The 57,671-nt window shown below is 56.4% G+C and carries 50 protein-coding genes, 7 tRNA genes and 1 pseudogene (1 of these 58 only partly in view); 5 read left to right on the forward strand and 53 right to left on the reverse strand.

Annotated elements, in window-relative coordinates; translation table 11 throughout:
• Both ACFFT4_RS04595 and ACFFT4_RS04600 read right to left on the reverse strand, forming a co-directional pair.
• Positions 1-1,557: the 5' portion of a glycosyl hydrolase gene (locus tag ACFFT4_RS04595; protein WP_378045438.1), read on the reverse strand. The gene continues 1,113 nt to the left of window position 1, outside the view; only the first 1,557 of its 2,670 coding nucleotides appear in the window; its start codon is at positions 1,555-1,557; its stop codon lies beyond the left edge, outside the window.
• A gap of 94 nt (positions 1,558-1,651) precedes the next feature.
• Positions 1,652-2,596, reverse strand: a complete 945-nt coding sequence (locus ACFFT4_RS04600) for an AraC family transcriptional regulator (protein WP_378045439.1) — start codon at positions 2,594-2,596, stop codon at positions 1,652-1,654.
• A gap of 254 nt (positions 2,597-2,850) precedes the next feature.
• On the opposite strand from ACFFT4_RS04600, the gene ACFFT4_RS04605 reads away from it, so the two are divergent.
• From ACFFT4_RS04605 to ACFFT4_RS04615, 3 genes are all read left to right on the forward strand, one after another.
• A tRNA-Arg gene (locus ACFFT4_RS04605) sits at positions 2,851-2,925 on the forward strand.
• A 201-nt stretch (positions 2,926-3,126) separates the two neighbouring features.
• Complete coding sequence (gene clpP, locus ACFFT4_RS04610) at positions 3,127-3,711, forward strand: ATP-dependent Clp endopeptidase proteolytic subunit ClpP (RefSeq protein WP_378045441.1); 585 nt, start codon at positions 3,127-3,129, stop codon at positions 3,709-3,711.
• Between the two features lie 229 nt (positions 3,712-3,940).
• The gene (locus ACFFT4_RS04615) at positions 3,941-4,201 is read left to right on the forward strand and encodes a sporulation histidine kinase inhibitor Sda (protein ID WP_378045443.1); all 261 of its coding nucleotides are present in this window, start codon (positions 3,941-3,943) and stop codon (positions 4,199-4,201) included.
• Positions 4,202-4,293: 92 nt separating this feature from the next.
• On the opposite strand, the gene ACFFT4_RS04620 is transcribed toward ACFFT4_RS04615, so the two are convergent.
• The 15 genes from ACFFT4_RS04620 to ACFFT4_RS04690 form a co-directional block, all read right to left on the reverse strand.
• Complete coding sequence (locus ACFFT4_RS04620) at positions 4,294-5,496, reverse strand: MFS transporter (RefSeq protein WP_378045445.1); 1,203 nt, start codon at positions 5,494-5,496, stop codon at positions 4,294-4,296.
• An 82-nt stretch (positions 5,497-5,578) separates the two neighbouring features.
• The gene (locus tag ACFFT4_RS04625; RefSeq protein ID WP_378045446.1) at positions 5,579-6,346 is read right to left on the reverse strand and encodes a sugar phosphate isomerase/epimerase family protein; all 768 of its coding nucleotides are present in this window, start codon (positions 6,344-6,346) and stop codon (positions 5,579-5,581) included.
• 3 nt (positions 6,347-6,349) lie between these two features.
• Positions 6,350-7,345: a Gfo/Idh/MocA family protein gene (locus ACFFT4_RS04630; RefSeq protein WP_378045447.1), complete on the reverse strand. Its 996-nt coding sequence runs from the start codon at positions 7,343-7,345 to the stop codon at positions 6,350-6,352.
• A 66-nt stretch (positions 7,346-7,411) separates the two neighbouring features.
• Positions 7,412-8,956 carry an extracellular solute-binding protein gene (locus tag ACFFT4_RS04635; RefSeq protein ID WP_378045448.1) on the reverse strand — a complete coding sequence of 515 codons (1,545 nt, stop codon included), beginning with the start codon at positions 8,954-8,956 and terminating at the stop codon, positions 7,412-7,414.
• 24 nt (positions 8,957-8,980) lie between these two features.
• A complete protein-coding gene (locus tag ACFFT4_RS04640) occupies positions 8,981-9,853 on the reverse strand; it encodes a carbohydrate ABC transporter permease (RefSeq protein ID WP_378045450.1) in 873 nt (290 codons plus the stop codon).
• A 30-nt stretch (positions 9,854-9,883) separates the two neighbouring features.
• Positions 9,884-10,840: an ABC transporter permease gene (locus ACFFT4_RS04645; protein ID WP_378045452.1), complete on the reverse strand. Its 957-nt coding sequence runs from the start codon at positions 10,838-10,840 to the stop codon at positions 9,884-9,886.
• A 184-nt stretch (positions 10,841-11,024) separates the two neighbouring features.
• Positions 11,025-13,310, reverse strand: a complete 2,286-nt coding sequence (locus ACFFT4_RS04650; protein WP_378045453.1) for a helix-turn-helix domain-containing protein — start codon at positions 13,308-13,310, stop codon at positions 11,025-11,027.
• Between the two features lie 270 nt (positions 13,311-13,580).
• The gene (locus ACFFT4_RS04655; protein WP_378045454.1) at positions 13,581-14,342 is read right to left on the reverse strand and encodes an SIMPL domain-containing protein; all 762 of its coding nucleotides are present in this window, start codon (positions 14,340-14,342) and stop codon (positions 13,581-13,583) included.
• A 124-nt stretch (positions 14,343-14,466) separates the two neighbouring features.
• Positions 14,467-14,736, reverse strand: a complete 270-nt coding sequence (locus ACFFT4_RS04660; protein WP_094042918.1) for an HPr family phosphocarrier protein — start codon at positions 14,734-14,736, stop codon at positions 14,467-14,469.
• A gap of 102 nt (positions 14,737-14,838) precedes the next feature.
• On the reverse strand, positions 14,839-15,774 hold the full coding sequence (gene whiA, locus ACFFT4_RS04665) for a DNA-binding protein WhiA (RefSeq protein WP_378045456.1): 936 nt from the start codon (positions 15,772-15,774) through the stop codon (positions 14,839-14,841).
• Between the two features lie 7 nt (positions 15,775-15,781).
• Positions 15,782-16,768 (reverse strand): gluconeogenesis morphogenetic factor MgfK, encoded by a 987-nt coding sequence (gene mgfK, locus ACFFT4_RS04670; RefSeq protein ID WP_378045457.1) that lies wholly within the window; start codon positions 16,766-16,768, stop codon positions 15,782-15,784.
• A gap of 9 nt (positions 16,769-16,777) precedes the next feature.
• Positions 16,778-17,665 carry an RNase adapter RapZ gene (gene rapZ / locus ACFFT4_RS04675; RefSeq protein ID WP_378045459.1) on the reverse strand — a complete coding sequence of 296 codons (888 nt, stop codon included), beginning with the start codon at positions 17,663-17,665 and terminating at the stop codon, positions 16,778-16,780.
• Between the two features lie 114 nt (positions 17,666-17,779).
• On the reverse strand, positions 17,780-18,733 hold the full coding sequence (locus ACFFT4_RS04680; RefSeq protein WP_378045462.1) for an ROK family glucokinase: 954 nt from the start codon (positions 18,731-18,733) through the stop codon (positions 17,780-17,782).
• A gap of 81 nt (positions 18,734-18,814) precedes the next feature.
• Entirely contained in the window at positions 18,815-19,762 is a 948-nt protein-coding gene (trxB, locus tag ACFFT4_RS04685) for a thioredoxin-disulfide reductase (RefSeq protein ID WP_378045464.1), read from the reverse strand.
• Positions 19,763-19,825: 63 nt separating this feature from the next.
• The gene (locus ACFFT4_RS04690) at positions 19,826-21,556 is read right to left on the reverse strand and encodes a tetratricopeptide repeat protein (RefSeq protein ID WP_378045465.1); all 1,731 of its coding nucleotides are present in this window, start codon (positions 21,554-21,556) and stop codon (positions 19,826-19,828) included.
• A gap of 178 nt (positions 21,557-21,734) precedes the next feature.
• On the opposite strand from ACFFT4_RS04690, the gene ACFFT4_RS04695 reads away from it, so the two are divergent.
• Entirely contained in the window at positions 21,735-23,042 is a 1,308-nt protein-coding gene (locus tag ACFFT4_RS04695) for a sensor histidine kinase (protein ID WP_378045467.1), read from the forward strand.
• Positions 23,039-23,944 (forward strand): PilN family protein, encoded by a 906-nt coding sequence (locus tag ACFFT4_RS04700; RefSeq protein ID WP_378045469.1) that lies wholly within the window; start codon positions 23,039-23,041, stop codon positions 23,942-23,944. Before ACFFT4_RS04695 ends, ACFFT4_RS04700 begins: the two co-directional genes overlap by 4 nt.
• 50 nt (positions 23,945-23,994) lie before the next feature.
• Here ACFFT4_RS04700 and ACFFT4_RS04705 read toward each other — a convergent pair whose 3' ends face one another.
• The 36 genes and pseudogenes from ACFFT4_RS04705 to ACFFT4_RS04880 form a co-directional block, all read right to left on the reverse strand.
• A complete protein-coding gene (locus ACFFT4_RS04705) occupies positions 23,995-25,173 on the reverse strand; it encodes a WG repeat-containing protein (RefSeq protein WP_378045471.1) in 1,179 nt (392 codons plus the stop codon).
• A gap of 3 nt (positions 25,174-25,176) precedes the next feature.
• Entirely contained in the window at positions 25,177-25,923 is a 747-nt protein-coding gene (locus tag ACFFT4_RS04710; RefSeq protein WP_378045473.1) for a LytR/AlgR family response regulator transcription factor, read from the reverse strand.
• A 209-nt stretch (positions 25,924-26,132) separates the two neighbouring features.
• On the reverse strand, positions 26,133-27,074 hold the full coding sequence (locus ACFFT4_RS04715) for an S-layer homology domain-containing protein (RefSeq protein ID WP_378045475.1): 942 nt from the start codon (positions 27,072-27,074) through the stop codon (positions 26,133-26,135).
• Positions 27,075-27,160: 86 nt separating this feature from the next.
• Entirely contained in the window at positions 27,161-28,477 is a 1,317-nt protein-coding gene (locus tag ACFFT4_RS04720; protein WP_378045476.1) for a hypothetical protein, read from the reverse strand.
• Between the two features lie 8 nt (positions 28,478-28,485).
• Positions 28,486-28,695, reverse strand: coding sequence for a hypothetical protein (locus ACFFT4_RS04725; protein WP_378045477.1), 210 nt, complete (start codon positions 28,693-28,695; stop codon positions 28,486-28,488).
• Positions 28,696-29,017: 322 nt separating this feature from the next.
• Positions 29,018-29,932 (reverse strand): Rpn family recombination-promoting nuclease/putative transposase, encoded by a 915-nt coding sequence (locus tag ACFFT4_RS04730; protein ID WP_378045479.1) that lies wholly within the window; start codon positions 29,930-29,932, stop codon positions 29,018-29,020.
• 172 nt (positions 29,933-30,104) lie between these two features.
• Positions 30,105-31,058 carry a ribose-phosphate diphosphokinase gene (locus tag ACFFT4_RS04735; protein ID WP_378045481.1) on the reverse strand — a complete coding sequence of 318 codons (954 nt, stop codon included), beginning with the start codon at positions 31,056-31,058 and terminating at the stop codon, positions 30,105-30,107.
• A gap of 87 nt (positions 31,059-31,145) precedes the next feature.
• Positions 31,146-31,949 (reverse strand): histidinol-phosphatase HisJ, encoded by an 804-nt coding sequence (gene hisJ / locus ACFFT4_RS04740; protein WP_378045539.1) that lies wholly within the window; start codon positions 31,947-31,949, stop codon positions 31,146-31,148.
• A gap of 35 nt (positions 31,950-31,984) precedes the next feature.
• Positions 31,985-32,656, reverse strand: a complete 672-nt coding sequence (gene hisIE / locus ACFFT4_RS04745) for a bifunctional phosphoribosyl-AMP cyclohydrolase/phosphoribosyl-ATP diphosphatase HisIE (RefSeq protein ID WP_378045483.1) — start codon at positions 32,654-32,656, stop codon at positions 31,985-31,987.
• A complete protein-coding gene (hisF, locus tag ACFFT4_RS04750) occupies positions 32,653-33,411 on the reverse strand; it encodes an imidazole glycerol phosphate synthase subunit HisF (protein WP_378045486.1) in 759 nt (252 codons plus the stop codon). The genes hisIE and hisF overlap by 4 nt, the downstream gene beginning before the upstream one ends.
• Positions 33,412-33,441: 30 nt before the next feature.
• The gene (gene hisA, locus ACFFT4_RS04755) at positions 33,442-34,209 is read right to left on the reverse strand and encodes a phosphoribosylformimino-5-aminoimidazole carboxamide ribotide isomerase (RefSeq protein WP_378045488.1); all 768 of its coding nucleotides are present in this window, start codon (positions 34,207-34,209) and stop codon (positions 33,442-33,444) included.
• Positions 34,210-34,476: 267 nt separating this feature from the next.
• Positions 34,477-35,070, reverse strand: a pseudogene (gene hisH, locus ACFFT4_RS04760) (imidazole glycerol phosphate synthase subunit HisH); the annotation flags it as partial.
• The gene (gene hisB / locus ACFFT4_RS04765; RefSeq protein WP_378045490.1) at positions 35,071-35,679 is read right to left on the reverse strand and encodes an imidazoleglycerol-phosphate dehydratase HisB; all 609 of its coding nucleotides are present in this window, start codon (positions 35,677-35,679) and stop codon (positions 35,071-35,073) included.
• The gene (gene hisD, locus ACFFT4_RS04770) at positions 35,676-36,965 is read right to left on the reverse strand and encodes a histidinol dehydrogenase (RefSeq protein WP_378045491.1); all 1,290 of its coding nucleotides are present in this window, start codon (positions 36,963-36,965) and stop codon (positions 35,676-35,678) included. Before hisD ends, hisB begins: the two co-directional genes overlap by 4 nt.
• Positions 36,966-37,063: 98 nt before the next feature.
• Positions 37,064-37,702 (reverse strand): ATP phosphoribosyltransferase, encoded by a 639-nt coding sequence (hisG, locus tag ACFFT4_RS04775; protein ID WP_378045492.1) that lies wholly within the window; start codon positions 37,700-37,702, stop codon positions 37,064-37,066.
• The gene (locus ACFFT4_RS04780; RefSeq protein ID WP_378045494.1) at positions 37,699-38,937 is read right to left on the reverse strand and encodes an ATP phosphoribosyltransferase regulatory subunit; all 1,239 of its coding nucleotides are present in this window, start codon (positions 38,935-38,937) and stop codon (positions 37,699-37,701) included. The genes hisG and ACFFT4_RS04780 overlap by 4 nt, the downstream gene beginning before the upstream one ends.
• A 255-nt stretch (positions 38,938-39,192) precedes the next feature.
• On the reverse strand, positions 39,193-39,666 hold the full coding sequence (locus tag ACFFT4_RS04785; protein WP_378045496.1) for an acyltransferase: 474 nt from the start codon (positions 39,664-39,666) through the stop codon (positions 39,193-39,195).
• A 2-nt stretch (positions 39,667-39,668) separates the two neighbouring features.
• The gene (ppaX, locus tag ACFFT4_RS04790) at positions 39,669-40,376 is read right to left on the reverse strand and encodes a pyrophosphatase PpaX (RefSeq protein WP_378045498.1); all 708 of its coding nucleotides are present in this window, start codon (positions 40,374-40,376) and stop codon (positions 39,669-39,671) included.
• A complete protein-coding gene (lgt, locus tag ACFFT4_RS04795) occupies positions 40,300-41,337 on the reverse strand; it encodes a prolipoprotein diacylglyceryl transferase (RefSeq protein WP_378045499.1) in 1,038 nt (345 codons plus the stop codon). Before lgt ends, ppaX begins: the two co-directional genes overlap by 77 nt.
• Positions 41,338-41,354: 17 nt before the next feature.
• A complete protein-coding gene (gene hprK, locus ACFFT4_RS04800; RefSeq protein ID WP_378045501.1) occupies positions 41,355-42,287 on the reverse strand; it encodes an HPr(Ser) kinase/phosphatase in 933 nt (310 codons plus the stop codon).
• 150 nt (positions 42,288-42,437) lie between these two features.
• Complete coding sequence (locus tag ACFFT4_RS04805) at positions 42,438-43,559, reverse strand: ABC transporter ATP-binding protein (RefSeq protein WP_378045502.1); 1,122 nt, start codon at positions 43,557-43,559, stop codon at positions 42,438-42,440.
• Between the two features lie 90 nt (positions 43,560-43,649).
• Positions 43,650-44,741, reverse strand: a complete 1,092-nt coding sequence (locus tag ACFFT4_RS04810) for a PucR family transcriptional regulator (RefSeq protein ID WP_378045504.1) — start codon at positions 44,739-44,741, stop codon at positions 43,650-43,652.
• 81 nt (positions 44,742-44,822) lie between these two features.
• On the reverse strand, positions 44,823-45,770 hold the full coding sequence (locus tag ACFFT4_RS04815; protein WP_378045506.1) for an MraY family glycosyltransferase: 948 nt from the start codon (positions 45,768-45,770) through the stop codon (positions 44,823-44,825).
• 83 nt (positions 45,771-45,853) lie between these two features.
• Positions 45,854-47,488 carry an extracellular solute-binding protein gene (locus ACFFT4_RS04820; RefSeq protein ID WP_378045507.1) on the reverse strand — a complete coding sequence of 545 codons (1,635 nt, stop codon included), beginning with the start codon at positions 47,486-47,488 and terminating at the stop codon, positions 45,854-45,856.
• 36 nt (positions 47,489-47,524) lie between these two features.
• A complete protein-coding gene (locus ACFFT4_RS04825; protein WP_378045508.1) occupies positions 47,525-49,867 on the reverse strand; it encodes a helix-turn-helix domain-containing protein in 2,343 nt (780 codons plus the stop codon).
• Positions 49,868-50,207: 340 nt separating this feature from the next.
• Positions 50,208-51,089, reverse strand: coding sequence for a carbohydrate ABC transporter permease (locus tag ACFFT4_RS04830; RefSeq protein ID WP_378045510.1), 882 nt, complete (start codon positions 51,087-51,089; stop codon positions 50,208-50,210).
• A 9-nt stretch (positions 51,090-51,098) separates the two neighbouring features.
• The gene (locus ACFFT4_RS04835; RefSeq protein WP_378045541.1) at positions 51,099-52,031 is read right to left on the reverse strand and encodes an ABC transporter permease; all 933 of its coding nucleotides are present in this window, start codon (positions 52,029-52,031) and stop codon (positions 51,099-51,101) included.
• A 98-nt stretch (positions 52,032-52,129) separates the two neighbouring features.
• A complete protein-coding gene (locus ACFFT4_RS04840) occupies positions 52,130-53,797 on the reverse strand; it encodes a type 2 periplasmic-binding domain-containing protein (RefSeq protein WP_378045512.1) in 1,668 nt (555 codons plus the stop codon).
• Positions 53,798-54,077: 280 nt separating this feature from the next.
• Positions 54,078-54,596 (reverse strand): YbjN domain-containing protein, encoded by a 519-nt coding sequence (locus ACFFT4_RS04845; protein ID WP_378045514.1) that lies wholly within the window; start codon positions 54,594-54,596, stop codon positions 54,078-54,080.
• A gap of 68 nt (positions 54,597-54,664) precedes the next feature.
• Positions 54,665-56,761, reverse strand: coding sequence for a hypothetical protein (locus ACFFT4_RS04850; protein WP_378045516.1), 2,097 nt, complete (start codon positions 56,759-56,761; stop codon positions 54,665-54,667).
• 234 nt (positions 56,762-56,995) lie between these two features.
• Positions 56,996-57,071, reverse strand: a tRNA-Lys gene (locus ACFFT4_RS04855).
• A 6-nt stretch (positions 57,072-57,077) separates the two neighbouring features.
• Positions 57,078-57,161, reverse strand: a tRNA-Tyr gene (locus ACFFT4_RS04860).
• A gap of 60 nt (positions 57,162-57,221) precedes the next feature.
• Positions 57,222-57,297 (reverse strand) — tRNA-Phe (locus ACFFT4_RS04865).
• Between the two features lie 48 nt (positions 57,298-57,345).
• Positions 57,346-57,422, reverse strand: a tRNA-Asp gene (locus ACFFT4_RS04870).
• Between the two features lie 73 nt (positions 57,423-57,495).
• Positions 57,496-57,571: transfer RNA gene (locus tag ACFFT4_RS04875), tRNA-Val, on the reverse strand.
• A 15-nt stretch (positions 57,572-57,586) separates the two neighbouring features.
• Positions 57,587-57,663: transfer RNA gene (locus ACFFT4_RS04880), tRNA-Met, on the reverse strand.
• Positions 57,664-57,671: the final 8 nt, after the last annotated feature.

The following is a 57,671-nucleotide window of genomic DNA, read 5'->3' on the forward strand; positions in this document are numbered from 1 at the left end:
CAACGCTTTGCACACCCCGTCCAGCTCGTTCGTATCTCCCGCCCAGTGCGCTTCGGCCGGATAGAGAACGGCAATCGGGGCGATATGCCGCGCCTCTCTGAGCATCAGACAGGAACGGTTCGCATAATTCCCCCACTGTCTGAAATAAGGCCACTGCGGATTGCGGCCGCCCGCATAGAAGTGAGGAGGGCAATCCGGGTCCGGAAAAATCGGGGAAAACGCGTGCGGCACATACCAGTTCGTCCCCCGGACGGTCATCCAGTCGGTCAACCATTTCATCTCTCGCAGTCCGAGATCCCAGCCGTACGCGCCGAAATTCTCGCACATGACCAGGTCTGTGCCAACCTCCAGATGCGCCGCCGATTGGGCCAGCTTGGCCAGAGTGTAGTGGAAGAAGTCGGGGTAAGGAAGATCCCGGTATGTTCTGAACTGCGGAAAATGCTCCTCGTAGGAGGCGATTTTCTGCTCCGAATCGACCTGGCGCAGCACAAAGTCGTAGCCGCCCATATCGAAGTGCTTCGTCACGCGAAAAAAATGCCCGACGCCGAAGCCATGATTCATATGCGCCCGATTATCCTCGACGACGTGTCCGATGAACTGCACGCCGTTCGCATGGCACCAGCGCTGGATGCGGGCGAAGAAATTTTCCGAGAACAGCTTTGTCAGATGGTCCATGAAGTCGGTCCGGACCTTCGCCGTCTCCTCCGCATCGCCGTCCAGCCACAGCGTCTCGACGCAGCTATACAGATCGTACCCGCACCGTTCCTCGAAGGTGCGCCGCACCGAAGTCGGCCACGGAAAGCAGGGCGTCTCCTCCCCGAACGACACGTCGTAGGACCCGAAGTTTTCGAAGCTCGTCTCGTCTCCGAAAAAGCCCTTTAACGTCGTGCCCCAATATTCGGGAAAACGTTGTTTGGTCGCCTCATAGGTCAATCCGATGAAGCAGTCCGTCACTTCGGGCGACAGGTAATCGACCATCTTGTCGAACATGCGCCCGCTCCAGGAGGGCTTGACGCCGATGACATGGACCGTCCACGAAGCCGTCTCTCCCGCTTCCCGGCGCTCCCGTGCCCACGCCTGCCATTCCGGCCACCGTGAGAAGGCGGCCCGTTCTCCCTTCGCCTCGGGAACGCAGACGATTTTGAACAGCTCCGCATCCAGAGGCATCACCCCAGGCTCTTCCCCGTCGGCGCTCCACAGGAAGCTTGCCTTCGTGAGCACCTCCATTCTATAATCGGGCATCTGGTCCAACACTTTGCCCCCGGCGATGCCGGACGGATAATATTCCTCGTCGAACATCCATACGTCCATGCCCAATCTTCTCGCTTCGTCCAGACAAATGCCGACGTCCCGCCACCATCCCTCTCCCAAATAATCCGCGTGCGGGCGCGATTCGATGACAAAGCCGCCGCAGCCGGCCTCCTCCATCGCCCGGATCTCGCGGCGCAGCGCCTCCTCCGTCTCCTCGGGAGCCCCGTGCAGCCACAATAACGGAAATAAGCTGCGCGGCGGCTCATGGGAAGCGAAGCGCTCGCGCAGCAGGTCGGATGATTTCATACAATAGCCCTCCTCCGTCGATCGTAAGCCGATTGTAGCAGTCGGCCGGTTCGACCCGGGAGGGCGCGGCTATCGAATTAGGTGGAGAATACGCTCATTTTCCGGCGAGGAAGTGCTCGCGGTACTGCCTCGGGCTCATTCCTTCGCGCTGCCGGAACAAGCGGCTGAAGTATTTGCTGTCCTCGTAGCCGCAGGCGAAGGCGATCTCCTGCACCGACAGCTTCGTTCCGAGCAGCAGCCGCGCCCCCTTCTCCATTCTGAGCTTGGTCGCGTATTCCAGCGGCGCAAGCCCCGTCTGCTCCTTGAACAGACGATGAAAATGGGAAGCGCTGAAGAACACGTCTTCCCGCCAGCGATTGTGGATGTCGCCTGCGTTCGCGTTATCCCTTACCGCATCGTGGATTTTCAAAATATAATCGGTAATGTCCGCTCTGCCCTTCGACTCGGCCTTCGTTCTCCTGTCGCTCAGCAGCGCATGCGTCAGACGGCCATCGCGAAGTCCCTCCGCCAGAGCAAGCAGCAGCCGCAGCATGACGGATTGCAGCTCGAGCATGCGGAAGGGCCGGTCTTCGCGGAAAGCCTCGACGACGCTCCCGATCAGCCTGCGGATTTCCTCTCCGCCGCCGTCGATTCTCGCCAGATTCGGCAGCCAGACGGAGCCTAAGCTCTCCGCCTCTCCCGGAGCTTCGTCCGGACGAATCGGTCCGGCTTCTTCTCCGACAATCTGCAGCAGCTCTTCCTCCGAACGCGGCTCCCAATCGAAATGAATGGCCCAATGCGCGTATCCGGACGAGGCGTCGGGATCGTCCCGGAAAGAGTGCAGCACCCCCGGCGGGATCATGAGCAGGCTCCCTTCCTCGTAAGCGTGAGAGCCGCTCTCCGTATACAGGACTCCCCGTCCCTTGTCGACCAGAATAAACTCATGGTCGCGAATATAGCGAGAGGGCACCTCCAGCGGAAAATCCGTATAATGGGCAAAGCGCACGCAAGGCCTGATCTCCCGGAATTGCGCCAATTGAACGAAGGGCAGCATTGTCATTCCTTCTCCTACCGTATGCAGAATGAGTTCCCTATAAAAAATTCGCAGCGCCTGCCCGGATTCCTCCCCGTCCCCGATCTCCCGGCCTCTCCGTCTCCCTCCGCCTCTCCGGTCTCACTCGCTTTGGCTTTGCCCTCCAGTCTCTCCCCCCTGCCGACCAACGTCCCATTTGTCCGCCCCGCGAAATTTTAATCGCCCAATCCCTTGCATTTTCAACCTTCATCCCCTATAATAACTCTTGCTGTACTTAACGAGCGCCCGTGGTCCAACGGATATGACGCAGCCCTCCGAAGGCTGAGATTGAGGTTCGATTCCTCACGGGCGCGCCACTCAATCGACAACGCAACCGGCCGAGATTCTCGGCCGGTTTTTTTCATTCATTTATCCTCCTCCCGAACAGAATCCGTTTTTCCCGATCGCCTCCCCGCTCTCCGAAAAACTCTCTCCCGAGACTCTTTGACTTTCTTTGACTTTTGTCTTCGGATTCGTTATGATAAGAAAACGAAAGAACAAGAGGAGGGACGCCAAACATGAGTTTTGTACCTATGGTTGTCGAGCAAACCAATCGAGGAGAACGGGCTTATGACATCTATTCCCGCTTACTCAAAGATCGAATCGTATTTCTGGGCACGCAGGTGAACGACGTGGTCGCCAATTCCATCATCGCTCAGTTGCTGTTCCTGGCGGCCGAAGATCCGGAAAAGGACATCCATCTCTACATCAACAGTCCCGGCGGTTCGATAACGGCCGGTATGGCCATATACGACACGATGCAGTTCATCAAGCCGGACGTCTCCACGATCTGCGTCGGCATGGCCGCGTCGATGGGCGCTTTCCTGCTCACGGCCGGCGCCAAGGGCAAACGCTTCGCCCTGCCGAACAGCGAAGTGATGATCCATCAGCCGCTGGGCGGGGCCGAAGGCCAGGCCAGCGACATCGAAATCCGCGCGCGCCGAATTTTGAAGCTGCGCGATAAGCTGAACGGCATCCTTGCGGAACGCACGGGCCAGCCGCTCGAACGGATCGAGAAGGATACCGACCGCGATAACTTCATGGAAGCCGAAGCGGCCCGCGAGTACGGACTGATCGACAAGGTCATCGAGAAAGTCGGCTAAAACGTCCAATTCTCCAAGAGGCTATTCCGACGACATCCGAGGATGACGGGAATAGCCTCTTCCTTTTCGCCCCAATACCACAACTCCCACATAATGTCAACATAAATTCAAAACTTTGAATACCCTCTCTGCTAGTCCGCCAAAGCATGTTATTCTGTTAGATGTAAGAATTCCATTAAGACCCAGTTCTAGCGATCTCTTAGGAACTTTGGAAGAGAGGAATTAACGTATGATCGACAGACCTTATCCGTACCTTGTAACCACGTCGTCCGAGGATCTTACCACAGCAGGGAGAACGAACTCCTCTCCCGTCGATATGGTTGCAGCTCGTCGGCTGAGCGATAAAGCGTCGTTGCTTCGCCCGCTTAAAGATGAGCACCTGCTTGAGGTTTACAGAGAAGCCAAGAAGATGAATTTGTCCCACGAATTCATCGAGCTCCTGGAAGAGGCTCTGTCCATTCGCCAGTTGAGCCACTATAAAGAAGCCTAATAAGAGTCGGCATCTTTGTTCAGACATCGTCCTGATCCGCCCGCCAATCTGGCAGGCGGTTTTTTATTTTCTCCGAACCTTTGGAAATACATTCAAGCTTCGCCCCCGCGAGTCGCCCCCGGTTGAATCAATCCCTTTCTTATTTTCAGAGAAACCCAGAGCAGAAGTCCGCACATGATCAACAACGCAACGTAAGAGCTTCGATAATTCCCCGACACGTCGCGCAGCGCGCCGATCAGCATCGGACCGAGTCCGCTGATCAGACTGCCGAACAGTTGAATCATTGACATCCACGCGCCCGATTCAAGCGCCGATTTCGTATGATCGAGCGGCATCAGAAGAGATAAGGAAAACAACCCTCCCGAGCCGACGCCGAGCATGACGGCCGACATCCACGGCCCGTATGCGGGCGGCAATAAAATAAGCGGCAATACTCCGATCAGCATGACAGCGCTCGAGCCGATCAGCCAGGGAGCCCGACTCGGCGAACGTTGGACGAAAATCGCAATCCCGAAGCCGCACAGCGTCTGCAAGCCGATGTACACGGTCAGCATGATTCCGGCGATATAATCGCTGAACCCCGATTCCTGGGCGATCGGCGCAAGCCAGGTCGCGACAATAAAGTGAATGCAAGCCTGCAAGCCGTAAAGAAACGTCAGAAGCCAGGCCGTCTTGTTTTTTACCGGCAGCTTTACAAGGCTCGCAGCAGACGCATCGGGCGCGGAAGCGACAGGTTTCCTCCTGAATATCGGCAGCCAGATTACAAATGTCGCGAGAGGAAACAGAAACCATATCCCCAGCCCCGTCGACCACGATCCATGAAACGCCTGCTGCAGCGGAATCGTAAGCCCCGATCCCATGGAAGCGCCGATGCCGACGCCAAGCGTATAGATTCCGGTTAAGATCGCCGTATGTCCCGGGAAGTTCCTTTTAATGAAGCTGGAAAACAACGGACTGGCCACCGACGTACCGATTCCGGCGACAACTGCCGTCAACAGCAAAAACAAGGACGAATTTGCGGCAAAACGCATCGCCGTTCCCGCGCCAATGAGCAGCAAAGAGAGTCCGATCGCGCGTTCCGCGCCCCAACGTCTGCCTATTCTCGCCGCGAAGGTCGAAGTCAGGCCGATGCATAAAATCGGAATGACGGCCAACAGACTCAAGGCCGTGCTGCTCATGCCCAGATCGTCTCTGATGGTGACGAGCAAAGGAGGAATCGACGTATTCGAAGGACGCATGCTCGCGGTTACGAATGTCATGGCCAGTATCATCCAAATCAAATTTCTTTTGCTCACGCTCCGACACATCCTTACGATAAAAAAATCGACCAAGTCCCTTCGCCGCGCAGGCGAAGGGATTTGGCCAATTCATGCGAATTCAGGAGAACAATCCGTTCGATTTCAAGTAACCGATCGAGCGATCGAAAGCTTCCCGAACCGTTAAGCCTTTGGTTTCCTCGTCCACGATCAGCCATTCCCGGTAATCCCATTCCCGCAATTTGGCGATAACGGATTGAAGATCGACCGTTCCCGTACCGAGCGGACAGAATGCCCCGTCGGGCGTCAAATCCTTCAAATGGATATTGTTCACGAACGAACGGTAGCGTTCAAGCGCTCCGGCCAGATCGGCAATGCCGCCTTTGACCGCATGGGCCGTATCGAACGTAAGCCCGCAATACGTCGGATCGACGTGTGCGAACAGCCGCTCGATATCGTCTATCGTTTCGAAGATCGCGCCGTCCGAATGGTTGTGGAGAGAGACCGTCGCCCCGACGTCTTTCGCCTGCCGCCCCAATTCGTTCAGCACATCGGCAACGCCCCGCACGCCGTCCCCGTCCAGATCGCTTTCGCGAACGTTGGCGCACACGCAGATTTGTTCTCCGCCTACTCCGTGGACAAAAGACAGAAACGCCGGGAAACTTTCCTCCCATTGACGATAGTTCGGTCCGAGGTAGACGATGATGCCGCCCCGGGCCAGATAGGCGCGGTCCCCGTAAACCTGCTTAAAACGATCGGGATCCAGATGAAGCGAATCGTACTGCTGCGGCTTGACCTGAACGCCATCCAATCCGTATTCCTGTGCCAGCCGGAAAATCTGCTCGCTGTCCTGCGCTTCCCACGACGGCCTTGAAAACCCGATCAGCATCTCTCAGTCCTCCTCCAAAAACACCGTTTGGCCCGTTTCGATCGACTTTTTGATCGCCTCGTAAATTTGCGGAGCATGGGACGATTGCTCGATATGGGACACGGGCTGGCGATTTTCGCGAATCGCGTCGATAAATTCCTGAATTTCTCCGGAAAAGCCTTGTTCCACGATCGAATGGGAGCGGCCCATGGCAAAGTCGGGGCGATACGCGCCGATCGGCGCGCCCTCCCGGAAAGCCAGCATGTCGATGGAGCCGTGCACCTGGACGATCGTGCTTTTATCCGTGACGATGGTGACCTCCTCGTACCTTCGCGGTCCGTTGATTCGATCCGTCAACGTCATCGTGCTGACAGCGCCGTTGCGGTGCTTCAGCGAGATGGCATAGGTAGCGGGTTCCTTATGGGACGCGTACAAGCTTTTCACTTTTCCGAAAAAATAATTGCATAAATCGATCGGATGAACACAGGCGTCGAGCAGAAATTGCGTCTTGGGATCGTCCGTATTTTTCATGTTGTTCTCCGTGCGGATAAACGACATGATTTCCGGCTGCCCGTTTTCCGGGTTGTCCAAAATTTCCTTCGCCTTCCGATAAGCCGGAGCAAATCTCTTTTTCAACCCCGTCATGCATATTTTCCCGGTTTCCCTGCTGACGGCGACGACCTGCTTCGCTTGCTCGTACGAAACCGCGGGCGGCTTCTCCGTATAGACGTGGTAGCCCGCGCGCATCAGTTCCATCGATACCTTCGCATGGAAATCCGGTCCCACGCATATGAGCACGCCGTCCGGCTTATGCTTCTCGAGCATCTCGCGATAGTCCGCGTACGTATGCTCGATCCCGCACTGGCGGGCAAGCGCTCTCGCTCTTTCCACATTCAGATCGCAATTGGCGACCACGTTCGCGCCGTGAATAAAGGCAAAGCTCGGATAGACATTCCGGCCGGCATGCTCCCCGGCGCCGATCATGCACAGCTTAAGTTCATTGGACTTGACGTTATTCATTTCCGATAGCTCCCCTCATTAAGGGAAGGGATTCCCCTTCCCGCTCCTTGATGCGGCCGCTCCCGCTCACTTCAACTGGTCGGAATATTCCTGAACGATTTTGTCGCCGCCTTTTTTATGCCATTCCGCGACGGCGTCGTTCCATCCGTTCTCGTCGATCATCCCCATAATGTATTTGATGCGGGCGTCTTCGATAATTTTGGTCAGCTCCGTGCCTCTCTCCGCGTAAGTATCGGAAATATAGGCCAAAGACGGATCTCCGACCACCTTGTCCTCTTTCTCCTTAAAGTAGGTCAGCACCTTATCGACGTCGGGGGAATTGACCCCATCCGGCGCTTCGGACATTGTATGCGGTTTCAATCTGCGCAAAATGTTGATTTCGGTCTGATACCGCGCCTCGTCGATTTTGACCGGTTTGCCGTTTTCCATTTTATAATGAACGTCTTCCAGCCCCCACTGCATGAAGGTTTGAACGCGCGGATCGGCAAGATCCTCGAAGAACTGCAGCACCCGCTTCAATTCGGCCTCCGTTTTCACGCTGCTTTTCGGGATGAGATACAATCCGGTGTACCCCAGGGACGGCATAAGCCGCTCGCCTTTGGGACCCGCAAGATTGCCCATCTCCATATCCGCGTCGGGCACCGTTTTCCGGATAATCGGCAGCCGCTCCGTGATTTGATAAGCGTAGGCGAACATCATTCCGCCCTTGCCGTTCTCGATCAATTCGCTTCTTTGCTCTTTATTGATTGCGGCGAAATCCTGGTTCACCAGCTTTTCGTCGTACAGACGCTTGTAGAAATCCAGCGCCTCCCTATATTCCGGCGTTTCGAAATACGGGACAAAAGCATCGTTCTCCACCAGCCATTTGTAGGGCCCGCCCAGAAGCAGCACGACCTGATCGAACCCTTCGGGGTCGTTGTGCTCTATGAGTCCGTAGGTGTCCGGCTTCCCGTTGCCGTCGGGATCGTTATGAACCATCGCCTTGGCCAACTCGTAGACGTCTTCCAATGTAGCGGGCGGCTGCATGCCGAGGTCCTTCACCCAATCGGAACGATACACGAACCCGTTGGAGGCCAGATCCAGGTGGCGCGGAATCGCATACAGCTTTCCATCTACCAGCACGTTGTTTTTCAGCACGGGACTCATGGCCGCAAGCCGGGGGTAGTCCTCCAGATAAGGACCGATCTCCCAGAAGACGCCCGAGCGGATCGCATTGATAATCGCCGGCGTTTTAATGTCCAGGCTGACGACGACTTTCGGCATCGTGTTCGAAGCGATCGTAGCGTTCAGCTTCTCGGTGTAGCTCGTTCTGGGAACCCAGGTAATATCGATGTCGGTCTTGGTCGTCTCCCGGAGGAACGTCATGGCGTCGCTCTCCGCCGGAGGGTTCTCCGCCGTGAAATTGTCCAGCATAATCGTCAGCTTGTACGGCTCGTCGAAATCGCCCGATTGCGGCTTGCCGCCCGAGGTCGAGCTGCCCGCCGGATTCGCGTTGCCGGACGATCCGGTTTCCGTCTTGCCCGAACACGCAGCCAGCAAGCCGCCCAGCAGGAATGTGCACAGAAGCAGATTTGCGAGTTGTCCGGGTTGAATCCGATCTTTACGTCTCATTCATAATCCCCCTTGAATTAAGAATCAACCTTTAACGGATCCGATCAGCGCGCCTTTGGCAAAATGCTTTTGCAGGAACGGATAGATCAGCATGATGGGGAGAGTCGAAACGACGATCACCGCCATCTTGATAGTTTGGGAGGGCGGAACGACCCCTTCGGCCGAAGTGTCGGTAAACCCGCCCGTGCTCATGAGCACAATCTGTCTCAACCACACCTGCACCGGCCATTTATCGGCATCGTTAATATAGAGAATCGCATTAAAGAAGGAATTCCAATGCATCACTCCGTAAAACAGCGCCAATGTCGCCAACGCGGGCATGGACAGCGGCAGCACGATGCGGAACAAAATGACCAGATCGTTGCAGCCGTCGATTTTGGCCGCTTCCTCCAATCCTTCGGGAAGCTGTTGAAAGAAGCTTCTTAATATAATTAAATTAAAGGCAATAATCGCAATCGGCAGCACGAGCGACCAATAAGTATCGATCAATCCGAGGCTTTTAACCACAATAAACGTAGGGATCATGCCGCCGTTGAACAGCATTGCGAATACGACGAGAAACATGATTTGCCGCCGTCCCGGCAGATCCCGGCGAGACAGCGGATAAGCCATCAGCGAAGTCAGCAGCAGATTGATCAGCGTGCCGAACACCGTGACCAGTATGCTGACAAGCATGCTGCGCGGAATGGTAGGCGCGGAGAAAATATAGTGATACGCCTCCAAGGAAAACTCCGTCGGAATGAGGACAAAACCTCTCTTGGCCAGCTCCGTCGCGGAAGTGAACGACCCGGCGATAATGCTGATAAACGGGATTAATGCCAACAGCGAGAAAAACACCAGAAAACCGTAGATGAACCCCGTCCACGCCTTGGTTCCCCAATCTCTTTCCAGCCCCATACGCCCCTCCTCCTTCCTCTCCGGCGTTCGTTACATGATTCCTTCCTCGCCGAGCCTTTTGGCCAGCCTGTCCGCCCCGATCACGAGAATCAAGGCCACGACGGACTTGAAAAGTCCCACGGCGGCGCTGTAGCTGAACTGGCCTTGAAGAATGCCGATTTCGTACACATAGGTGTCGAACACGTCTCCGACTTGATTGTTCAGCGGGTTCAGCATCAGGAAAATCTGTTCGAATCCGGAGTCCAGAAAGGTTCCCAGGCGAAGGATAAACAGGACGACGATCGTGCTCTTAATGGCGGGCAGCGTAATATGCCACAATTGATGCCGGCGATTCGCGCCGTCCATCTTCGCCGCTTCGTACAGCTGCGGGTCGACGCCGGCCAAAGCCGCCAAAAACAAAATCGTGCCCCATCCCGTCTCCTTCCAGATCACTTCCCCGATCACCAGCGGGCGAAACCACGTCTCGCTCAGGAGAAACTGAATTTTCTCGAACCCCATGGCGGCAATCAGCTCGTTGACAATGCCTCCCTCGGTACTGAAGAACAGGTAAGCGATGCCCACGACGACGACCCAGGAAACGAAGTGAGGGATGTACACGATCGTCTGCACGGTGCGTTTGAACCCTTCCTTGCGCACCTCGTTGAGCATTAGCGCCAATACGATCGGCAGCGGGAAGAAAAACACGAGATTGTAGATCGCCAGAATCATCGTGTTGCGGAACAGCCTCCCGAATTCCGCCTCGAAGAAGAAGCGATGGTAATGCTTGAATCCGACCCAATCGCTATGGAGTATCCCCAAATTCGGCCGATAATCCTGGAAGGAAATCAGAATTCCCCACATCGGCAAGTAGCGGAAAATCAGGAAATACAGCACCCCGGGAATCAGCATCAGATACAGCCAATAATATTTAACGACCGTTTTCCGAAGCGTCGCCGCGTAACTTCTCCCGACGTTCCCTTCCCTTGCGTAAACACCGGCATCGCTCATAGACGGACCAACCTCCTTTCCAATGTGATAGTACGATTGCGCCGGACGACTGAACTGGCGGGATCGTATTTCACACTATAAGGAGTGCCGGCGGCGGGTGTCTATAATCTGTACAGAACTACCTGGAGCCCGCTTGCTCCGCGCGTTTCGGGCGTTTCGCAATCATTTGAGAACTTGCCCATAATCATTTCCTCACCTTGGTCCGATACGCACCTGGCGTCATCCCTTCGATTTTGCGGAAGCTGCGGATCAGGTTTTGCGAATTTTGGTAATTTACCTTTTCGGCGATTTCGGATATTCTCATATCCGTCTCGGCCAGCCACTTCTTCACCTTCGCCATCCGGTAGCTCGTCAAATAATCGCTGAAATTGACTCCCGTCTGCTGGCGGAACACTCTGCGAATATAATTCGGATGATAATTCAACTGCTCGGCGCAAAATTCCAGGGACAAATCGGTGTCGTAGCGCTCGTGGATCATCTTGATGATATCCTGGGATATCTTTGCGGATTGATCCGTTTTTTTGCTCTCGTTATACCGGACAATCGGTTTGATGACCCGATCTCTCAGCCACGCTTCGATCTCCGGCTTGGTCGTCAACTCGAACAATTGATCGTATACGGATTGGCCGTCCTTGTGCCACTCGCCGAAGCACTCTTCGATCCCCGGAACCTTCGTCGTCAAGTGGTACAGCAGCTGCGACAGCATAATTTGATAGTCCCTCGGGTAACGTTCCTCGCGGAACAAATCGCCGATAAACAAGTCAAGCGCCTCGACGACGGCCCGTTCGTCGCCGAATTTGACCGTATCCAGCAGATTGCTTCCCGATTGCTCGGGGTATTCGAATTTCCCCCGCGTTTTCGGCTCCAGCTCGTCGATATAGAGAATCGCTTCCTGGCCGTGGCGGATGCGGTATTTCAAAGCCTCCAGTCCTTCCCGGTAAGCGTTGGGAGTTTCTTCGATGCGTTCGTAAACGCGGCTGACCCCGATGCTGATCTTGAGCTTCAGATATTCGCGCGTCGTCTGTCGAATCTTCTCGGCATAACCGTCTATGAGCGCGTTAAATCCGTCCGCATCCCCTTCGGAATCCGCGATAATCGTAATTTGCGCCTGGTCGGTCAACACCGGGTTCAGCCGATGCGGAGGAGGGACGATTTCCGAAACGATATTGTTAATGGCGAACATCAACAAGTGCTGGTCGCTCGACTTGTAAGCCGTTCCCTCGAGCGTATCGATATCGATAGCGAAAACGGCAAATTGCCGCCATGCCAGCGAGTGGCCGTATTGCGACAACTTTTCGGCGATTTCGGTTTTATTCATGCCGCCGTTCACCAATTTCAAGCTGAAATAATCCTTCAGCTTCGGTTTTTGCGCCTCCAGATCGGCATTAAGCTGAATGCGATAATCCAGCAGGCGCGTAACGCCGCTTTGGATCACATTGATTTCGTTTTTGCTGCGTACGGATTCCGTCGTATACAAAATGTTGCTCAAGGTTTGATACAACCTGGAGATCGGGTAATACAGCCTGCGCGTTCCCAGAGCGATCAGACTGAGACAGATGGCCAGCATGCCCAGCACAAGGTAGACCGTCGCCCAGCCGATCGCCCGCGATTCGGAATCGATCCGTTTGAAGGGAGTCGCTTTGATGTAGGTCCAGCGATTGTACTGCGAGGTTTGATAAGTTAAGAGATATTTCTCTTTATCGATGTAAACGCTCTCAATTCCGGATAAGGAACGATCTTGATTCTGCGGCACGACGGAACGGAAAAAATCCGGCTCCATCATCCGCGTCGCATTTTCGTAGTTGGACGTTAACAGGCGATTCTCCTCGTCGACGATGAAGAAATAACCGTCGGTCACGATTTGCGACGCCACCGTTTTGATATAGGAGCAGGGAATGTCCGCAATGAGAAGCCCGGTCGGCTGGAGGCTGTAAATGGGAAGCTTCTTGACCAGCTGCAGCTCGCAGGAAGCCGTTGAACCGGAGAAATCGCCGGAATAACCCCAGAACGAATTGGCCGGTTTTTGGCCGAATCGAACATAGGGATGCTCCGGGCTCAGCTCGGGCAAATCCCTTTTGCCGGAGTTATTGACGAACCATCCGTTCTCCAAATTCACGAACGTCATATCCGCGATGCCAAGATCGAAAATTTGCATTCTGAACAATTCGTCTTTGAGATCGCGCAAGGTTTGAAACTCCTCCAAAGCCATTTTGGAATTGAGCGACGAATAGGCGAGCGGAGAAGTCAGAAACTGCAGCATGAAGCGGTCGGTAATGCCCACGATCTGCTCGACTCGGGCATGCGTTTGCCGGATCGTCTGCAGATTCATTTCCACCGCCTTGGCTCGCGCGTCGACGGAAGATTTATAATAAGAATAACCGCCGATTATCGTTGTAGGAAGGGCGCTAAGAACAAATCCGAACAGGACAAGCTTCTGCAAATAGGACAGCGTTCTCGTTCCGATTTTCATGGGCACCGTTCCTTCTACTTGATTATTTTAATTCAACATTGTTGAATAGACTGTCGCAGATTCAGTATATCAACGAAAGACTTAACTTGCCAGAGCCAATAATAGGCCGCATTTTCGCTCGCCGGACGCCTGGATTCGGACGCCGAGGTTCCACCGGGACCTTTTGGACGAACGCGCAAAAAACAGGCGCAGATACGCCCCCGGATAGCTAAGGAAGGACATATCTGCGCCTGTTCGTTATATTGCCCGTTAACGCGCCTCTCGCGTGCCTTACTGCATTTCGTACTGAACGGTTACCTGGGTGCTGATCTCGATCTGACCCGACTGGACCGAAGTGGCGGCGCTGCCAGCCGCGTCGGACATCATGACTTTAGCCTGCTCGCGGGCATACAGGATCGGATTGTTCGAAACCTCGCCCTGTACGATGTTCACGACGCCCTTCAACTGACGGTTGGCCGACGTCGCCAGCACGCCGGCTTTGGCGGCCGCGTTCTCCATCGCTTTCTTGAGGGCATCCAGCTCGTACTGCTCCTTCTTCTCCGTGGAGAACTGCACGCCGTCCAGCCGGTTCGCTCCGGATTCCGTCAGCGCGTCGAACAGCTTGCCGATCTCCGGCAGCTTCCGATAAGTAACCTGGATCGAATGAACCGCGATATAGCCCTTCAGCACGCGTCCGTTCTTCTCCGTATAGTCGTATTCCGGCTGCACGTCGAAGCCGGTCGTCGTAACGTCCTTCTTGGCGATGCCGAACGTCTCGTACAGCACCTTCTCCACTCCCGCGAACTGCTTCGCGTTCGCTTGCTGCGCCTCCGACGCCTTCGCCCCGCGCGTCTCGACCGCCAGACGCAAATAGGCGACGTCCGGCTCCACCATCACGGAGCCGCTCGCTCCGACCGTCACCGTATAAGGCGACGTTTGCGCAGTCGAAGTTTCAGCGGACACCTCGTTCCCCTCCCCTTTCACGAATCCGAACCATCCAATTACCGCCGCGGCCAGAACGACCGACAACACTTGCAAAGCGCTTTTTTTCATGACCAAGCCCCTTTCGATCGGTTTGTCTTTATTAACGCAGCCCAATAGCCAAATGTTTCACCTGCAGGAATAAAAATGTTAAAACGCAAAAAGCCCCTCCCCGGGGGCTTCATGCAAAAAAATCTTATTGATTTTCCAGTTCTTCTTTGCTCACGAGTTGGACTAAAGCGGTTACAGCCTGTTCTGCGTCCGAACCTTCCGCACTGATCGCAACTTCCGTCCCGGAGCTGATTGCCAGGCTCATAATGCCCATGATACTCTTCGCGTTAACCTTCTTCTCATCCTTCTCAACAAAGACATCGGAAGAGAATTTATTGGCCTCTTGCACGAATAGTGCCGCCGGTCTGGCGTGAAGACCTGTTTTAAGCCGAACGACTACCGGCTGTCTCGTCATGGACCGGATACCCCCTATCTTCAATTCGTCCCGCGTATCGGGACCCCCGTGCTCCAGTTCTACATTATTATAACATTGTTATGAACAAATGCGCCATACGCTTTATGCGCCGCCGTTTCGGATTTTTTCCGCCAGCTCGTCGAGCTTGCGGAGCCGATGGTTAACGCCCGATTTACTGACGCGCCCTTTCAGCAAATCCCCGACCTCCTTGAGGTTGATATCGGGGTGCTGGAGCCGGACTTCGGCCACCTCCCGCAGCTTGTCCGGGAGATTGTGCAGGCCGACCGACTTTTCCAGCAGCTTGATGTTATCGATCTGCCGCACCGCGGCTCCGATCGTCTTGTTCAGATTGGCCGTCTCGCAGTTGACGATCCGGTTCACGGAATTGCGCATGTCCCGCATGATGCGGACGTCCTCGAACTTGAACAGCGCCTGGTGCGCGCCGATAATGTTCAGAAATTCGATGATCTTCTCGCCTTCCTTGATGTAGAGAATGAACCCTTTTTTCCGTTCGATAAACCGGGCGTTCAGATGGAACTTGTTCGCCAGCTCGACAAGCGCCTTGCAGTGCTCCTCGTACATCGACGAAATCTCCAGATGGTAGGAGGAGCCCTCGGGATTGTTCACCGAGCCTCCCGCCAGGAACGCGCCCCGCAGATAGGCCTTCTTGCAGCAGGGCTTGCGCACAAGCTCCTTGTCGATGCTCGGGTGGAAAAGAAAGCCTTCCGAGACGATGCTCAGATCGTTCAGAATCGCTTCCGCTCCGGCCGGAATACGAACGACGTAGACGTTGTTTTTTTTCAGACGCATTTTTTTGCGGACAAGGAGCTCGGTCACGACCGAAAAATGGCGCTTCAGCAGCGTGTAAATCCGGCGCGAAATGGCGGCGTTCTCCGTGGCGATGTCCAGCATGACTCTGCGATTTGACAGCGAGATCGTGCCGTTCATCCGGATCAGCGCCGACAGCTCCGCTTTTTCGCAGCAGCTGTCGCTCTCGTGCATCGTGAGCTCCTTTTTCGTTTGCGCCGCAAAGGACATCCCTTTCTCACCCCTTTCTGAGCATCCAGTTATCGACCAACTGATAAATGTGCTCGCTTAGTTTCTCCGCATCGTGGCGCAAGTACGTACGGAACAGGACAAGCTTGTCCGCGATCACCTTGTAGCCTCGGCGGGTCACCTCGTCCAGGTCCAGATGGACGGCCTTGGCTCCCTGCTCGGCATAGAGGCTTTCCACTTGCGGCGGAATTTCCCCGTCGTTCACAATGACATAATCGAATAAATGATGGCCGATGTGGGCGTGAACGGCGGCCAGATGGTCGCTGACGGAATAGTTGTCGGTCTCTCCCGGCTGCGTCATGGCGTTGCAGACGAACAGCTTGATGGCCTCCGATTCCACGATCGCTTCCGCCAGCTCCGGCACGAGCAGATTCGGAATAATGCTCGTATACAGGCTCCCCGGACCGATCAGGATCGCGTCCGCTTCCTGCAGCGCCTGCACGGCTTCCGGAAGCGCCTTGACGTCGGCCGGCTCGAGGTAGACCCGGCGGATCGCGAGGCCCGACTTCGGAATCGCGGACTCTCCCTCCACGATCGAGCCGTCTTCCATCTCGGCCTTCAGCACGATCGCCTGGTTCGCGGCCGGCAGCACCCGCCCCCTGACGGCGAGAATCCGGCTCAATTCGGTAATTCCGGTCACGAAATCCCCGGTAATATCGGTCATGGCGGCCAGAATGAGATTGCCGAGGCTGTGTCCGGCCAATCCCGTTCCGTTCTGGAACCGATATTTCAGCACTTCGGCCATCAGAGGCTCCGTATCCGCGAGCGCGGTCAGCACGTTGCGGATATCCCCGGGAGGCGGAATCTGCATCTGCTCCCGCAGAATGCCGGAGCTGCCGCCGTCATCCGCTACCGTGACGATGGCCGTAATGTCGAGCGGCTTCCGCTTCAAGCCGCGCAGCATGACGGACAGCCCGGTGCCTCCGCCGATCACGACGATCCGCGGCTTGCGGGCGAGGCGTTGTTTTTTGCTCATTCCCTCACCTCAATGCCGATCGCGCTCGGAATCGCGATGGCTTACTCTTACCGATTCCGTCTCGCTGGAGCCCAGCCTGCGTCCCAGATACTCGGCCAGCGCCACCGATCTGTGCTTGCCGCCCGTGCACCCGATGCCGATCACGATCTGGCTCTTGCCTTCCTTGTGATACATCGGAATCAGGAACTGCAGCAGATCCATCAGCTTCGCCAGGAAAGTCTGGGTTTCCGGCCACTTCATCACGTAGTCGTACACTTCCGGGTCCGCGCCCGTCTTCGGACGAAGCGTGTCGACATAGTGGGGGTTGGGCAGAAATCGAACGTCGAAAATAAGATCGGCGTCGATCGGCACGCCGTATTTGAATCCGAAGGACGTCACGTTGATCGAAATATGATTCTGGCTCAGGTTCGTGAACCGCGAGACGATCTTTTCCTTAAGCGCCGCGGGCTTTAAGCTGCTCGTGTCGATCACTTGATTGGCCCAGCCCTTCAGATCCTCCAGCAGCTTGCGCTCCAGGTGGATTCCGTCCAGCGGCAGGCCGTCCGGCGCGAGCGGATGGCGGCGCCGGCTCTCTTTGTAACGCTGCACGAGCACCGAGTCGGTCGCGTCGAGGAACAGAATTTCGTAGTGAATCGTGTTATGCTCCCGGATATGGTTAAGCGACTCGGACAGGGCGGTAAAAAACTCGCGCCCGCGCAAGTCGATGACCAGGGCGACCTTGGCGATTCTTCCTTGCGACTGATCGATCAGATCCGCGAACTTCGGAATAAGCACCGGCGGCAGGTTATCGACGCAGAAGAAGCCCAAATCCTCCAGGCTCTGAACGGCAATCGTTTTGCCCGCCCCCGACATCCCCGTTATAATGACGAGCCGCGGCTGCGTCGTTATCGTATCCATGCGTTTCCCCTTCCCATGCGCGCTTGTTGGCCCCGATCCCGCCTCTTGGGCAAGCGATATAGCGAAGCGCCCGGACCGCCTCAAGAGCGTGCGGAGCCGAGCGCCTTGCTGGATTTATGCCCGGAGGAACAACCCGGCCGCTCCGACGATTCCGGCATTGTTGCCGAGCTCAGCCGCCACAATCTCCACTCCGTCTCTCGCGTTCTCCGGCGTCAGCTTGTTGAAGGCTTCCCGAATTTGCGAGAACAAATACTCTCCGGCCTTGCTCACCCCGCCGCCGATAATGAAACGCTCCGGATTGACGACCAGCGCGACGACCGCCATCGACTTGCCCAGGTAGTAGGCCGCCCGGCTGACGATTCTCGCCGCCGCTTCGTCGCCCTCCTTGGCCGCATCGAAAATATGCTTGGCCGTCAGCTCGCCCTCCACAAGGGCAAGCGACGTCTTGTCTCCCCGCGCGACGGCGTCGTTGGCCATGCGGATAATCCCGGTGGCCGAGGAGACCGTCTCCAGACAGCCCATTCTGCCGCACCCGCACTGGATCGCTTCCAGATCGGGCACGATCGAGATGTGCCCCAATTCCCCGGCCATGCCCGAAGCCCCTTCGATCAGACGGTCGTTCAGGATAAGGCCTCCGCCGACACCCGTGCCGAGCGTATAGCAGACGCAGTTCCGAACGCCTCGGCCCGCGCCTCCCCAGGCTTCCCCGAGCGCCGCCACGTTGGCGTCGTTGTTGATCTTCACCGGCTTGCCCAGCTTCTCCTCCATAATGCGTTTGGCCGGCACGTCCTTGAACGGAAGATTGGCGGAGAAGCTGATGATGCCTTCGGGAATGTTCAGGAAACCGGCGATTCCGATGCCTACGCCGACAACGGCCTCCCACTCCTCCGTTCCCGGGGGCACGAGCTCCCGGACATAAGCCGCGATATTGGACAGAACGGCATCCGCTCCGCCGGAAGCTTCCGTAGGTCCTTCGTAAGTGCGAAGCAGATCTCCCGCCTCGTTGCACAGGCCGACCTTAATCGAAGTTCCGCCCAAATCTACGCCTACGAACAATGAATCTGACATGTTTGTCGACACCTCATAAAGAAGAATAAGATCCGTATGTGTCGTTCCGCCGCCGATTGGGCGGCGGAACGACGGCCAAGCTTACAGCGATTGGCTCCAGTCGTGCGTCGCGGAGCCTTCCAGGAACTTCTCGCAATCCAGCGCGGCCATGCAGCCGCTGCCCGCCGCCGTGATCGCCTGGCGGTATTTGTGATCCTGGACGTCGCCGCAAGCGAATACGCCCGGCACGTTCGTTTCCGTCGAGCCCGGCTTCACCTTGATGTAGCCGAGTTCGTCCGTCTCGATCTGGCCGCCGAGAAACTTCGTGTTCGGCGTATGGCCGATGGCCACGAACAAGCCCTGCGTCTCGAGGATCTCTTCCGCTCCGGTGGCGTTATCGAGAACCTTGAGTCCTGTAACGCCCTGGTCTCCGGCGATTACCTCGAGCGGGGTTTTGTTCAGTCCCCACGAGATCTTGTCGTTCTGGCGCGCCCGATCCTGCATAATCTTGGAGGCCCGCAGCTCGCCGCGGCGATGAACGAGCTTCACCTCGGAAGCGAACCGCGTGAGGAAGCTGGCCTCCTCCATCGCGGAGTCTCCCCCTCCGACGACCACGATTTTCCTGCCGCGGAAGAAAAAGCCGTCGCAGGTCGCGCACGTGCTGACGCCGTAGCCGACGTTCTCCCTCTCCCCCGGGATGCCCAAATATTTGGCGGAGGCCCCGGTCGAAATAATCAGCGTCTCCGCCTCCAGCTTCTCCCCGCCTTCCAGCGACAAAGCGAAGGGCCGCTTGGACATGTCGACCTGCTCGATCCATCCCGTTCGGAACTCCGCGCCGAACCGTTCGGCCTGCTTACGCATATTCGCCATCAGCTCGGGTCCCATAATTCCTTCCGGGAAACCGGGAAAATTCTCGACCTCCGTCGTTGTCGTCAGCTGGCCTCCGGGCTCCGGTCCTTCGATGACAAGCGGCGACAAATTCGCGCGAGCCAGGTAGATCGCCGCCGTCAGGCCCGCCGGCCCCGTTCCGATTACGATTGTTTTGTGCATGGATGCTTCCTCCTCGTAGCGCGACACGATCTCGAGCCCGTCGTCCTGCGCGCGAGTTGATGATTAGTGAAAGGACGACCGCGTCAAGTCCAGCTTCTCCCGAATGCCGCAAGCTTCGTCTATCCGGTTCGCGTAGCGGCTGATGCTGGCCTGTGACACGCCGTAACGGCTGACGAGGTCCGCGTAAGTGACCGTTCTGCGGTGCATCTTGGCCGTCCAGTATTCGAGCGCCGCCGCCCATCCCGTCGATTTGTGCAGCTTCGGCACGTCCGGATACACGCGGGACAGATAATCGACCCACAGCGTCATCATATCGTGCTGCTGCACGACGTCGTAGCGCCCGGACATGCCTTCGAGCGCCTGTTCCAGCACGGTTTGCCACGCGCTGTCCCACACCGGCAGCTGAGCCGATTTGCGGCGCGCCTCCAGCGTCAGCGTCCGTCCGCCGAACACGACCGAGAGCGAGTCCTGAACTCCGATGGAACGAAGCACCAGCACCGCCACGCGCTTCAGTTCGTCCTCTTCGTCCGGGTCGATCAGGAAAGCCTTCAGCGCCTCGATCACTTCGTCGTCCGCGACCAGTCCGAGCGCCTGGATCACCTGCACCTTCGTGCGCCGGTCGCCGTGTCTGAGCGCCCAGAAGAAGGAAGAGCGGATGAGCGGATCGTTCTTGAGCGCCTCCGTAACCTGCCCCGGATTGTTTTCCCACTGCTTGAACTGCTCCTCGAACGGAAGGTGGTAATGGTAATGCGTCGGCGGAGTCTCCTCTCCCGCGCGCACGCGCTCCAGACGTTTCAAGTGAAACGGAGGAACCTGGGATTCCGGATCGAGCCTCTCCGCATGCTGCCAATGCTTCTTGGCGTCGTCGTAACGCCGCAGATTCACTGCCGCGATCGCCGCGAAGTGATGCAGGCTCGGCTCTCCCGACAGCTCTCCCGTGCGCAGCAGCCGCCGGAAATGCTGGTAAGCCTCGCGATGCTCTCCTACGATCCCGAGCGTCGTCGCCATTTTGAACACGTGCTCGGGATGGAACGGAATCGTCTTGTTCAGCTTCGCGACTAGCGCCTGCAGCTGCTCCTTGCGGTTCGAGTGCTGGTAGAAAATCGCCAGATTGCATAGCGCGTGCAGATTGCCCGGCTCCGCGTCCAGCACCTCCGTAATCGTCGCCACCGATTTGTCGAACAGCCCCATATAGTAGTATGCCAGTCCCAGGTTGTTCCTAGCGGCCAGGAAGTCCGGCTGACGTTCGATAATTTCTTCCAGCATTTTGACCGCCTCGGCGAACCGGCCTGCCTCCAGCAGCTCCCGGGCTTTGTCGTGCGCGTAAATATTCTCTTTGGCCTTGATGGTCGACAGCTTCGCGGGACGATTCAGCTCGTAATGAAGCAGGTCGAGCAGTTCGTCCGACTCTTCCAGGAATTGGCCTTCGGTATCGTTCTCCAGGTACCGGACAAGGGCTTCCTCCGCGGCTTCGAACAGTTCCATGTTGGCGTAGTTATTCGCTAAGTAGTAATAGCATTCCGTCATCGCCGGATCGATCTGATCCAGCACCGAGCGAAGAATGACGTTCGATTCCTCGTACCGCCCCATCTCGGACAGAATGCCGGCCATGTTGCAATGGTTGACCGGGTTCTCCGGTTCGTACTCCACCGCGCGGCGAAAATACTTCAGTGCCTTGTCGTAATGGTACCGATCCAGCGACTGTACGGCACGCTCGAAGAAGAAAGTCGCATCCAATCTCATCGGGATGACTTTGGGACGCCGGTTTTTCGCCGCGCGCTTTCGCTGGCTCATCGCAAGGCACCTCCTGCCGATTTCAAACTCGTCATCCAAGATTATAACACAGCCTGCGCATTCCATAAAATAAAACCCATTGCGTGAAGCCGGAACCTCCTGCCGATCGGAAGTTTAAGGAAGGATTATCAATTTTTATGTCGAAAAAGGAAGAGAATTGCGGATAATTTAGGGGGGCTTGGCGCTGCTGATCGTTCTGGATCTCATCCTTCTTACGCTCCAAGGGACAATCGTCGCTTGGGCTTTCGCTTCCATTCACCGTCCCGACACTCGTCCGGGGCTCATAGCCGTGCTCGCCGCCGGCTGGATCGGGCTGTACGCGTCGCACCTCGACTGGGGACCGGAGCCCTGGGTCAGAGCGACAGCCGCGGTCCTGTTCGCACTGCTGATCGTATGGCTGCTCGGCGGAGCAGCTTTATTGCGCAGCCTGTTCAGCGTCTGCACGGTATCCGCCGCCGTCGTTTTGTGCGAATTCGTCGTTACGTTTTCCATCCATTCCGTTCAGCCCGGCAATGCGTTGGGAGATCCCCTCGCTATGCTCTTCAAGCTGCTCACCGCTCTGTTAATGGCCGCGGTGCTGCCTCTGATCGTCGTTCTTTGGCACGTATACGTGGACAAGCTGCCCCCCAAAAGCCTGCATATGTTTGTGCTTGTGCCGGTCAGCCAGCTATTCGCAATCACGATCATTATCGTAAACATCAGCATTAACCGCAGCAATTTGACAAGCGCGATTTTGGGAATTCTCTCCATCCTCTTCTTTCTGGCGGTCGACATCGGCCTGTTTCGCTCTGTCAGGCAGACGCGCCGCAACGAAGAGCTTCTGCATATGAACCGTCATATGAAAGACCAACTGCAGCTGCAGTTCGCGCACTACAAACAGCTTGCCGCCGCTACCGACAAGCTGCAGAAGCTGCGTCACGATATGATTAATCATTTGGAGACGATCCGTCTTCTCCTGGCCGACCATCCCGACGCAACGGCAGGCAGCATGCTGACGCACTTCTCCTCAGACCTGGCCAACGCTCGCATGTTCCATTATTGCCGCAACCCGATCGTGGATGCCGTGCTTAGCAATAAAACGGAAGATGCTCAAACAAAAAACGTTGCATTGGAGCTGAACGTGGAATGGCCGGCCTCGGCATCCTACGACGACCTCGATTTATGCAGCTTGTTCGCCAACCTGCTGGACAATGCCATTGAAGCGGCAAGCCACTCCGGACTCCTCGCCGCCGAACGAAAGGTTCGATTGGATTGCTACACGCAGAGCGGCTTTCTCATCATCCGCTGCCGGAACGGCAAAGCTCACGGGATCCGAAGAAACGAGAAGGGCCGGCTCCTTACGACCAAGCGCGATCCCGCCTCCAATCATGGGATCGGTCTGACGATATTGAGCGATATCGCAGCGAAATACGGGGGCGAATTAAAGACGGAAGACGGGGAAAGACATTTCCTGACGACGGTCTATTTATTGGAGGAGAGCGCATGATTCCGTTATGGATGAAATTGCTGGATGTGGCTGCCATACTACTGCAAACGACCATTATGGGGTTATATTTCAAGTCTGTACATAAAACAACGGCTGGCCGATCATTCGTTATTACCTATGCCTTGTGTACAACCGTTCTTACCCTCATCTTCATCCTTGCGGGTGCGTCAGCCTTGATCAAGCTATCTGTCGGCGGTCTTGTTACTGTATTCATTTTGCGTTTTAGAGGCGGAGTGGGATGGATTAGAGCACTGTTAAGCTACTGTCTGATGTCCATTGTTGCACTCGGCTGCGAGGCGATATTAATGCTTCTGTTATATTCGTGGCTGGTTAACGTCACCGAGTTTGATCTTCGGCTGGGAGCACCGATCGCCATGTGGCCGAAATGGCCGATGGCAGCCATTCTGGCGATTGTTTTCCCGCTCCTGTCCGCACTATGGCGCACCTTTGTCGAGAAGCAAGCCCTCCCTCTCCCGCATATGTTGGCTCTGCTGCCCGTTAGCCAGCTGTTTGCTTTAATGACTCTCTGCTCTCCGTTCTTTGAAATCGACTCGAATTTCGTGTACCAATTCGAAGCCGGTCTGACCCTGGTCATGCTGCTTGTTTTCACCGTATCCACAGCCGGCTGGTTCTACGCCATGCGCCAAACGCTGCGCCACGACGAGATGCAGCGCGAGAACGCTTTGATGAACGACCAATTGCAGCTCCAGGCCAAGCATGAGAAAGAACTGGCGGCCAGCCGGGAACGGCTTCTGCAGCTGCGCAGCGAAATGAGGTCGCAGCTGGATAGCATCCGATCGTTCATTCCGGAGTCGCCAGAGCATCCCGCCGCTCGCGCTTTGATTAACAGAGTATATGAAGAATTGGATCTCGCGTCTTCAACCGACGAGGAGAGCGCTTGATTTCAGCGCTCTCCTCGCCTGCCGGTTCCATATACCAACCTGCTGTAACCCTATCGCTTCATAAACGCCGTAATAAGCTCAGCTATTTTCTCTTTTGACTGATAGTCCGTCGTAACGTTCACGATTTCTCCGTCCGGATTCACATACACAACCGCTGGGAGGGTAATTTCTCCGGTTATCCCCAAATTGTCGAGTACTTCGAACATAATCCCGTTTCCGCCGCTGAATGTCGAAATATTTTTCCAATCTTGTTTAGAAACAAAATTAGTGACGCTTGAAGAGGGCTGATCAATATCAAAAAATAAAATATTCACTTTATCCTGCAGCTTATTTTTGCTTATAAAATCATCCGCGGCAGGCAGGTAGTACAAGGTATTGCCGCAAATAACCCTTCCAAAAACGACAATATTGGCTTTGTTTTCAATATCCTTATAGGCAGTGTTGTTGCCCACGGCCTTCTCAAGAGGGAGCGAGCGCAGGAAGTCCTTTCCGGCAACATAGGATAGCGCGCTCGTCTCATTTTCGACCCTCTTGCCGTTATGATCTATGTACATCCACTGCCCATTTTTTCTTACCATGGCCAAGCCCATGCGAAATGGCCAAGCGCTCTCAAATTGCAGCGGAATCGCTTCCGCTCCCTTTTCGTTTACATACCCGTATTTCCCCGCTCTTCTTACCAAAGCCAGACCTTCGCTAAAATCCCAAACATCGCTGTATTTTAAAGGAATCGCTTCTTTGCCGCTTTTATCAATGTAACCGTAATTTTCCCCTTTGTTCACCCGAGCAAATCCGTTGATGAAATCCTCTGCACGATCATATTTCGCAGCAACGACTTCTTTACCGCTTCTATCTATGTAACCGTACTGGGTACCTTTCCGAACTATCGCCATGCCTTCGCTAAACCCAAATGCAAAATTGTAGCTCTTGGGCAACAAAATAACTTGCTTCCCGTTCTTATCGATATACTTCCATCTTTCGTTTTCGCTTACCGCGGCGAGCCCCTCGCTATACCACATGGCCATGTCGTATTTCAGGGGAACCGCTTCCTTGCCGCTTTCATCCATAAAGCCGACTTTGGTGCCTTTCCATACTCTGGCCAAGCCTTCTCTAAAACTGTCCACGTAATCATACTCTGCACCGCTAGTTGCTTTTACGGTTGCTAACGGCAACGCGGCAGTCAGCATACTTATGATTAGTCCGCAGAGAATAGGAATGCAGGTCTTTTTCATGGTCTATTCTCCCCTTCCTTTCCCTCCGATGTATTCCAAAAAGGCGTCAATCGATTTGCGAGCCATAGATTGACTGATCGGAATTTCCTTGCCGTTCTTCAGTACGTACACATACCGCTGCCTGTCCAGATTTCGGATAAAGTCCATATTGACGATAAAGCTTTTATGGCATTGATTAAACCGCCCGTCCAATTGCCGCATCGTATCCTTAACGCTGGCGTAGGTAACAAGCGGCTCTCCGGCAACGATGAGCTCGTTCTTGAAATAGATATGGAGCTTCCGCTTCTCGCTTTCCATGTACAGAATTTCGTGAAATCCGACGACCGTCTGCACCGCGCGATTTTTGACGACCATGCATTTGGATTTCATTTCGCGATCGCGCCAGGCCGCGGCGTTTATCGCTTTCCCGACGGCCTTGACGAGCTCGTCTTCGTTAACGGGCTTTCTCAAGGCGTACACATGATTAGCGTCGTAGACGTTCCAACGGCGTTTATCGTCGCCCGTTACGAAGATAACCGGCATCAACCATTGGAAATCATGTATTTTGTTCACCCAGTCAATCCCGTTATCCGTTCCCAGATTAATATCCATCACGAGTACGTCGATATGGTTATTCTGCGCGTAATTCATCAGCTTCTGCGGCGTGTCGAACGAAATAAATTCATGGTCCCCACCGTCCGCAACTTTCTTTAGAAGATCAATCAGATATTCCAATTGTCGCTGTTCGTCTTCGCATACACAGAAGATCATCGTCGTCCAGTCCCTTTCACATCACGGTTCTTCTAAGAAGTTTCGAAACAAATCCGCCTCCCCCTTCTCAAGTCATGGGTACAAAAGCGCAAGATCAGGGTCCCATAACTTTTCGGGAGCTTTCGCTCCCCTTATACTAGACCATTGTCCTATATTTTGTGAATCTCAACGTAACAAGTGAGGAGGATTTTGTAATAACTCATCCTCGTTTAAGACCCCTGTTTCGTCAATCGATATTGACTCCCTGCATATTCCAGCTGCAATGCCGCATGATCAATCAAGGTAAGCCGCATTTTAGGCCCGTCCGGGTCGTCCAGTAAAGTCAATTCCATTTGCGTATCGGAGCGTCGCATGTAACTGAAAGGCCCTCCGGACACTTCGCCATCCGCTATAAAACGGATCAATCCTTTCGACTCATCCACGAACGCGATCGTAAAATCGTACTCCGTCAACTCGTGATTTCTCCATTTTCCCGCAAAGGGCTCCAGCTCTCCGTCCTTTTTCCCCTCGGTATTTTGCCGCATTTGGGCAAAGGTCTTCCAAATCATCGTCGCCGCCTGGGCGCGAGTGACTTGCCGGTTCGGTTGGAACGTCCGATCCGGGTATCCGCTGATCACGCCTTCCGAGAGAGCCTTGGCAATATAGGGACGGGACGAAGCCGGAATCTCCGTCTCATCTTTGAAAGCCGTCAGCTCGGACAAGCTGTAATCGGCATCGTAACCGAGCAGACGGCCGATTGCGACGACGGTCTCCGCACGGGTAGCCGATTGCTCCGGCTTGAATACCGACTTTCCGTTGATCGTATATCCTTCCAGATAGGAGCTCATCGCATAGACGCTGTCTTTGTACCACTTATTTGAGGGGACATCTTCGAACTGAATCGAAGCCGCCCCCGGAGTCAGCGCAAGACTTGCGGCCTTATCCAAAATGGCAGCCAGTTCAGCTCTCGTAACCGGCAGGTTAGGCCGGAAAGTCTGATCGGGATATCCCGTCAGAACGCCCTCGGCCACCAAAGCCTGGATATCCTCCTTTGCCCAGTGGGTGCCGCTTACGTCCCGGAATCCGGCAGCAAACGCAGTCGCGGAAACGACCAGCGATACGATAACCAACAGGCTGAACAGGGGCGCAAGCTTATGTATTCTCCTCTGCACATTGCAACATCCTTTCTTCGTAGGTAGCGTCGGCTCGAGTTTCAAGGTCAAAGGATTTTACGCCTTACGCATTATTCAACTTATATTTAGAAATCTATATAACCAAAAACATTCCCATCTATAAATTCCTGAATGGAACCATCATCCTTTAACCGATATATTTGATGATCTTTGGAATAGTAAATCCATCCATCGCCTGGAACTTCGAACAAATCAGAATTCGATTCCCACTTGTGGATCATATACTCATCTGATAATTTAACCTGTTCTTGAGTGACTATATTTTTCTTGAACATTCCTTGCAGTTCTGCATCAATATAATAAATCCAGTCCTCGCTTATTGCATGCGCACGCACCTCATCACCCAATCGTAGTCCAATACTTGATTGATAGGTTAGGATATTGGAAGTATCTCCTGTTTCTATATCTATTAAAACGATTTCTTTATATCGACCTGAATCTGAGTCGTTATTCACTTCGGCAAAGAGGTGGTTTCTTTGCGAGTCCATCCACAAATAGCCGACTCTGGAAATCCCCTCTTGAGAAGTACTTTCCAGTCTATTAATAAAATCATTGATTCCCATCAATTTTTGACCATCGTCTAAGTTGTAAAGCAAATACATATTGTCAGCGTATTCAATCAATAATTGGTACTCGTTTGCTCCATATATTCTTCCTTCGGTAACAAAACTATTTTCTCGGCTACTTAAATTGAATTTTTGAACACTATAGTAATGTCCTGTAAATAATTTGGCGCTTAGTTCCTCGGATTTAGGCTCCTGCCTTGTGTAGTAAACACTGTCCCCTATAACAATAAAAGGATACTTGGCGGCATTGGAGTTATATTCTCCATTAAATACATTCGAATACAACTCTTCAACAACCGTCTCTACTTTCGAGCCGTCTGTGCTCGCTCTGAGCAAATCGTATTTGAAGTAGTTATCGCAGCAATCTGATGTTATTTTAGATTTTATTTTATCTAGGCCCACATAATAAACCCAATCTCCAACGACATTAATATAAGCCTTTGAGGGAGAACTCCCCCCTAGAACAGCGTAATTGTTATTCTCAATCATCGAGTCGCCTATTGTATCTTTTCTAACGTAATCTCTAGGCACCAAATAGTAAAGTTCGTTGCCTTGTCTCACGAAGGTAGAAGTATAGTGTCCGATATTAATTGGCAGTGTGCCTAGCATATTGCCCTGCTGAGGTTCGGGAGTTTCAATGTTGTTAGTTGGATCGACTCCATCGACTATTGACGTCGTTCTACTTTGCAAAGACTCAGATAAGCCTTCATGTTCAGGATTTGCCTCTCTTTCTTGACCGTAAGTCAACATTATAGAAACAACAATTACAAGTATAAAAATAGTAGTCAACCATGCATACTTTTTCAACTGCTTCATCCTTTCTCTCAAGATGGTATATTGACTTCGCGGCCGTTCTTATCGACAAAACCAAGCCTTCCATCCCTGTCGCGTACAATGGCCATTCCTTCGCTATAGCTCCAAACCCGCTCATAATCCCGCCCCGTCTGGACCTTGTTGGCAGCCTGTACCGGAGTTATTCCGACAAGCAGCGCAATGGCCATCGTCATGCTCATGAATATGCCGATTTTTCTCATCTCGAAGTCCCCTTTCCCCCGCCGCATTCGAATCGGTTTCGAATTTTCCCGGGACACAATAATTGTTGCCTTCATCATATCCACCTCCTGTCCCCAGAGAACAGTCATTTGTAACAATTCACTCGATTCTCGTAACAATTCATTCGGCCGAGTGAGCATGACGAGAAGCTTGCTTATGAGGCACGCAGATGCCCGGATATATGATTCACATAAATAAAAGACACCCATTGGGTGCCTTCATACTCTGCATATTTACCCTACAGCTGCTCGAAGCTCGGCAGAATCAATGATCAACCTAGTGTAAAGCAGAGGCATTCTATTCCTAGTCCGCTGCACTTTGCACGTTTTTATGCATTTGAACGATATGTTCTTCATCCATTCCGACAACCTTGCTGATCACTGAAACCGGGATGCCTTCTTCCAGCATCTTCAGTGCTATTTCCTTTTGACGCTGTTCGCTGCCCTGCTTCATCCCCTGTTTTAATCCCCGTTCCAACCCTTGCTTAATGCCCCGCTGCTCGGCATCCTCCACCAGACTGGCCTGATCATGCAGCGCTTTCTCCCGCATTCTGTACAGCCCACGCGTCTCCTCATCACTTGCCAAATAATCGAGCCGCTCCTCCGCTTCCTTGATCACCTCGTCCACTCCCATCAACTCCTTCAATTGTTCTCGCGTCGTGCTCTGCTCCAGAAATCGCAGCCATCGATGCAACGGGTCGTGAAGATCAAACGCCAGTTTTCGAAATTTAGGACACTCTATGAAATGCAACTCGAGAAGGTCTGTCAACAAATAATCGCGCTGCTCATCCTCATACAAATGGAACGTGCTGTGATATTTATCTAACGGTAAATAGACATGATCCAGAATGTTGATACCAATCGCGCGCTTCACACTGGAATAGGGCTGGCCTTGCCGAAGCGAATCACCAAGCATGCCGGACACGTAATACAAGCTGCGAGAATCCATCCGCTCATACCGGCGGATTTGCATCTCCACATTTACGTTTTCCTCACCTTCAACCTCGCACTTGATGTCCATCACCACTTCTTTGTTTTCCACCAGTTCACGGCTCAATCGGGTGTCGTCCACGATGATCACGTTCGTAATACGCGCTTTTCCATCTCTCCGTAATACTGCATTCAACAAGCCGATCAGCAGCGGCTTTCCTGCTTCCTCGCCGAAAAGTCGCTTGAACAAAAAGTCATTTTTGGGATTTAGTCTTGCCTTATTCTGCATCGTCGTCTCCTCCTCCATTATAACACGGCCATATCCAACCCTACAGACGCAAAAAAAACACGCACACCTCCTTTCCGAAACCTTCCGGAAAAGTGAATGTGCGCGTGCTTCGCGTCACCCCGCGAGCGAAGGACCTTGTCCTCTGCTCGCGGCTCCTGCCTAACGTATGCTTTTATACGCCTTGCGTCTTGAACAACGTGCTGATCGAGCCGCCTTCCATGATGATGCGCGTCGCTTCGGCCAGCATCGGCGCGACCGAAATCACCTTAAAGCGATCGGAGCGGTCTTCCGGCAGCAGAATCGAGTCGGTGACCACCACTTCCTTGATGTTCGGGTGGTCGAGCCGCTTCAGAGCCGGGTCGGAGAACAGCGGGTGCGTGGCGCACACGTACGGGTCCTCCGCGCCGCGCTCCTTCAGTCCTTCCACGACGTTAACGATCGTCGTGCCGGTATCGATCATGTCTTCAATGACGATCGGGGTAAATCCTTCGACGTCTCCGATCACGTGCGTTATGACGGATTCGTTGTGCGCGGGGCGCTTCTTGATCATGATGGCGAAGGAGCAATCCAACTGGTTGGCCAGCTTCTCGGCCGTCGAAGCCCGTCCCGCATCCGGGGAAACCACGACGGGATTACGAATGTTCTTCGACTTCAGATAGTCGCTGATCAGATCCAGCGCCGTCAAGTGATCGACCGGAATGTCGAAGAAGCCTTGAATGGCCGGAGCATGCAGATCGATCGTTACGATGCGATGAGCGCCGACCGTCGTCAGCACGTCGGCAACCATCTTCGCAGAGATCGGTTCGCGAGGAGCGGCTTTCCTTTCCTGCCGGGCGTAGCCATAGTACGGAAGCACGACGTTAATCGTGCGTGCCGAGGCCCGCTTGGCGGCGTCGATCATCACGAGCAACTCCACGAAGTAATCGTTGATCGGATGGGATAGAGACTGGACCAGGAAAACGTCGCAGTTGCGAATCGTCTCCTCGTAATGAACGTACACCTCGCCGCTCTTGAACCGGGAAAGCTTGATTTTCCCCAGCGGCAACCCGAGATTGTCGGCGATTTTCCCCGCCAATAGCGGATTGGATGATCCCGAAAAGATACGAAGCTTACTGCTGCTGTACATGTGCCCCTCCATATTTTGGCGATTCGACGCTCCATGTGTCGAAATCCGTCAGTCGTCATTCCCATTATACATGAGTACGGGCCGTTTTTAAAAAGGTTTCATTTCCCGTTTACGCTCCGCAAACACAGCCAGGTGCGTGTACCCGGCTTTTTTCAGCATCTCTTGCGCTTCCGCCCCTTTTTGTCCGACTTTATCGGGGTGGTGGGCGTCGGAACCGTACGTGACCGGAATGCCGCAAGCGCTCGCCCGCTCCAGAATGGAGACGGAGGGATACATTTCCTTGCATGGCGCGTAGAAGCCGGCCGTGTTCAGCTCGAAGGCGAGATCGTGCTGCTTGACCGCCTGCAGCGCGGCGTCCTCCAGGGCGGTCACGTCCTCCTCCGGACGATAGCCGAAACGCTTGATCGCGTCGATGTGGCCGATGTAATCGTAGAAGCCCGTTGCCGCGGCTTTCGTGATGGCGTCGAAGTATTGCTCGTATACGTCGACGACGCGCCGCCCCTCCCAACGATTGATCTGGCGAAAATCCGTCACATCCCACGTTCCGAGAAAATGAACCGAGCCGATTACGTAATCCCACGGATAGCCGTTCACGATCCGCTCGATTTTATCCTCGTATCCCTCGACGTAATCGCCTTCCAGGCCGACGCGCACCTCGATGCGGCCCTTGTACTTTTCCTTGAGCGCAAGAGCTTCTTCGACATAGCGGGGAAGCTCGTCCATCGGCATCGCGGAATCGGGATTGTCCTTGTCGGACACGTGCAGCAAGGGCATGTGATCGGACAAGCCGATCTGTTCCATGCCTTGGTTCAGCGCGCTGACGACATAGTCCTCCAGTTGGCCGACCGCATGACCGCAGCGCGCATGGTGCGTATGGTAATCGATAAGCATGCCTTTCTCTTCCGCTTGGGTCATGGCCGCTTCACCTAATCCTTCTTGACCGGCTTCCGGTGACGGAACTCCAGCTCCCGCAGCACGTCGTCGAACGGAATGCCCTGTTCGCGAAGCAGCACCATCAGGTGGAAAATGAGATCGGCGGACTCGCAGCGCAGCTCTTCTCCGTCGCGGTTTTTCGCGGCGATGATGACCTCCGCGGTTTCCTCGCCGACCTTCTTCAGAATTTTGTCGAGACCTTTCTCGAACAGATAAGTCGTGTAGGCCCCCTCCGGGCGTTCCGCGTCGCGCTGCGCGATCGTCGCTTCCAGCCGGCTGAGCGGACCGAAGCGGTCCTCCTGCTGCGGAGCGGCCTCTGCCGCCTTCGACATGCCTTCGCGATAAAAGCAGCTGTACGCTCCCGTATGACACGCCGGGCCGTTCTGGCGCACCTTCACCAGCAGCGTGTCCCCGTCGCAGTCGTAATGCAGCGACTCGATCTGCTGCGTGTGGCCACTGGTCGCTCCTTTATTCCACAGCTCGCCGCGCGACCGGCTCCAGAACCACGTCTGGCCGGACTCCAGCGACTTTTGCAGCGATTCCTTATTCATGTAGGCGAGCATGAGCACTTCCTTGCTCAGCGCGTCCTGCACAACCGTCGGCACCAGCCCGTCGGCGCTCCACTTGATTTGATCCTGCCATTGCCCTTGCTCCTGCTGCGTCATCTGACGTTCACTCCTTTGCCGCGTAACGTTTGCTTAACCTCTTGCACCGTAACTTCCTTGTAGTGAAAAATGCTCGCCGCCAGCGCCGCGTCCGCCTGCCCTTCCGCGAACACGTCCGCGAAATGCTCGGCGTTCCCCGCTCCTCCGGAAGCGATGACCGGGATGCCCACGCTCGTCGATACCGCTCTGGTCAGCGCGATATCGAAGCCGTCCTTCGTGCCGTCCGCGTCCATGCTGGTGAGCAGAATCTCGCCCGCGCCCCGGCGCTCCGCTTCCTTCGCCCACTCCAGCGCGCGAATGCCCGTCGAATTGCGTCCTCCGTGGGTGAACACTTCCCATTCTCCCCATTCGGCGTTAAACTTCGCGTCGATCGCCACGACGATGCACTGCGCGCCGAACGTTCGCGAGCCGTCCGCGATCAGGTCCGGATTGCGGATCGCCGCCGTGTTGATGCCGATCTTGTCGGCGCCCGCGCGCAGCAGCCGCTTCATGTCCTCTACCGCCGAGATGCCGCCGCCGACCGTAAACGGAATCGTAATCTCCCCGGCCGTCCGCCGCACCACGTCGACCATCGTCGCTCGGCCTTCCACCGACGCGGAGATGTCCAGAAACACCAGCTCGTCCGCGCCTTCCCGGTCGTAGATCGCCGCCAGCTCCACCGGGTCCCCGGCATCCCGCAAATTCACGAAATTAACGCCCTTAACGACCCGCCCGTCCTTGACGTCCAGGCAGGGTATGATTCTTTTAGCCAACATGCGGCGTTCCTCCTTTTCTCGCGTTATCCGTTACGACGACCGCGACGGATCGCAATAGGCCACGACCTCGCTGTAGGGAAGAGTCCCCCCGAAAATATCGAGAGCGCTGCCGATCGTAATGTCCAGCTTGCCGCTCGTCAACTCGCGGAATCGCGCCAAGTCCGCGAGCGATCGCGCGCCGCCTGCGTAAGTGGTCGGAATCGTCGCCCATTCGGAGAGCTTGGCCGCCAGCTTCTCTTGGACGCCCTCCCGCTTCCCTTCGACATCGACCGCGTGGATCAGGAACTCGTCGCAGTAGCTTTCAAGCTCCCGGACAGTGGCTTCGTTGACTTCCAGATCGCTGAACGTCGTCCACTGGTTGGTCACCACGTACCATTTGCCGTCCCGTTCCTTGCAGCTGAGATCCAGCACGAGCCGTTCCTTGCCGACCTCCGCAACGATCCGCCGCAGATTGTCCATCTGAAGGCGGCCGTCCCGGAAAACGTAAGAAGTAACGATGACGTGCGAAGCCCCTTCGCTTAAGTAATCTGCCGCGTTCTCCGCCGTAATGCCTCCGCCGATCTGCAAGCCGCCGGGATAGGACCTTAGCGCGGACAGCGCAGCCTCCCGGTTGCCGCCGCCGAGCATAATAATATGCCCGCCGGTTAACCCGTCCTGTTTATACAGCGAAGCATAATCGTCCGCCCCCCGTTCGGAGACGAAGTTCTCCACGACCTTCGAGGCGTCCGCTTGCAGCGTCTCCCCGACGATCTGCTTCACCTTGCCTTGATGGAGATCGATGCAAGGTCTAAACTTCAAAGCCCTCAACCCTTTACAGAGGTAGTTCAAAAAGTCCAATTTTGATCACGAAGGGAATTCAAGAAGCGGGTTCGACATCGAATCTTGAATTCAGCCGGACATCCGGTACTCATGTAGGTCCTACACTTTGCTATCGCTTCCTCATCACCGGTCTTCATTCAACCTTCCCGGATGCATGGGCGAGCAGTTCGCCGTAGGCGAACGACCAGCCTCGGTGCTGAAAATCGAACTTTTTGAACATACACATATTGTAGTTTGCACGGCAGTCATATCCGTGAACTTGCGGAGCAGCGCCATGCCGAGCTCGCCGCTCTTCTCCGGGTGAAACTGCATGCCATACACCGAGCCCCGGCCGACGATCGCAGTCACCGGCTGATCATAATCCGTCACCGCCAGCAAATCCGACTCCCGCTCCGGCAGCGCGTGGTACGAGTGCACGAAATACACGTACCCCGGCTTCACGCCCTCGAACAACGGGCTCTCTTGCTTAAACGTCAGCTCGTTCCAGCCCATATGAGGAATCTTGTAGTTCCCTTGGAACCGCACGACCCGCCCCGGCAGCAGATCCAGTCCTTGGTGCGTCCCGTGCTCCTCGCTCTCGGTGAACAGCAGCTGCATGCCGAGGCAGATGCCGAGAAACGGCTTGCCCGAAGCCGCGTAGGCCTTGACCGTATCGACCAGCCCGGTCTCGCGCAGATTCGCCATTGCGTCGCCGAAAGCGCCGACGCCCGGCAGAATCGCGCCGTCCGCCTCCAGAATCTCCCGCGGGTCGGACGTGACGCGAGCTTCGCAGCCGAGTCGCTCTACGGCTTTGCCGACGCTATGCAGATTGCCCATGCCGTAGTCGATAATCGCGATCACTTACAGCACTCCTTTGGTCGAGGGTACGCCCTTCACGCGCGGATCGATCGAAGTCGCTTCGTCCAGCGCGCGTCCGAGCGCCTTGAACACGGCCTCGATCATATGATGCGTATTGCGTCCATAGTGGACGATGACGTGCAGCGTAATGCGCGCTTCCAGCGCCAGCTTCCATAGAAACTCGTGCACGAGCTCCACCGTGAAGCTGCCCACGGAAGCCGCCGGGAACTCTCCGCGCAGCTCGAAATGCGGCCGGTTGCTGATGTCGATGACGACCTGCGCAAGCGCCTCGTCCATCGGCACGAACACGCTGGCGTAACGCTTGATGCCCTTCTTGTCGCCAAGCGCCTCGCGCAGCGTCTGCCCCAGGCAAATGCCGATGTCCTCGACCGTATGATGGTCGTCGATATCCACGTCGCCGCGGGCTTCGACCTTCAAGTCGAACTGGCCGTGCTTGGCGAACAGATCAAGCATATGATTGAGGAAAGGAACGTCCGTCTCGATCGACACCTCGCCGCTTCCGTCCACTCCCAAGGACAACTGAATATCCGTTTCGTTCGTCTTGCGGTCTACGGCCGAGGAACGGCCGCCCAACACCTTCTCTTCGCTCACTTCGTCTCCCTGCCTTCCAATCGGATTTCCACCGCGCGCGCGTGACCCTCCAGCCCTTCGTGCCGGGCCAGCGTCGCGATCCCCGCGGCGTCTCTAAGCAGCGCCTGCTTGCTGTATCGGATCAAGCTCGATTTCTTCAGAAAATCGTCCACGTTCAGCGGCGACGAGAACCGCGCCGTGCCGTTCGTCGGCAGAATGTGGTTCGGTCCGGCAAAATAATCCCCCACCGGCTCCGAGCTGTACGGGCCGATGAAGATCGCCCCCGCCGTCTCGATGCGGCCGATCAGATCCATCGGCTCCTCGGTCATCACTTCCAGATGCTCCGGCGCCAGCTTGTTGACCACGTCCAGCCCTTCGTCCAGACTGTCGACGATCAGAATCGCCCCATGGCGCTCCAGAGAAGTGCGCGCGATGTCGACCCGCGGCAGAGCCGCGACCTGGCGCTCCAGCTCCGCCTGCACCGCCGAAGCCAAAGTCTGCGACGGCGTCACCAGCACCGCCGACGCCATCTCGTCGTGCTCCGCCTGCGACAGCATATCCGCGGCCACGTACCGCGGATCGGCGCCGTCGTCCGCCAGCACGACAATCTCGCTCGGGCCCGCGATGCTGTCGATGTCGACCGCGCCGTACACGGCGCGTTTCGCCAGCGCCACATAGATGTTGCCGGGCCCGCAAATCTTGTCGACGGCGGGAATGCTCGCCGTCCCATAGGCGAGCGCCGCTACCGCCTGCGCTCCCCCGACCCGGTACATCTCCGTTACGCCCGCTTCCGCGGCAGCCACCAGGATGTACGGGTCGATCCCTTCCCGGCCGCCGGTCGCCGGCGGAGTCGCCATCGCGATCTCCGGCACGCCGGCCACCTTGGCCGGGAGCACATTCATCAGCACCGACGACGGATACGCCGCCTTGCCGCCCGGAACGTACAGCCCGACACGCCGCAGCGGGCGAATCGCCATCCCCAGCATCGTGCCGTCGGACGCCACGTCCATCCACGAGCCGCGTTTCTGCTTCTCGTGGAACGCCGTAATGTTTGCCGCCGCCTGCCGCAGCGCCGCCAGAAACTCCGGCTCCACCTTGGCGTACGCCCCCTGAATCTCCTCTTCTGTCACCCGAAGCTGTCCGGGCGTCAGCGACACCTTATCGAACTCCGCCGTATACCGCAGCAGCGCCTCGTCGCCTTCGCGACGCACCGCTTCGACGATTTCGCGGACCGCCTCGTTCTGCTCCGGAGAGCCGTACTCGCTTTCCCGTTCCAGCCGGAAGCCCTTCGCTTTGCCTATATACATCCCCGCGCCCTCCTCGCTTAACCGTATCCGTTTCCGCACTGCTCCGCGCGTGCCGTGCCGAGGCCGACTCCCCCTCAGCCTCGTCCATTCCCCGCGCTTCAGACCGCAGCGCCGATAATCGCGCCCAGCCGGTCGCACAGCTCCTGAATCGCCGTATTTTTCAGCCTGTAGCTCACCCGGTTGGCGATCAGCCGGCTCGTCACCTGGAACAGCGTCTCCATCTCCACGAGCCCGTTTTCCTTTAATGTCTGGCCCGTCTCCACCATGTCCACGATCCGGTCGGCCAAGCCGATCAGCGGCGCAAGCTCGATCGAACCGTTCAGCTTGATCACTTCCACCTGCTGTCCCTGCTCGCGAAAATATTGCGAAGCCACGTTCGCATACTTCGTAGCCACGCGGGGATTGATGACCGGCTTCCAATCCGGCAGCCCGATAACCGACATCCGGCACTTGGCGATGCCGAGATCGATCAGCTCGTAGACGTCCTTGTTTTCCTCCATCAGAACGTCCTTGCCCACGATGCCGATATCCGCCACGCCGTATTCCACGTACGTCGGCACGTCGACCGGCTTCGCCATGATGAACTCCATGTTCGCCTCCGGCACCGGAATGATCAGCTTGCGCGAGTCGTCGAAATCCTCCGGAATCGGCAGTCCCGCCTGTCGGAACAGCTTGCTGGCCTGCTTATAGATGCGCCCCTTGGGCATTGCGACCTTTAACGTGCCGTTATCCGTCATGCCAACTCCCCCTTTCCCGCGTCCAGCGAGATCAGCTTGTCGTACGCCTTGCCTTGATGAACCAAGCCAATCAAGCCGCCCCTGCCGAGCTTGCTTTCCATAACCGACACCTGCAGCGCTCTCAGCTCTTCAGCCGATACGAGCGCCGTCACGACGATCTCGCCCTGCTCCCGCAGCTCTCCGGCCTTCACGAGAGCCGCCTGACGCTGCGAGCCCTCATACGCAACGAGCGTCCGCGTGCGCTCCTCGGCGGCGTCTTCCACGACCTCAAGAATCCGCGTCGTCTTGAGCGCAAAGCCCGTCGCGTGAGCGGGACGTCCGAACTGTGCGAGCAGGTTGTCGTACCGTCCTCCGCTGCACACCGGGAAGCCCAGATGCGAGGCGTAGCCCTCGAAGGTCATGCCCGTATAATAGGAGAAATCCCCGATCATCGTCAGATCGATCAGCACGTGCTCCTGGATGCCGTAAGCCTCCAGCACGTCCCACACTTCGCACAGATGCCCGATCGCCGCGCGGGCGCCTTCGTTGGCGCTAAGCTCCAGCGCCTGCGCGCACACTTCCTGTCCGCCGCGCAGCCGCAAAATGTCCTCCAGCTCCCGCTTCCACGAGTCATCCAGCGACAGCCTGCGAATTGCGTCCCGATAGCCGACGTGATCGCGCTGCAGCAAGCACGCCTTCAGCGTCTCCTGCTCGTTCTCCAGCCCCGGCAGCGTCTCCTCGAACAGTCCGTTCAGGAAGCCGACATGGCCCATGGCGATCTTGAACGCGGGCACCCCCGCCGCCTTCAAGGAAGCGACGGCCAGCGCGATCATCTCCGCGTCCGCCTCCGGTGAGGCGTCCCCGACCAGCTCGACGCCGGTCTGATAAAACTCCGAGTCCCTTCCGCCTTCTTCCTCGAACGCCCGGAACACATTGCCGTGATAGCTGAGGCGAATCGGGAACGCCTCGTCCTTCAGCAGCGAACCGACGACGCGCGCGATCGGCGCCGTCATGTCGGACCGCAGCACGATCGACGTGCCGCGCCGGTCCAACAGCTTAAACAGCTTCTGGTCCGACGTCGAGCTGGCCATTCCGACCGTATCGTAATATTCCAGCGCGGGAGTCATGATCTGCTCGTAACCCCACAATTGCATGCACTCCAGCACGCTGCGCTCAATCTTTCTCAGCTTCGCTACCGCATGCGGCAAATAATCTTTAACCCCGGTCGGCTTCTCGAACACCTTCGGTTTCGTCATCCTGCGCACCTTCTTCTTTTATTCCTCTATGAGAGAACGGAGCGGTGCTTAACGCAAGGAACCTTACGCGCCCGCTTCGCCGAAATACTTCATCACATTAAAGTGCTACCATATTACCATACTGCCAAAATAAAGTGATTAGTCGTATATTACCACGCCCCCTTTCCCTCGTCAAGCTTGGGTTCAACTGATCCAGAAAGCAAAAACCGCCCGCTGCCGAGTACGGCAACGAGACGGTATGGGCACGCCGACAACCTACAGCTCCCGCAGAGGATTGCCTCCGACGCGGGCTCCCGGAGCGACGTCCTTATGAACGACCGAACCGGCGGCGACGATCGCATCGTCTCCGATCGTCACGCCGGGCAGGATCGTCACATTAGCTCCGATCATCACGTTGGAGCCGATCCGAATCTCCCCCAGGCGATACTCCTTGATCAAATATTCGTGCGTCAGCAGCGTCGAATTGTAGCCGATGATCGAGTTGTCTCCGACCGTGATCCGCTCGGGGAAGAACACATCCACCATCACCATAAGCGCGAACGCCGTATGCCGCCCGACCTTCATCCCGAGCACGCGCTTGTAAATCCAGTTCTTAACCGGCAGGATCGGACAGTACCGCGCGATCTGGATAAAGACGAAATTGCGCACCGCCTTAAACCGGGACACCGTGCGGTAAACCTGCCACAGCGCGTTCGGGCCTTCTACCGGATACCGCTCCACGTTCCTCAACCTTAAGCACCCTCATTTCCGATTCCGCATAAGGCCAGCAGCTCGTTCATCTCCTTCACGATGTACGAGGCGCCCGAATCGCGCAGCAGCTCTTCGCCTTTCAAGGACCACGCCACGCCGACCGGAACCGCTCCGGCCCGGAGCGCCGATACGATATCGACGGAGCTGTCGCCGACCATCAGCGTCTCCGACGCTTCCGCGCCGAGCGCCGCGACCGCTTTCGCCACGGGCTCCGGATGCGGCTTCGCGTTCTCTACGTCATCCAGCGTCACAATCGCATCCATATAAGAATAAATCTCCAGAAGCTTAAGCGCGCGAATCGTCGTTTCCCTCATCTTCGTCGTCACGATGCCGAGCCGGATGCCCGCGCGATGAAGCCGTTCGATCGTTTCCTTGACCCCGGGGAACAGCGACACCATCTCGTCGTGCTTAAGCAGGTTATACTCCCGATAGGCGCCCACGAGCGTCGCGATGTCGTCTTTTCCGGTAAACTGCTTGATCTGCATGGCCAGCGGCTCGCCCATCGACGGAATGATCTGCTCCCGTCCGAACCCTTCCGGAACGTGGCCGCTTAGCGCATGCATGAAAGATTGGATAATCAGTTCATTCGTATCGATGATCGTCCCGTCGAGATCAAACAGGACGGTCGTGATTTTCCCCGGCCGCTTCCGAACCGTCATCAGCGTCACCGGTGGTCGTGTTTGCGTCATTCTTGCTGCTCTCCGTTTCTGCGCGCGTCTCGGACGCGGTTTTCCCGGTTTTGAAATTCACCAGCGGATCGTTGTACCTTGTCGATACGACTCCCAGCACGCGCCGCACGACGATCAGAACGATGCCGCCTACGACAAGCAGCAGCGCCAGCAGCTGCGAAACCCGGATATTGCCTTCCGCCGGATTCAGATACCCTTGCTCGAATACGGCCGTCATCGGGGACCACAGCGCGTCCAGCAGCGACTTCAGCCACTCCGGCCCCTTAAACGCCAAGCTGTCGGTGCGAAGCGCCTCGATGAAAAAGCGGCCGATGGAATACCAGATAAAATAGGTAAGCAGCAGCTCGCCCGTCTTCAGGAATTTGCGCCGTCTGATGACGAACAGGATAATCAGCCCGACCAGACTCCACAGCGATTCGTACAGGAAGGTCGGGTGATGGAAAATCCCCTGGACGTTCATCTGGTTCACGATAAAATTCGGAAGGTGCAGCGTCTCGCGCAGGAACGATTCCTCGACCTCTCCGCCATATGCCTCCTGATTGACGAAGTTTCCCCACCGTCCGATCATCTGGCCGATGAGCAAGGACGGAGCGCAAATGTCGGCGATTCTCCAGAAGCTGTAGCCTTTCTTCCGTATGTAGAAAAATCCGCCGATAAATGCGCCGATCAACGCGCCGTAGATCGCGATCCCGCCGTTCCAGATCTGGATAATCTCTCCCGGATGATCCCGGTAGTAATCCCACTTGAAGGCCACGTAATAAATCCGCGCCGCGACGATTGACGACGGCACCCCGATCAGCAGCAGATCCAGGAAGAAGTCCGCGTTCAGTCCGAAGCGCTTCCCCTCCTGCACCGCAAGAAGCAGACCGGCCAGCGCCGCGGTTCCCAGAATGATGCCGTACCAATGTACGACCAGGGGGCCAATCGAGAATGCGACCGGATTGAGCAGCATCGTAAACATCGTTATCCTCCACTCGTTTATTCGTAATCGTCCTCGGATATCGCTTCGGTCAGCTTATTCGTGAATTGCAGAGCCGCGTTGTAGCCCATCCGCTTAAGCCGGTAATTCATCGCGGCCACTTCCAGAATAACCGCCAGGTTCCGTCCCGGTCTGACCGGAACGGTGAGCAGTGGCACCTCGGTCTCGATAATCTTCGTCGTTTCCTCGTCCAGTCCCAGACGGTCGTACTGCTTGTCCTGCTGCCAATTTTCCAGACGAACGACAAGGCTGATGCTGGTCTGGTTCTTCACCGCGCCGGCGCCGAACAGCGTCATGACGTTCAGGATGCCCAGCCCGCGGATTTCCAGCAGATGACGGATCAGCTCCGGGGATGTGCCGAACAGATGATTGTCGGCCGTCTGACGAATTTCGACCGCGTCGTCCGCGATCAGGCGATGGCCGCGCTTGACCAGCTCGAGCGCGGTTTCGCTCTTGCCGATGCCGCTGCCGCCCGTAATGAGCATGCCCACGCCGTACACGTCCACGAGAACGCCGTGAATCGTCGCCGACGGCGCCAATCTCTTCTCCAGAAAATTCGTAATCCGACTGAGCAGAATCGTCGTCGCCACGGAGCTCCGCAGCACCGGAAAATGGCGCTCGTTGGCGATTTCCACCAGCTCCGCCGGCGTATCCAGCCCCCGCGTAATGATAAGACAAGGCGTCTCCTCGTGGCACAATCTCTCCATCCGGTCGCGCCGTTCTTCCGAAGTCAACGTTTCCAGGAACGCGAGCTCCGTACGGCCCAGCATCTGCGCCCGTTCAGCCGGATAGTAATTGAAATAACCGGCCATCTCCAAGCCCGGCCGATTTAAGTCATCCGTTACAATGGTGCGTCGCAATCCGTCTTCGCCGGCGACAATTTCGAGGTGAAATTGCTGCACGAGCTCGGATACTCTCACTTTCTTGGCCATCGTACAGCTCCTTTCCTGTTTTCACCTATTTATCGTATCGAAAATAATCGGACAAATCAATTTATACTTTGGCGACAACTGCGTTTCCTATCCCTGCCGGAACAAAAAAACCGTCCAGCCCATGGCTGAACGGTTTCTGTTCTCGATCTATTAGCTCTCGAATACGTTCTGTTCCGTATCCTTGTCGAAAATGTGGACCTTGTTCATGTCGATCGCGAGCTTCACGTTTTGGTTCTCGCGCAGACCGGAACGTCCGTCGACGCGTGCGATGACGTTCTCTTTGCCCAGACCGTTCAGGTACAGGTATTGCTCGTGACCCAGGTTCTCGGCAACTTCGATCGTCGCGTTAACGACCGTGTTCGGGGAAGCTTCGATGAATACCGGCTCTTCGTGCAGGTCTTCCGGACGCACGCCCAGAATGATCTCGCGGCCGATATAGCCTTTAGCGCGCAGCAGCTTCGCTTTGCCTTCCGTAACTTCGACGTTAAAGCCCGTAGCGCGGAAACGTACGGAACCGCCTTCTTCCACCAGTTGGCCCGTGATGAAGTTCATCGCAGGAGCGCCGATGAAGCCGGCAACGAACAGGTTGACCGGGTGGTTGTACAGAACGTCCGGCGTAGCGGCTTGCTGAATGAAGCCGTCTTTCATAACGACGATACGGTCACCCATCGTCATGGCTTCCGTCTGGTCGTGCGTTACGTAGATGCAAGTCGTCTCAAGACGCTTCATCAATTTGGAGATGTTCGCGCGCATTTGCGTACGCAGCTTGGCATCCAAGTTGGAGAGCGGTTCGTCCATCAGGAACACTTGAGGCTCACGAACGATTGCGCGTCCCAAGGCGACACGTTGGCGCTGACCGCCGGAGAGAGCCTTCGGCTTACGGTCGAGCAAGTGCTCGATTTCCAGCGTGCGAGCCGCTTCGCGTACGCGACGGTCGATCTCGTCCTTGCGGAATTTGCGCAGCTTCAGACCGAACGCCATGTTCTGATACACGTTCATATGAGGATAAAGAGCGTAAGATTGGAATACCATCGCGATGTCGCGATCCTTCGGCGCAACGTCGTTCACGACGCGGTCGCCGATGTACAGCTTGCCTTCGGAAATTTCCTCGAGACCCGCGATCATCCGCAGCGTCGTCGATTTGCCGCAGCCGGAAGGACCGACGAGAACGAGAAATTCCTTGTCCTGGATGTCCAGATTGAAGTCGGTAACCGACGCGCTGTCGGAACCCGGATATTTTTTATACACGCTTTCTAAACGAACGCCTGCCATGTACATTTCCCCCTAAACTTCGTTTGAAGGTACACAGATATCTTACCTTAAGGCCGGGCCGGATGACTATGCACAAAGCGTACAAAAAATTCATTTCCTTTTCGTGACTTTGTACAATAGCAATAAAATCCTCACGAGTACCGCGTCGTTGAACGACCGTACGTCAAGCCCCGCTTCGTGTTTGATTTTATCCAGCCGGTACAGCAAAGTATTGCGGTGAATGAACAGCTTTTTCGCGGTTTCGCTCACGTTGCAGTCCATCGAGAAGAACGCGTCCAGCGTGGCGACCGTCTCCGAATCGGTGAACAGGTCGGGCCTTCCCATCATCTCCTCGACGAACCGGAAACGGACCGTTTCGGGTATGCCGCTGAGCAATCTTTCCAGATGAACGAGCCAGGGCAGATGAATCTGCATGCCCACGTGGAACTTGCGTCCGAGAAAAATCGTTTCCCTCAGTGTGGCGACAATGCGCACGACGTTTTCCGAAGGAACGATCGGCTCTCCGACGGCGATATGGCATTCCCCGCCCCATTCGGTCGTAATCAGCTCGTGCAGACCCTGGGCCAGCGATGCAAGCAATTCCTTCGTCTCCTCGTGGCCGATCTCCTCGTCGCCGTCCACATCCGCTTCCGACAGCACGCTGTCGCTCGTGAGCACCAGCCATTCGTGCTCGCGAAGCGGAATCAGCAGAGTGTCGTCCGGAATGTACGTCCGAATCGTCTTCTCCAACTCCCCGTACGACGGCTCCTTGTCCTCCTCCTGCTCGCACGACAGCAGGAAAGGCACCATGCCCTCGAACAGCCGATTGCGCAGCTCCATCCGTTCGGGCACCTCGGCCCGCCATTCTCCGGCGGCCACCGACTGCTGAACCCATTCGCCGAACCGTCTCGCCTGGCGCTCCAGATCCGACGCCGTCGAGACCGGCCGAATGTTTCCCTGGCGGATCGTCCAGCCCAGAAGCCGCTTCTCCAGCGGAGTGAGAGCGGCCGCGATCTCCACGCAATGAAGCTCGGAACCGTTAACCCGCGCGATCATCAGGCAACCCGCGTTCGTCTGAATGGAATCTCCGGCTTCGGGATGCTTCTCCCCGCCCGCCTTCTCCCACTCGGCTCCCGTCAGCACTTTGGCGACAACCGTCGCGTCCAGCAGTCTGCTCAGCTCCTGCAGCTTGGTTTTGTTCATCGTTGAAGCCCCTTGTCAGCGAAAATAGCGATATGCGTCATATGCGTTATTGTACCATATTTGCCGGGGGCGAAGCGCGGATCAGCGCAGGATGAGCAGCACCACGATGGACAGCAGCGAGAATACCGCCGCGATCAAATAGAGGAAGGACACCGTCTGGACTTGCGTAAGCCCCCATTTCATCAGGCTGTGATGCGTATGCAGATTGTCCGCCCGATGCAGGCTCTTGCCCTCGAGCAGCCGCCGCGAAAATACGATCATCGTATCGAGAATCGGCACGCCGAGCGCCAGCAGGGGGACGGTCAACGAGAGCAGCGTCGCTCCTTTGAGCGTGCCGTCCACGGCCGTTACCGCCAGCGTGTATCCCAGGAAGGTCGCCCCGGCGTCGCCCATGAAGATGCGGGCGGGATGGAAGTTGTAGGCGAGGAAAGCCAGACACGCCCCGGAGAGCGCGACGGCTACGAACGCGGTGTCGTTATGCGCGAAAATAAGCGACGCGGCGAACAAGGTCAGGGAAGAGATCGCCGTCACGCCGGAGGCCAGTCCGTCGACTCCGTCGATGAAGTTCAGCATATTGATAAGAGCGAATACCCAGAGCAGGGTGAAAAAGGCGGCCCATCCCGGGGAAAACAGGATCATGGCCGAGCGGGACGGCGCCGATATGCCGGCGATCGTAATGCCGAAAGCGGTCGGAATCAGCGATACGCCCAGGTAAGCGATCAGTCTGGGCCATACCGGAAACTCTTTGCCGTAGGCCTTGAAGGCGTCGTCGACCAGACCGACGGCCACGAGGCATCCTCCGCCCAGCGCCAACGCGCCTAGCAGAGGGCCGCTCCCAAGGAACGCCCAGACGGTAACGATGACCGCTCCGTAGAGGGCCACCCCGCCGCTCAGCGGAATCGGCTGCGAATGCACCTTCCGTTTGGTCGGACGGTCCACGAATCCGATTTTAAGCGCGAACTTCCGGACGACGGGAACCGTCACCAGCACGAGCAGAAACGAAAGGGCAAGCGCGTATAGATAGCTCATCGGGAATCCTCCTGATCGGCCGACCGGCGGTTTCCCTTACTTTTCCCCAATCGCGGCAAAATCACCCTTGCTTCCGGCTCCGCCTACAGATCTCCCTGCCGCCTAAGCGCCATTTCCTGGATTTCGATCGCGCGGCCGATGCCGAGCGAACGCAGCTCCGCAACGCAGTCGTCGAAGCTGTCCGGAGGCTCGACTCCAAGGATGATTCTCAGCGACGTCTCGTCCACCAGCGTCTCGACGTCCTGCATGATCGCCGACAGCTCCGCGTTTTCCTTCTCCGACAAAGAGACGCGCGGCATCCTGTGCTCGGCGGCATCGGTGGCGAACCACAGGTCCATCGCCTGCCGCTGCTCTGGCAAAATGTAGTACTGCTCGATATAGCGGCCGTCCTGCACGAACGCGCCGAAATAGCTCGCTCTCGTGTACATGGCCAATGCCTGGGAGGGAGCAAGCTTGTCCGGGTTGTCCAGGATCAGCTCGGTATAGGTCGGATAGCCGTCGATCATCTCGAAGCTCTGCCCCTCGATGCCAAAGTTGAACAGCAGATGCCCTTGCTCGCCGTAGCCGTAATCCAGCATGCGCACAGCCTGCTCCACGTTCGGGCTGTTCGCCGAGATCGCGACGCCGCCCGTGCCGACGTAGTCGAGGCTTCTTTGCCCGAATTTCGGCCGCTCTCCCTTGTTCAGCACCGGGTAAGGAGCCGGGGCGAGACGGACCTGAGGCTGCTTCTCCTGCATGAACGGCTGCCAGGTGCCTATGCCCGCTCCCGCATTCCATATGCTGGCCCCGCTTCTACCCGTCACCATATTGGCATCCATTGTTTTCGTGTCCACGGTGGCGATATTTCGATCGATCAAGCCGTCGGCGTACCATTGCCGGAACAACGACAGGAACTGTTTGTACCCCGGCTCCAGCGGACCGAACTTCACGCGCCCCTCGTCGAGATAGAATCCTTTCTTGACGCCGAACGCGCCGATGAACGCGCCGCTCTCCAAGCCGAACAGCGGATGGGGAACGCCCAGGAAGGTCAGCGGAGCGGCGGCCCCCTTGCGTTCCTTGAACGCCGTCAGCGTCCGGCTCCAATCCTCGATCGTCTCCGGAATCGGAAGGCCGAGCTCGTCCAGCCAATCCTTGCGCACGATCGGGCCCTGGTACGTCAGCAGTCTGTCGTCGCCGCGAATAAACGGAAAGACGTAATAGCTGCCCGAGCCGGTCTTGATTTGCTTGTCGATCTCCGGATGCTCTCGCAAGTAGCTGCGCAGATTCGGGGCATACTTCTCGATCGCGTCGTTCAGCCGCAAAATATAGCCGTCGGCGATCGCCTTGTCCGGTCCGCCCGGAAACGTATCCCATTCGAACTCAATCATGTCCGGCAGATCCCCGGAGGCGAGCAGCACGTTCAGCGACTCGCGCGCCTGATTCGCGGGCGGTTGAATGAACGTCAGCTCCACTCCGGTCTGGCGCTGCCACTCCCGGAAGAACGGAACCTGCTGGAAGGTCGGAACGATGCTGCCCGCGTTGCCGTTCAGCTCCGCCCAATAAGTCAGCTTCGGGACGGAGCTTGAAGAAGCGCGTTCGGCTTGGGAAGACTCCCGCCCATGGAGCCCGGTCTCCCGGCCCGGCTTCGCCCCGTCCGGCCGCAGGCAGGAGCCGAGCGGCAGCAGCGCGGCTGCGGCAAGCAGCAGAAGCGCCGCGCGGCGTATGACGTATATGCTCATCCCCGTTCCCCCTCGCTGATGTGCGGGAACGCCGTTTCAGCCCATTTCCTTGAACTTGCCCGGCGTTATGCCCTCGTATTTCTTGAATACGCGTATAAAGGTCGCCGCTTCGTTGTAGCCGACCCGCTTCGCGACGTCGGCGATCGAAGTCCCCCTGTCCCGGATCATCCGCTTCGCCCTGTCGATTCTCAGCTTGTTGATGTAGTCCGGCAGCCCTTCCCCGGTCTCGTTCCGGAACAGCTTCGACAGATAGCTGCCCTTCAGCTCGAAGCGCTCCCCGAGGGAGTTGACGCTCAGGCTCGTATCGTCGTAATGCTCCTCGATATGGCGAATGACCTTCGCCGCCAGGTGGCGCAGCGACTCCGCCCGCTCCTGGGAAATGCTCTTCTCCCGCTTCGCGGCGGCGAAGGCGCACACCTCGTCCAGCAGGGCCAGCAGCTCTCCCCTCATCTCCTGAATCGTATCGCAGGCGATGATTTTGTCCATCCATAGCGGATGGCCGCCGAGAATGCTGCTTTCCCCGTCGCCGATTTCGTTGATCGCCTTCACCATCGTGCCGACGAGGTTAAAGATCAGACATTTGGCGAGCGTCAGCGTCACGACCGGCTTGTTGAAGTTTCGCTGCATAATCTCGTCCATCGCCCGAGCGGCCTCGCCGACGTCTCCGGCCTTGATCCAGTTAATAATCTGCTGCTCCAGCTGCAGCGGATAGTAGTAGCCGAACTGCAAATTATCCGCCGGATCGATGCGGATATCGTCGTAGGTAATGATCTCCCGCTTGCCCCGGACCATCTTGTATTCCATCGCGTCGACGGCTTCCCGGTAAGCGTCGGCGATTCCGGCGAACCCTTCGTGAACGCCGCCGATCGAGATCGTCAAATCCAGACGGAACTGCACCAGGAACAGCTGCGCCTCCGTCGCGATCGCGCGCAATTCGTCGCGGAATTCCGCAACCTCGCCCTCGGAGAAATTGACCAGGCAAACCATCATGTCGTCGATCTCCGTCACGTAACCCGCGTGATCGTGGCGTCCGACCAGCTCCTCGACGACGTTCGTAAGGATGAACTGGGCCAGCTTGCGGCGTTCGTCGCCGTCGATGCCCGGCAGCACGGAAGCGAGATTGTCCGCGTTCTCGACGACGAACAGAATCGTCGCGAAGCGCTCGGACAGCTGCTTCATCCCGAAGGACTCGAACGCTTCCTCGTAAGGAACGAGAGAATCCATCCTTCCCTTTAGCAGGCGGTTCAGCATGTTGGAACGGAGGGCGTGCTGATGGAGCTTCAGCTGCAGGGCCATGCGCTCGGTCTCGTTCTTCGTCTGCGAGATGGCTCTGCGGATGAAATTCAGCTCGTTGCCGTCCGCGCGCTCCGCGTGAACGCTCTTGTCGGTTACGGACCGCACCAGCTCTTGAATCGGGGAATAATTCCTCCGGACGAAAAACCAGGTCAGCACCCCCGCGCCGAGCAGACTGATCGCGATGCTGGCGTAGGTGAACTTGCGAACATATTCGGCCTTCTCCCAGAAAATGCGGCTGGGAATGACCAACGCGTACTTCAGATCGGATACGGAGGACGGGATCGACAGCAGCTCGAAGTCTTCGTCGTCCGCCGGGTAACCGCCCGCAAGCTGACGAACGACCTTGTCCTGGACGTCCGCGTCCGCCAGATTGGACATCAGCACCTCGTTAGCCTGGTTCAGGATAAGCACCTGCCCTCCGCTAAAGCCGGAGATGCTCTCGATCGCCTCCTGAAACCGGGACAAATCTGTCATCACGACAACCGTCCCCGTCACCCTGCCGTTCAAATCCTTGGGCAGATGGGTCAAATACGCGATCGACGTTTTCGGATACAGAGCGTCCATGTGCGGCAGCAGCAAAAACCGGTTGCTGGTCGAGGTCCGAATCGTCTCCAGCCATTGTCCGTAGCTGATTTCTCCGGTCGCGTGAATTGTGTTGAAAGCGGTTTCGAGTTCACGGACGTTGCCGGAACGCAGAATCGCTCCCTCCTGCTCCCAGGTCACGTAAAACTCGTCGACCGTAGCGTACGAGGTCTGATACGTCAGCAGGTCCTTCGCAAGCTGGTAAGCGGTGAATTGCGCTTCACCTTGGCTTTTCGTAGAGTACATCAGGCTTTGCAGCTTGGCATTCCACGTAATCTCCATGTTGAGCCGCTTCATCAGATCGATCTGGGTATCGATCGTATAGCGGGCCTGCTTGAGCAGAGAGTCGTTCGCCCGATGAATCTCGCTTCTCAGCGCGTCGCTGGACTGGGTGTAAATGATCAGGCTGATGAGCCAAGGAACGAACAGAACCACGCTGTAGGAGACGATCCATGTAAATACGACGCTTTTGCGTTTCTGCCACAAATATCGAATCTTCAAACGCCTCTCCTCGCATTCGTCTCTGGGGCGATTGATGACTGCCTCCCTTTTTCGTTCTTTTATTATAGCCGCCCGGCTCCCCCCTGGACATACGCAAAAAGTTCAATGCGATTGACGAATTATCCAAGCAAAAACGCCTGCGGCGTCCTTAGGGCGATGAACGCGTTTTTGTCGGAGTCGATTCAGGATAAGCTTAGCGAATTTTTTACTTTCTGAGTCGTTAAGAAACCCGTCCCTCGCGCGAATTCGCGGCTCCGATCCGAGCGGAAGAGGCCGCCCCTTTCGCCTGCGACAGCGAATAAGGACGGCCTCCGGACGGCGCTTGGCGCACCGCCCCCGCTTAACCTTTAAGCGAACCGATCATGACGCCTTTCACGAAATAACGCTGCACGAACGGATACACGAACAGGATCGGCGCGGTCGCGACGACGATTGTCGCGTATTTGATCGTCTCCCCGATCTGAAAGCGGTCTCCGGCATCGGCCCCCGCCGTCATGCTGTCCGTCGAGTTGGAGATCAGGATTTCCCGCAGCACGAGCTGCAGCGGATACAGATCGCGGCTCTTGATGAAGATCGAGGCGTAAAACCAGCCGTTCCATTTGTCGACCGCATAATACAAAATCATCACCGCAATGACCGGCATGGACAGCGGCAAAATAATCCGCAGCAGAATGGTCGCGTGATTCGCCCCGTCGATCTTGGCGGATTCCTCCAGACTGTCCGGAATTCCCATGAACGACGTGCGCATGATGATCAGATTAAAGGTGCCGACCGCGAAAGGGATAATGGTCGACCACAGCGAATCGAGCAATCCGACCCCTTTGACGATCAAATACAGCGGAACCAGCCCGCCGGAGAAAAACATCGTGAATACGATAAAAAACATGATGGCATTGTTCCAGAGCACATTTTTGCGGGACAGCACGTACGCCCCGAGCGCGGTCATGACCAGGTTGACGGCTACGCCGGCGACCACAATGAAGAAGGTATTCCGGTAGCCGATCAGAATGCCCGGATTGCGGATCACGCTCTCGTACGCGCCCAGGTTAAAGCCGAGCGGCCGCCAGAGGAAGCCCTTGTGCGTAATGAACTCCCCCGGCTCGCTGAACGAAGCGAACAGCACGTACACGAGCGGATACAGCGTCGCAAGGACCAGCGCGGACAGCGCGGTATAGACGAAGACGTCGAAGAGCCTGTCGAATATTCCTTTTTCTCGTTTCACGGGCTCACCTCACCATAGACTGCTATTGTTAACCCGGCGGCTGATCCAGTTGGCCGAGATCAACAGCGCGAGATTAATGACGGAATTGAACAATCCGACGGCCGAGCCGTAGCTCCAGCCGAACTCCAGCAGCCCTTTCCGGTAGACGAAGGACGAGATGACGTCCGCGGTCTCGTAGGTTACCGGGTTATAGAGCAGAATGATTTTCTCGAAGCCGACGTTCATCAGATTGCCCATCCGCAGAATCAGCATGATCGCAATCGTCGGCATAATGCCCGGCAGCGTAATGTAGAGCATCTGCTTGAGCCGGCTCGCGCCGTCCATTCGCGCCGCTTCGTATTGCTCCATGTCGACGCTCATGAGCGCCGCGATGTAGATAATCGATTCCCAACCGATCCTCTGCCAAATTTCGGACAGCACATAGATCGGACGGAACAGCTCCGGCCTCTGCAGCATGGCCTGGCCGTCGTAGCCCAGCAGCATGAACAAGCGGTTAATGACGCCGTCCGCGTTCGTAAAATCGGTAATGATCCCGCAGATGACCACAAGCGATATAAAATACGGCATGTACGTAATCGTCTGCGCCGTGCGCTTGAACGCCTTGTTGCGCACCTCGTTGATGAGAAGCGCCAGCAGAATCGGCGCGGGGAACTCGAAGACCAGCGTATACAGGCTGATCAGAATTGTGTTTTTCAGAATCCGCCAGAAGTAATAGCTGTTGAAGAAATCCTCGAAATGCTTCAGCCCGGCCCAGTCGCTGCCCAGAATCCCCTTCATCGGGGAATATTCCTTGAACGCGATCAGGGCGCCGTACATCGGAGCGTAATGGAACACGGCGTAGTACGCCAGCACCGGCACGATCATCAAGTACAAATACTTGTTGGTCGCGAAATCCTTGATGACGCGCCTTCTTCTCGCCGAGTTTCCGGACGGTCTTTCCATCCCAAGCGCGGTCCGCGCGTTTGCCATATCGGGCGACTCTCCCCTCGATTCGGAGGAAGGGAGGGCGGCGGGGCCGCCCTCTCCTTGCATCTGCCGTCTTATCTGTTTTCGTACCGCTCCCAGGCGGCGGTCTGAATCTCGATAGCCCGATCCAGCTTCAGCGACTTCATCTTCTCGACGTAGCCGTCGAATTTGTCCACGGATTCCGTTCCGAGCACAATCTTGAGCGTCATCTCGTCGACCAGCGTATTGATGTCGTTCATGATCGTGGCGTATTCGGAGCTTTCCTCCGGCGTCGGCGTCAAGGACGGCAGCGCGTAATTGGATACGTCCGTATTCTTCCAGACGTCGATCGCGTCGCGCTGCGTCTGCAGGGCGAAGAATTGCTCGGCATACCGTTTATCCTGAATGAACGGACCGTTATAGCTGCCGCGAATGTACATGGACATCGCTTGCGCCGGAGCCAGCTTGTCCGGGTTCTTCATCAGCAGGTCGGTATAGGTCGGATAACCGTCCACCATGTTGTAGCTGACGCCTTCCGTGCCGAAGTTAAAGAACATGCGCCCTTCCTCGCCGTACCCGTAATCGAGCAATTGGACCGCCAGCCCGGGATCCTTCGCGGCCGCCGTTACGGCGACGATGCCTCCGCTGGAATAGGCGTTGTCCTTCTGGCCGAATTTGGGCTTGTCGCCTTTGTTCAGCACCGGATACGGCGCGGCGACGAGAACGGCGTTCGGGCTGTTCTGTTCGACAAGCGGCTGCCATCTGCCGATGCCTCCGCCGGCGTTGCCGACCGACGCGCCCGTCTGTCCGGAAGCCCAGTTGCTGTCGATCGATTTGGCGTCCGCGGTCGCGATGTTTTTGTCGAGCAGCCCTTCCTTGTACCATTGCTGGAACAAAGCCAGATAGTCCTTAAAGCCGCTTTCGGCCGGACCGTATTTAATGACTCCGTTCTCTTGATAGAAGCCGCGGTTGACTCCGAACGCTCCGAGGAACGCTCCGTTGTAGGAATCATTGAAGAAGCGCGGCTTGCTGTTGACCGTGAACGGGGCCGAAGCGCCCTTCTTCTCCTTGAACGCGCGCAGCACGGCCGTCCATTCGTCGATCGTCTCCGGCACCGGCAGGCCGAGCTCGTCGAGCCAGTCCTTGCGGATAATCGGTCCCTGGAACACCCGTAAATACTCGTCTCCGCGAATGAACGGGAATGCGTAATAGCTGCCGTTGTCCGTCTTGACCATTTTGTCGATATCCGGATTGTCCTGCAGGAACTTCTTCAAATTCGGAGCGTACTGGTCGATCAGATCGTTCAGCTTCAAAATATAACCGTCCGCGATCGCCTTCTCCGGACCGCCCGGGAAGTCGCTGAGGAAGTTATATTCGATCATGTCCGGCAGATCGCCGGAGGCGAGCAGAATGTTGAGCGCTTCCTTCGCTTGGCCCGCCGGCGGCGCGATGAAGTTCAGCTTGATCCCCGTTACCTTCTGCCACTCCTGGAAAAAAGGCACTTCGTCGTGCGTGGCTTTGACGCCTACCAGGTTCCCCGTCAACTCTCCCCAATAGCTAAGCGTCTTGTCCGTCTGAAGCGGATACGTCGCCGTCCCTCCTTCTTCTCCCTGCTGGCCTTCCGAAGCTCCCGTCGTCGCGGACGGGCTGTTGGCAGCCGCGGGACTCTCCCCTTGATTTGCGTTGTTGTCTTTGGATGAACAAGCGATCAGCAGCGTGCCGACCATCAGGATGGCAAGAGCAGCCATGAGCAGTCTTTTCATTTCCCAAACCTCCGCCTGTCGAATAGTGAGATGCATCTCGCTTTCAGACTAACGGAGACAAGGCCGAACCCGATATGGGCAAAAACTAAAATCCGATGGCGATTTTCGCGCCGGGGGAATGACGTTTTCTCCAATTCGATGGACAAAATGCGCAACAAAAAACGGACCGAAAGGCAGACTTTCCTTGTCTGCCTTCGATCCGTTTGCCTGGCTTGCGCCTCTGCGCCGCTTCCGGCCGACTTGCCCTATCCGATCCTTGCGCCCTCGAAATTGCCGGGACTTATCCCGGGTTTTGCAAAGCTTCGTCCACGGAAAGCTCGCCGCCGGCAACCCGTCCGATACGATCCGCGAACATTTCCAGCAAATAATGAAACAAAGAGAGAACCTCCAGCAGCTCGTCCGCCGATACGGTTCGGGACGACGGAACCGTGTACACATAGCGGGCGTATACTTCCCCGTCTTCCTTGATGCCGAAGTGCCCGAGCGGAAGCACGCCGTTGACCGCAAGCAGCAAGCTCTCCACCGCCGGCCGCCTGTCCGGCGCGATTTCGCAAGGAACGACCGTATAGAGCTGAAGCAGCCTGATCCATGCGATGTCGCTTTCCGGCAGCGGCACGAAATTCAGGTTGACGATCCGGTCGCGGCCGCGGTCGTCCTTGCCAAGCGGCACCAGCAGCACGTGCAGCGGAATATCCGCGGAACGTTCCAGCAATTCCGAGCGGAAGCCTTCTTTCTCGAGGCCGGCTTGCAATCCTCCGAGCTCCGCCAGGTGCTTCGCGTGCTCCATATCAGATACCATCTGGCCACTCCTCCGTCCGTTTTTCTTATTTTTGTTAGCACCATTAAGCTCTCAACTTGTTAACCCGGTTAATCCCTCGACTTCATCGCTTCCATCAACAGCTCCCGCTGCTTGCCGACTTCGCCGTTCGCCTTGAACAATGCCTTCTTGTCGCATCCGGTTGCTTCAATGAAGTACATGACCCGCTGGAATTGGCCTTTTGCCTCGATCGTATCGTCGCTTTCCGGGAGCTTGGCTACCATGCTCAGGATCAGGTCGGCGTCGTTGGCGCGTTTGGCATGCTTCTTGTCGGAGGACTTCTCCGCGTTGAATACGGAGGACCATGCGCTGTCCGGACCGGATTTTGCCGCCTTGTCGCGACCGTATTGCTTAACTCGGCGGAACAGGCTCAGGCCGGTTTTCGCTCCGCTTGCCGCCGCCTTTAAGCTGATGCCGACCGCCGCGCCGGCGCCGCTTAGCGTCGCGATATCGCCGGCCATGCTGACCATCTCGAGACCGGCTTCGATGCCCGCGCGCGTCATGCGTTTTTGATTGATCGATTTCATTTCCTTGGCGATTTCGTAATGTTCGATATCGTTAAGCTCATCTCGCGCCTGCTTCTTGGCTTCCTCCGTAGCGCTTGTGTTCGAATCGTCCACAATATCCAATAACTCGCGCCGGTAATCGTCGATCTTCGTTTTATCCGTGCCTTTCGATTGGTGAATCGTTTTGCCGAACAACGTGTATGTATTATCTTTGACTATGCCCAAATGCTTATATTTGTCTTGGGAGTATTTCTGTTTGAAATCGGCTTTGATCTCGGTCATCTTCTGCTTGGAGGCGTTCCACTGCATCATGTTAAACACTTTAATTGTAACCTTGATGCCGCTGATTGCAATACCGATCGCCGGAATCGTCTCCGTCAGCTTGCCGACTCCGGACTCCATAACTTCCAATATGGATTTAACGGTTTTGACCGCCGATTGGGCCGACTCCAATCCGTTCTGGAGCGCGCTGAGCCCGCCTTTGACCGCGTCCTCTTTGGCAATTCCGTCCTCCGAAAAGCATTCCTTGAACAAGGAGTAAATATCCTTGACGAGGAAGAATGCGCTCTTGATGGCGGCAAGAGCGTCCCCCACGCTCCCGCCGTAGCCGGACACCGCTTCCGAGGAACCGACGCCCTCCTCGCTTCCTTCCAGCTTGGCGGCGTTGTCGGTGATTTTCGCGGCGCCTGCGAAAGCCTTTTGCACGCTCTCCAGCCCTTCATACAGGGCGCCGGCCGTCTCCGCTTTGCCATCCGCTTCCTTGATCGCCTTCCTCATATTGATCAAGCCGACAAAGCCCGAGCCTATGTCCAGTACCCCGGATGCGACGCTGAGCTTCTGATTTTCCCGGTCGACTTTCGCTTTATCCGCTTTCAGCGACGAGGTGTCCTCCCCGGCTTCTTCCGCCTTCTCCATTCGGTCTTTCAAGCCGTCGGAGATGTCCTGGTAATGATCGGACTGTCCGCCGACGCCGGAATTCGAAATTTCCGACGTATCGTTGGCGTTGTCGAATACGGTCCTCTCCGCTTCATGATCGTCCGCTTGACCGAATGTGCCGTCCTCTTGCGCTTTCTGCACCTTGAGGCGCATCGCCGAAAGCCCGATCCACTGCGGATCGATCGCGCTTGCACCCGGGCCGCCCGTGCCGGGCGCCGTCGGAGTCGGAGCGACCGCCGCCGGTGCGCTTGTCTGCGGCGCAGGCGTCGACGGAGCTGCGGCCGTCGTGGAACTCGTCGACTGGGATGCGGTCGCCGGTGCTATCGCTGTCGGCGCTACGGTTGTCGGGGCTGCCATTGTCTGCGGCGCAGACGCCAATGGGACCGCAGTCGTCGCGTTCGTGGACTGGGCCGCTGCCGGATCGCCGGTTCTTGCGTTAGAATTGCCGAGCATTCGCTGAACCTTGGCGCTGCTTGCCAAATGTTTGGCTATCTGTTGTATGGGCTGATTCCCGTTGGCCGCCGCTCGGCTCGCCATATTCAGCAGCGCCTGATTGCCGATCGTCATCTGCAGCAGACGGAGGCTGTCCAGGCTCTGAGCGTTCAGTGAAAGAGCGCCCGAAGCTGCGCCGGATCGCGAAGAGGAACGTTGTGCTGCTTTTAACGAGGCGCCGCTTGGACTGCCCGCAGCGTGGTCGCGTCCCATAGCATCTCCCCCTTTTAACATAATCGATACCAGAGATACCGGAGGTTGAAACAGGGCTTTGGGCGAGTATTCAGTCCATTATAGGTTGGTCCTGCAGCGATTCCCAGTGAGCATCGTCACGGATTTTGTCATATGACAAATTGAATATTTCTTCCATTTCCAAAAGCTCCATCGGATTTTTCCCGGTAAAATCAAAAAAAGCAAACGCATAAGCGTTTGCTGTCGATTCGAAACTGGTGAGCCATGTAGGACTCGAACCTACGACACCCTGATTAAAAGTCAGGTGCTCTACCAACTGAGCTAATGGCTCGGGTACTGGTGGAGGGTGATGGATTCGAACCACCGAACCCGAAGGAAGAGATTTACAGTCTCCCGCGTTTGGCCACTTCGCTAACCCTCCATGTATAACCCGCCGGTAGAACGCACACCTGATTGGCTTGCTAATACCGGATAAAACAAATGGTGGCTCGAGACGGAATCGAACCGCCGACACGAGGATTTTCAGTCCTCTGCTCTACCAGCTGAGCTATCGAGCCTAATTGGATCAATGTTACGGCATTCCGCTCTGTACTCGGAATTAAAAATGGCGGAGCCGACGGGATTCGAACCCGCGGTCTCCTGCGTGACAGGCAGGCATGTTAGGCCTCTACACCACGGCTCCGCGATACTAGGGGTCCCCGAAAAGTAATCGGAATATGCTGCGAAGGCATTCTTCACTTTTTGGGGTACTTTTATGGTGGAGGCTGAGGGGATCGAACCCCCGACCCTCTGCTTGTAAGGCAGATGCTCTCCCAGCTGAGCTAAGCCTCCATGGGAATAAAGATTTGGTAGCGGCGAAGGGACTTGAACCCCCGACCCTCCGGGTATGAACCGAATGCTCTAGCCAGCTGAGCTACGCCGCCACATCGTT

Origin of the sequence: Cohnella cellulosilytica (assembly GCF_042431195.1) — a bacterium.
Classification (GTDB): domain Bacteria; phylum Bacillota; class Bacilli; order Paenibacillales; family Paenibacillaceae; genus Cohnella; species Cohnella cellulosilytica.

What these genes read in the sequence shown, in the direction of transcription:
- ACFFT4_RS04700 (WP_378045469.1), top strand. Translation starts at nt 23,039, where the DNA reads ATGATTCCGTTATGGATGAAATTGCTGGATGTGGCTGCCATACTACTG.
- ppaX (WP_378045498.1), bottom strand. Translation starts at nt 40,376, where the DNA reads ATGACGCAAACACGACCACCGGTGACGCTGATGACGGTTCGGAAGCGG.
- rapZ (WP_378045459.1), bottom strand. Translation starts at nt 17,665, where the DNA reads ATGGATACGATAACGACGCAGCCGCGGCTCGTCATTATAACGGGGATG.
- ACFFT4_RS04680 (WP_378045462.1), bottom strand. Translation starts at nt 18,733, where the DNA reads ATGTCAGATTCATTGTTCGTAGGCGTAGATTTGGGCGGAACTTCGATT.
- ACFFT4_RS04655 (WP_378045454.1), bottom strand. Translation starts at nt 14,342, where the DNA reads ATGAAAAAAAGCGCTTTGCAAGTGTTGTCGGTCGTTCTGGCCGCGGCG.
- ACFFT4_RS04730 (WP_378045479.1), bottom strand. Translation starts at nt 29,932, where the DNA reads ATGCAGAATAAGGCAAGACTAAATCCCAAAAATGACTTTTTGTTCAAG.
- hisJ (WP_378045539.1), bottom strand. Translation starts at nt 31,949, where the DNA reads ATGCTTATCGATTACCATACGCACCATGCGCGCTGCGGTCATGCGGTC.
- lgt (WP_378045499.1), bottom strand. Translation starts at nt 41,337, where the DNA reads ATGTTTACGATGCTGCTCAATCCGGTCGCATTCTCGATTGGCCCCCTG.
- clpP (WP_378045441.1), top strand. Translation starts at nt 3,127, where the DNA reads ATGAGTTTTGTACCTATGGTTGTCGAGCAAACCAATCGAGGAGAACGG.
- ACFFT4_RS04815 (WP_378045506.1), bottom strand. Translation starts at nt 45,770, where the DNA reads ATGAGCTATCTATACGCGCTTGCCCTTTCGTTTCTGCTCGTGCTGGTG.
- ACFFT4_RS04845 (WP_378045514.1), bottom strand. Translation starts at nt 54,596, where the DNA reads ATGGTATCTGATATGGAGCACGCGAAGCACCTGGCGGAGCTCGGAGGA.
- ACFFT4_RS04835 (WP_378045541.1), bottom strand. Translation starts at nt 52,031, where the DNA reads ATGGAAAGACCGTCCGGAAACTCGGCGAGAAGAAGGCGCGTCATCAAG.
- ACFFT4_RS04600 (WP_378045439.1), bottom strand. Translation starts at nt 2,596, where the DNA reads ATGACAATGCTGCCCTTCGTTCAATTGGCGCAATTCCGGGAGATCAGG.
- ACFFT4_RS04635 (WP_378045448.1), bottom strand. Translation starts at nt 8,956, where the DNA reads ATGAGACGTAAAGATCGGATTCAACCCGGACAACTCGCAAATCTGCTT.
- hisF (WP_378045486.1), bottom strand. Translation starts at nt 33,411, where the DNA reads ATGTTGGCTAAAAGAATCATACCCTGCCTGGACGTCAAGGACGGGCGG.
- hisD (WP_378045491.1), bottom strand. Translation starts at nt 36,965, where the DNA reads ATGTATATAGGCAAAGCGAAGGGCTTCCGGCTGGAACGGGAAAGCGAG.
- ACFFT4_RS04690 (WP_378045465.1), bottom strand. Translation starts at nt 21,556, where the DNA reads ATGAGCCAGCGAAAGCGCGCGGCGAAAAACCGGCGTCCCAAAGTCATC.
- ACFFT4_RS04720 (WP_378045476.1), bottom strand. Translation starts at nt 28,477, where the DNA reads ATGAAGCAGTTGAAAAAGTATGCATGGTTGACTACTATTTTTATACTT.
- hprK (WP_378045501.1), bottom strand. Translation starts at nt 42,287, where the DNA reads ATGGCCAAGAAAGTGAGAGTATCCGAGCTCGTGCAGCAATTTCACCTC.
- ACFFT4_RS04710 (WP_378045473.1), bottom strand. Translation starts at nt 25,923, where the DNA reads ATGATCTTCTGTGTATGCGAAGACGAACAGCGACAATTGGAATATCTG.
- ACFFT4_RS04780 (WP_378045494.1), bottom strand. Translation starts at nt 38,937, where the DNA reads ATGACGAAACCGAAGGTGTTCGAGAAGCCGACCGGGGTTAAAGATTAT.
- ACFFT4_RS04735 (WP_378045481.1), bottom strand. Translation starts at nt 31,058, where the DNA reads ATGTACAGCAGCAGTAAGCTTCGTATCTTTTCGGGATCATCCAATCCG.
- hisIE (WP_378045483.1), bottom strand. Translation starts at nt 32,656, where the DNA reads ATGACGCAGCAGGAGCAAGGGCAATGGCAGGATCAAATCAAGTGGAGC.
- hisG (WP_378045492.1), bottom strand. Translation starts at nt 37,702, where the DNA reads ATGACGGATAACGGCACGTTAAAGGTCGCAATGCCCAAGGGGCGCATC.
- ACFFT4_RS04725 (WP_378045477.1), bottom strand. Translation starts at nt 28,695, where the DNA reads ATGAGAAAAATCGGCATATTCATGAGCATGACGATGGCCATTGCGCTG.
- ACFFT4_RS04650 (WP_378045453.1), bottom strand. Translation starts at nt 13,310, where the DNA reads ATGAAAATCGGAACGAGAACGCTGTCCTATTTGCAGAAGCTTGTCCTG.
- ACFFT4_RS04840 (WP_378045512.1), bottom strand. Translation starts at nt 53,797, where the DNA reads ATGAAAAGACTGCTCATGGCTGCTCTTGCCATCCTGATGGTCGGCACG.
- ACFFT4_RS04615 (WP_378045443.1), top strand. Translation starts at nt 3,941, where the DNA reads ATGATCGACAGACCTTATCCGTACCTTGTAACCACGTCGTCCGAGGAT.
- ACFFT4_RS04850 (WP_378045516.1), bottom strand. Translation starts at nt 56,761, where the DNA reads ATGGGACGCGACCACGCTGCGGGCAGTCCAAGCGGCGCCTCGTTAAAA.
- ACFFT4_RS04625 (WP_378045446.1), bottom strand. Translation starts at nt 6,346, where the DNA reads ATGCTGATCGGGTTTTCAAGGCCGTCGTGGGAAGCGCAGGACAGCGAG.
- whiA (WP_378045456.1), bottom strand. Translation starts at nt 15,774, where the DNA reads ATGTCCTTTGCGGCGCAAACGAAAAAGGAGCTCACGATGCACGAGAGC.
- ACFFT4_RS04705 (WP_378045471.1), bottom strand. Translation starts at nt 25,173, where the DNA reads ATGAAAAAGACCTGCATTCCTATTCTCTGCGGACTAATCATAAGTATG.
- ACFFT4_RS04820 (WP_378045507.1), bottom strand. Translation starts at nt 47,488, where the DNA reads ATGAGCATATACGTCATACGCCGCGCGGCGCTTCTGCTGCTTGCCGCA.
- ACFFT4_RS04805 (WP_378045502.1), bottom strand. Translation starts at nt 43,559, where the DNA reads ATGGCAGGCGTTCGTTTAGAAAGCGTGTATAAAAAATATCCGGGTTCC.
- mgfK (WP_378045457.1), bottom strand. Translation starts at nt 16,768, where the DNA reads ATGAGCAAAAAACAACGCCTCGCCCGCAAGCCGCGGATCGTCGTGATC.
- ACFFT4_RS04660 (WP_094042918.1), bottom strand. Translation starts at nt 14,736, where the DNA reads ATGACGAGACAGCCGGTAGTCGTTCGGCTTAAAACAGGTCTTCACGCC.
- ACFFT4_RS04640 (WP_378045450.1), bottom strand. Translation starts at nt 9,853, where the DNA reads ATGGGGCTGGAAAGAGATTGGGGAACCAAGGCGTGGACGGGGTTCATC.
- ACFFT4_RS04645 (WP_378045452.1), bottom strand. Translation starts at nt 10,840, where the DNA reads ATGAGCGATGCCGGTGTTTACGCAAGGGAAGGGAACGTCGGGAGAAGT.
- trxB (WP_378045464.1), bottom strand. Translation starts at nt 19,762, where the DNA reads ATGCACAAAACAATCGTAATCGGAACGGGGCCGGCGGGCCTGACGGCG.
- ACFFT4_RS04810 (WP_378045504.1), bottom strand. Translation starts at nt 44,741, where the DNA reads ATGAACAAAACCAAGCTGCAGGAGCTGAGCAGACTGCTGGACGCGACG.
- ACFFT4_RS04630 (WP_378045447.1), bottom strand. Translation starts at nt 7,345, where the DNA reads ATGAATAACGTCAAGTCCAATGAACTTAAGCTGTGCATGATCGGCGCC.